This window comes from Burkholderia sp. Ac-20365 (assembly GCF_017104715.1).
In the GTDB taxonomy this organism is placed as follows: Bacteria; Pseudomonadota; Gammaproteobacteria; order Burkholderiales; family Burkholderiaceae; genus Paraburkholderia.
In genome coordinates this window covers 745,571-786,734 of the sequence record NZ_JAAGPI010000001.1, presented here as the reverse complement: position 1 = coordinate 786,734, position 41,164 = coordinate 745,571, and the positions used below count along the sequence as shown (strand labels likewise).

At 61.4% G+C, this 41,164-nt stretch carries 36 protein-coding genes, 1 tRNA gene and 1 pseudogene (1 of these 38 only partly in view); 24 read left to right on the top strand and 14 right to left on the bottom strand.

All coding sequences use genetic code 11. The annotated features are described in order from the left end of the window. A pseudogene (locus tag G3O01_RS03395) lies at window positions 1-648 on the bottom strand (helix-turn-helix domain-containing protein); the annotation flags it as partial. Between the two features lie 291 nt (window positions 649-939). Between G3O01_RS03395 and G3O01_RS03390 the strand changes: the two are divergent. The 3 genes from G3O01_RS03390 to G3O01_RS03380 all read left to right on the top strand — a co-directional run bounded on the left by G3O01_RS03390 (window position 940) and on the right by G3O01_RS03380 (window position 3,453). Continuing rightward, window positions 940-1,626: a hypothetical protein gene (locus G3O01_RS03390; RefSeq protein WP_205803022.1), complete on the top strand. Its 687-nt coding sequence runs from the start codon at window positions 940-942 to the stop codon at window positions 1,624-1,626. A 97-nt stretch (window positions 1,627-1,723) separates the two neighbouring features. After that, entirely contained in the window at window positions 1,724-2,158 is a 435-nt protein-coding gene (locus G3O01_RS03385; RefSeq protein WP_205803019.1) for a hypothetical protein, read from the top strand. 236 nt (window positions 2,159-2,394) lie between these two features. Then, window positions 2,395-3,453: a hypothetical protein gene (locus tag G3O01_RS03380; RefSeq protein ID WP_205803018.1), complete on the top strand. Its 1,059-nt coding sequence runs from the start codon at window positions 2,395-2,397 to the stop codon at window positions 3,451-3,453. An 18-nt stretch (window positions 3,454-3,471) separates the two neighbouring features. On the opposite strand, the gene G3O01_RS03375 is transcribed toward G3O01_RS03380, so the two are convergent. From G3O01_RS03375 to G3O01_RS03335, 9 genes are all read right to left on the bottom strand, one after another. Continuing rightward, window positions 3,472-3,864, bottom strand: coding sequence for a hypothetical protein (locus G3O01_RS03375; RefSeq protein ID WP_205803017.1), 393 nt, complete (start codon window positions 3,862-3,864; stop codon window positions 3,472-3,474). Between the two features lie 96 nt (window positions 3,865-3,960). Continuing rightward, window positions 3,961-4,629, bottom strand: coding sequence for an RraA family protein (locus tag G3O01_RS03370; RefSeq protein ID WP_205803015.1), 669 nt, complete (start codon window positions 4,627-4,629; stop codon window positions 3,961-3,963). Then, entirely contained in the window at window positions 4,626-5,666 is a 1,041-nt protein-coding gene (locus G3O01_RS03365) for an amidohydrolase family protein (RefSeq protein WP_205803014.1), read from the bottom strand. Before G3O01_RS03365 ends, G3O01_RS03370 begins: the two co-directional genes overlap by 4 nt. Before the next feature lie 60 nt (window positions 5,667-5,726). Further along, window positions 5,727-7,052, bottom strand: a complete 1,326-nt coding sequence (locus G3O01_RS03360; protein ID WP_205803012.1) for an MFS transporter — start codon at window positions 7,050-7,052, stop codon at window positions 5,727-5,729. Window positions 7,053-7,213: 161 nt separating this feature from the next. Beyond that, window positions 7,214-8,116 (bottom strand): LysR family transcriptional regulator, encoded by a 903-nt coding sequence (locus G3O01_RS03355; RefSeq protein ID WP_205803010.1) that lies wholly within the window; start codon window positions 8,114-8,116, stop codon window positions 7,214-7,216. Window positions 8,117-8,259: 143 nt separating this feature from the next. Then, window positions 8,260-9,075, bottom strand: a complete 816-nt coding sequence (locus G3O01_RS03350) for a nucleotidyltransferase domain-containing protein (protein ID WP_205803008.1) — start codon at window positions 9,073-9,075, stop codon at window positions 8,260-8,262. Window positions 9,076-9,127: 52 nt separating this feature from the next. After that, the gene (locus G3O01_RS03345) at window positions 9,128-10,363 is read right to left on the bottom strand and encodes an RtcB family protein (RefSeq protein WP_205803120.1); all 1,236 of its coding nucleotides are present in this window, start codon (window positions 10,361-10,363) and stop codon (window positions 9,128-9,130) included. 63 nt (window positions 10,364-10,426) lie between these two features. Then, window positions 10,427-11,569 (bottom strand): slipin family protein, encoded by a 1,143-nt coding sequence (locus G3O01_RS03340; RefSeq protein WP_205803006.1) that lies wholly within the window; start codon window positions 11,567-11,569, stop codon window positions 10,427-10,429. Window positions 11,570-11,818: 249 nt separating this feature from the next. Next, window positions 11,819-11,890: transfer RNA gene (locus G3O01_RS03335), tRNA-OTHER, on the bottom strand. Between the two features lie 339 nt (window positions 11,891-12,229). On the opposite strand from G3O01_RS03335, the gene rtcR reads away from it, so the two are divergent. The 4 genes from rtcR to G3O01_RS03315 all read left to right on the top strand — a co-directional run bounded on the left by rtcR (window position 12,230) and on the right by G3O01_RS03315 (window position 17,213). Further along, window positions 12,230-13,831: an RNA repair transcriptional activator RtcR gene (gene rtcR, locus G3O01_RS03330; RefSeq protein WP_205803004.1), complete on the top strand. Its 1,602-nt coding sequence runs from the start codon at window positions 12,230-12,232 to the stop codon at window positions 13,829-13,831. Window positions 13,832-13,931: 100 nt separating this feature from the next. Further along, entirely contained in the window at window positions 13,932-15,347 is a 1,416-nt protein-coding gene (locus tag G3O01_RS03325) for a saccharopine dehydrogenase NADP-binding domain-containing protein (protein WP_205802999.1), read from the top strand. 6 nt (window positions 15,348-15,353) lie between these two features. Continuing rightward, a complete protein-coding gene (locus G3O01_RS03320; protein WP_205802998.1) occupies window positions 15,354-16,526 on the top strand; it encodes a glutathionylspermidine synthase family protein in 1,173 nt (390 codons plus the stop codon). Between the two features lie 6 nt (window positions 16,527-16,532). Further along, window positions 16,533-17,213 (top strand): hypothetical protein, encoded by a 681-nt coding sequence (locus tag G3O01_RS03315; protein ID WP_205802997.1) that lies wholly within the window; start codon window positions 16,533-16,535, stop codon window positions 17,211-17,213. 5 nt (window positions 17,214-17,218) lie between these two features. Here G3O01_RS03315 and G3O01_RS03310 read toward each other — a convergent pair whose 3' ends face one another. Next, on the bottom strand, window positions 17,219-18,223 hold the full coding sequence (locus G3O01_RS03310; protein WP_205802996.1) for a LacI family DNA-binding transcriptional regulator: 1,005 nt from the start codon (window positions 18,221-18,223) through the stop codon (window positions 17,219-17,221). Window positions 18,224-18,440: 217 nt separating this feature from the next. On the opposite strand from G3O01_RS03310, the gene ugpC reads away from it, so the two are divergent. From ugpC to G3O01_RS03280, 6 genes are all read left to right on the top strand, one after another. Further along, complete coding sequence (gene ugpC, locus G3O01_RS03305; protein WP_205802995.1) at window positions 18,441-19,592, top strand: sn-glycerol-3-phosphate ABC transporter ATP-binding protein UgpC; 1,152 nt, start codon at window positions 18,441-18,443, stop codon at window positions 19,590-19,592. A 130-nt stretch (window positions 19,593-19,722) separates the two neighbouring features. After that, on the top strand, window positions 19,723-21,006 hold the full coding sequence (locus G3O01_RS03300) for an extracellular solute-binding protein (RefSeq protein ID WP_241023634.1): 1,284 nt from the start codon (window positions 19,723-19,725) through the stop codon (window positions 21,004-21,006). A 121-nt stretch (window positions 21,007-21,127) separates the two neighbouring features. Next, window positions 21,128-22,030, top strand: a complete 903-nt coding sequence (locus tag G3O01_RS03295) for a sugar ABC transporter permease (RefSeq protein ID WP_205802994.1) — start codon at window positions 21,128-21,130, stop codon at window positions 22,028-22,030. 27 nt (window positions 22,031-22,057) lie between these two features. Next, entirely contained in the window at window positions 22,058-22,909 is an 852-nt protein-coding gene (locus tag G3O01_RS03290; RefSeq protein WP_205802993.1) for a carbohydrate ABC transporter permease, read from the top strand. Window positions 22,910-22,954: 45 nt separating this feature from the next. After that, window positions 22,955-24,928, top strand: coding sequence for a beta-galactosidase (locus tag G3O01_RS03285; protein WP_205802992.1), 1,974 nt, complete (start codon window positions 22,955-22,957; stop codon window positions 24,926-24,928). Next, window positions 24,928-27,342, top strand: a complete 2,415-nt coding sequence (locus G3O01_RS03280; RefSeq protein WP_241023580.1) for a beta-galactosidase — start codon at window positions 24,928-24,930, stop codon at window positions 27,340-27,342. Before G3O01_RS03285 ends, G3O01_RS03280 begins: the two co-directional genes overlap by 1 nt. A gap of 46 nt (window positions 27,343-27,388) precedes the next feature. On the opposite strand, the gene G3O01_RS03275 is transcribed toward G3O01_RS03280, so the two are convergent. After that, window positions 27,389-28,333 (bottom strand): LysR substrate-binding domain-containing protein, encoded by a 945-nt coding sequence (locus G3O01_RS03275; RefSeq protein ID WP_205802990.1) that lies wholly within the window; start codon window positions 28,331-28,333, stop codon window positions 27,389-27,391. Between the two features lie 139 nt (window positions 28,334-28,472). Here G3O01_RS03275 and G3O01_RS03270 point away from each other — a divergent pair, with 139 nt between their 5' ends. The 6 genes from G3O01_RS03270 to G3O01_RS03245 all read left to right on the top strand — a co-directional run bounded on the left by G3O01_RS03270 (window position 28,473) and on the right by G3O01_RS03245 (window position 34,404). Then, window positions 28,473-29,801 (top strand): FAD-binding oxidoreductase, encoded by a 1,329-nt coding sequence (locus tag G3O01_RS03270; RefSeq protein ID WP_205803118.1) that lies wholly within the window; start codon window positions 28,473-28,475, stop codon window positions 29,799-29,801. A gap of 33 nt (window positions 29,802-29,834) precedes the next feature. Continuing rightward, window positions 29,835-30,560 (top strand): amino acid ABC transporter ATP-binding protein, encoded by a 726-nt coding sequence (locus tag G3O01_RS03265; RefSeq protein WP_205802989.1) that lies wholly within the window; start codon window positions 29,835-29,837, stop codon window positions 30,558-30,560. 80 nt (window positions 30,561-30,640) lie between these two features. After that, complete coding sequence (locus G3O01_RS03260; RefSeq protein WP_205803117.1) at window positions 30,641-31,450, top strand: transporter substrate-binding domain-containing protein; 810 nt, start codon at window positions 30,641-30,643, stop codon at window positions 31,448-31,450. Between the two features lie 71 nt (window positions 31,451-31,521). Further along, window positions 31,522-32,328: an amino acid ABC transporter permease gene (locus G3O01_RS03255; RefSeq protein ID WP_205802988.1), complete on the top strand. Its 807-nt coding sequence runs from the start codon at window positions 31,522-31,524 to the stop codon at window positions 32,326-32,328. Window positions 32,329-32,355: 27 nt separating this feature from the next. Then, complete coding sequence (locus G3O01_RS03250) at window positions 32,356-33,693, top strand: FAD-binding oxidoreductase (RefSeq protein WP_205802987.1); 1,338 nt, start codon at window positions 32,356-32,358, stop codon at window positions 33,691-33,693. A 27-nt stretch (window positions 33,694-33,720) separates the two neighbouring features. After that, window positions 33,721-34,404: an SDR family NAD(P)-dependent oxidoreductase gene (locus G3O01_RS03245; RefSeq protein ID WP_205802986.1), complete on the top strand. Its 684-nt coding sequence runs from the start codon at window positions 33,721-33,723 to the stop codon at window positions 34,402-34,404. A 15-nt stretch (window positions 34,405-34,419) separates the two neighbouring features. Here the strand turns inward: G3O01_RS03245 and G3O01_RS03240 are convergent, their stop codons facing one another. Together G3O01_RS03240 and G3O01_RS03235 are read right to left on the bottom strand one after the other, a co-directional pair. Then, a complete protein-coding gene (locus G3O01_RS03240; RefSeq protein ID WP_205802985.1) occupies window positions 34,420-35,394 on the bottom strand; it encodes a LysR family transcriptional regulator in 975 nt (324 codons plus the stop codon). A gap of 147 nt (window positions 35,395-35,541) precedes the next feature. Then, the gene (locus G3O01_RS03235; protein ID WP_205802984.1) at window positions 35,542-37,110 is read right to left on the bottom strand and encodes a methyl-accepting chemotaxis protein; all 1,569 of its coding nucleotides are present in this window, start codon (window positions 37,108-37,110) and stop codon (window positions 35,542-35,544) included. A gap of 404 nt (window positions 37,111-37,514) precedes the next feature. Here G3O01_RS03235 and G3O01_RS03230 point away from each other — a divergent pair, with 404 nt between their 5' ends. The 5 genes in view from G3O01_RS03230 to G3O01_RS03210 are tightly spaced (at most 18 nt apart) and all read left to right on the top strand, a layout consistent with a single transcriptional unit that may run on beyond the window. Next, complete coding sequence (locus G3O01_RS03230) at window positions 37,515-38,372, top strand: transporter substrate-binding domain-containing protein (RefSeq protein ID WP_205802983.1); 858 nt, start codon at window positions 37,515-37,517, stop codon at window positions 38,370-38,372. A gap of 18 nt (window positions 38,373-38,390) precedes the next feature. Then, a complete protein-coding gene (locus tag G3O01_RS03225; RefSeq protein ID WP_205802982.1) occupies window positions 38,391-39,053 on the top strand; it encodes an amino acid ABC transporter permease in 663 nt (220 codons plus the stop codon). 15 nt (window positions 39,054-39,068) lie between these two features. After that, window positions 39,069-39,734: an amino acid ABC transporter permease gene (locus tag G3O01_RS03220; RefSeq protein WP_205802981.1), complete on the top strand. Its 666-nt coding sequence runs from the start codon at window positions 39,069-39,071 to the stop codon at window positions 39,732-39,734. Further along, window positions 39,731-40,573, top strand: coding sequence for an amino acid ABC transporter ATP-binding protein (locus G3O01_RS03215; RefSeq protein ID WP_205802980.1), 843 nt, complete (start codon window positions 39,731-39,733; stop codon window positions 40,571-40,573). Before G3O01_RS03220 ends, G3O01_RS03215 begins: the two co-directional genes overlap by 4 nt. Then, window positions 40,570-41,164, top strand: the 5' portion of a protein-coding gene (locus G3O01_RS03210; RefSeq protein ID WP_205802979.1) for a M20 family metallo-hydrolase. Its footprint extends 653 nt past the window's final position; the window shows 595 of its 1,248 coding nt (coding positions 1-595); its start codon is at window positions 40,570-40,572; its stop codon lies beyond the right edge, outside the window. Before G3O01_RS03215 ends, G3O01_RS03210 begins: the two co-directional genes overlap by 4 nt.

Genomic DNA, 41,164 nt, shown 5'->3' with positions numbered 1-41,164 from the left:
GCGCAGAACGTATCGATGTTCAGTTCGTACATCGCGCGGCCAAAGTGCGTCACGCTGCGCCCCGTCTTGCCGGCGCACGTGCTGCGGAACACGCTCGCGCGGTCGCTGTAGAACGCCACCGGCTTGCGCATCATCGACATACACCAGCAGCGTGCAGGCCGGCGCGCGGTCCTCGAACCAGCGGTGATCGCTGCCGTCAATCTGCACCAGTTCGCCCAGGCACGCACGCCGCGCCCGTGGCTGGTAGAGCTTCGGCGGACGCTGTTTGCGCGGCACCCACAGGCCGGCCTCGGTCATCAGCCGCCTGACCGTCTCCTTGGCCAGCCGGATGCCGTGACATTCCTCGAGCTTCTCGCGCGCCAGCGTCGGCCCGAAATCGGCATAGCGCTCGCGGATGATCGTCAGGGCCCGCACCGCCAGCCCTGCGTCGAGCTTGCGGTTACCCGGTCGGCCACGTCTGCCGGAGGCCACGCCGGACGGCCCACGCTCGCGATACCGGGTCACCAGACGTTCGACCTGGCGCACGGTCAGGCCCAGCCGTTCGGCGGCACGGCCGGGCTTCAGGCCGATCTCAACGATGGCCTGGATAACCTTCAGCCTGTCCAGTTCGCGCATGCTCAGACTCACCAGTGTGGTGTCCGGCTTCATGGCTGGCTCCCGCATGGTTGCAGCACGGTGCCAGCTTGCCAGCGTTCAGAAACACGACATCTGTAAATAGCCAGAACACGACATTAGGATAGAGCCGCTACAACCAAAACGGTGATAATTTATGTTATGTCAAATTAAGAAATAAAGAGACCAACTTTCAGCCATGCTGGCATCGACATACGGGCCCCATGCCTCCGGCGACAGATCAACAGCAATCCCGGTTCATTGCCGCCGAATCAATAATGATCTATGTTCGGACACCATCCTGACTATCGGCGGCCGCGCTAACAGATGAAGCAAAAACCAATAGCCGCTTTCGCACTTACCGTCTGCTGCAGCGTGGCCCATGCAGGCAAGCTTTACGACGGATACGACTCGTTCTACGCCGATCAGGCTGGACAAGTATTCCCGTCTCCCGTTTCGAACGACTACCTTCCTGCGACCTACGGACCGAATGGCGACACGACGGCATCATGGGAGGGACAAGTCGGCAAAATGCGCATCAAACTGACAGTCACCGGCCGGAGCGTACGTATCAACAACCGCGTGCACCGGCTCGCCGACGCGGTGCGTTCAAATGGCGACAATCGCGTAGACCTGGACCCCAGATCCGTGACGTTGTACCTGGCATCCGACGCAGGTACGACAGGCCCAGCCATCTGCATCGAATCAACGGGTACTGGCTCTGGTACTGCAGACAGGTATAGCCAGGTGTACGCCATCAGCACCCAGTCCCGGTCCGGCATCCGCCTGTTCAAATTGCCCAGCCTTTTCGGATCTTGCCGCAGCCTCGTTCGACAGCAAGGCGCACTGCGATTCCCGATATTCTCCTATCGACGGGAGCCGAATATCGATGATCCCGTGGGCACTGAAGTCCAATATGCTGAGATCGAAGGCACGCAATACACAAGCACTGGGCAGCGTCTCACGACCCGCTTCACCGACCCGACCAACGTATTCAGATTCACTGTCGAATGAGCACACCCGAATCGGCTGCGCACCAAAACCACAACAAACTTCTTTTCCGCCTGACACACAATCGAAGCATCTTCCACGCTACAAACGCCCTGCTTCCATGACACGCACCAAGCTTCTGGTTTTATCGTCCTCGATATTCATCGCCCCTTTGGTCGCCCACGCAGAGATAACGCGTGACACGTTTTGCTTCAGTTCCGGCGGAGTGAACTCAACAAATTTCGAATTGCGCACGTATTACGACTCTTCCAGCAGCCTGTCATGGGCGTTCGTGAGGTATCAGGGTTCGAATCAATCGATTCCATTGATCATGGATGAATCAGCTGCACGGACGCTCGACAAGAATGCGCCGGATGAACAAACCACGACTTGGGTCGAGATATACAGGAAGCAAATCACCGGTGAATATCGGATGGTAAGTCAGGGAACGATGGTCCCTTCAATGATTTATACCAACAGGAAAAGTGGCAAAAAGACCTCGTTTGGATTAAATGCCAGCGCGGTGACAGACAGCGGTAGCTGCGACTGGAAGTGACACCGTCCACTTCTCAGCTACCGGGCCCGAACGATCCTCACGCTTAAAAAAGACCGCCTGAACATACTCCCCACAGGGCCACAACACGCAACCACACTGCGATACCGTTCGATATCGACGAGTGGTTTTGCATCGTCCGCCAAAATACAGAGTCCTGATGGCGGAAGTATGTTGGGCCTCTGGCCGGCGTCTATCCTTAATCGGGGCATTCGCGCAATTGACCAAGGAGGCGTGTAATGAAACCCGCACTCTTTCTAGCCGTCGTCAGTATGTTTTGCGGCGCCCAGCTGGCGCATGCCGTCTGCTCCCACGACGCCGTCTTTCTCACGCTCAATGATCAGATTCGCGGGTATTCCGCGCGCGCCAATGGAGCGACCGAACCCTGTCAGGTGCTGCAAGGCCCGCTTACCACCCTCAGGTCGGCCGGGGCGACGGTGATCGACAGGAGGGATTCCTTTCACCTTGCGCAATTCGGCGACACCACCGTCGACATCTTTCCGCGAAAAGCCGAGGGCAATCAGTCGCCCAGTCGCTCCTTCATGTTGATAATGACGAATGACTTGCCCGGTATCGCGGTCGACTCTCGCCTCAACGACTTCGTCCTGAGCGTTCGTCCCTCGACTGCGTGCGTGATGGTCGTTCCCGTCAATAGCTCCGGGCCAATACCCAATCCCGTCCGCATTACCGATCCGAATATCACCCAGTACCAGAGCATCGCGATCGATAGCGACGACAACCTGCTGATCGCGGGTTATGACATACAGGGAACGGCGATCATCGACACGTTCGGCACGAGCCGAAGCGTGAGCGCGCCACCGCTTCTGCGCAGCCTCACAGGTCCCAAAACCGGCCTGTTTCCGGGCCGCGATGTGTTTTTCTCACAGATCGCCACGTCGATCGCCGTCGATCCTCGTACGGACGAATTATTCGTCTACAACACGACAGCGGATGCGAGCCAGAACCAGGTGAGCATTTTCGCCGCCAAGGCGAATGGCAATGTGCGACCGATACGGACCATCAGCGGCCCAGCCACGGGAATCATCGGTGATCGCTTACCGTTGCCGGGTAACAGGATCGCCGTCTCACCGGATGGACGGCTTTTCGTCACCAATCCCAACCTGCGCATTCTCGTGTTCGCGCCGGGAGCAAGGGGCGATGTGGCGCCGTCTCAAGTCATCGACGACTCCACGCCCAGTTCGGCCCGATCCGCGGGGATCGCCTTCCGGTCGGGACACGACAGGAAAGATGATGAAGACGGATGCTGGAGGAAAACCGATGACGGCGGTAGAAACTAGGCGGACCAGCTTGCGCCTTCAGATCCCCACATCCACGACCAGCTCCGCCTTCAAAGCCCGAATCCTTCTATCGACAAAGTAGCCGCCGCCTTCCGTATAACGCAAATAGAGGCGCCCGCACTCGGAACACTGCCACACGCCGCACCGGTTATACGGAAAGTACTGCGGCGCGATGGGCGCGTCGGGCGCCCAATATTGAACGTTATCCGGCCGATACTCGGCAAACGTCGGCTCAGGATCATCCTCGCGCATGAGCGTTGCAATCTCGACGAGCTTCGATTCGTCGAGAGACAGCGGCTGCGACTGCCATCCATCCAGCGGCGTTCTTGTGCAGCCGCACGCTGCTGCCTCATTCGCTTCAGCCTGCCGCGCGAGTGCGACGAGAGCCGCCGCGTCCACATAACGTGTCATCTTGTCGTGCCTGTTTCCGGATTGATTCAACGCCGACGGCGCGAGCGTCACTTATACATCAACTCCACTCACACTGCTGCGCCGCCAGCCCAAATCTCACCCGTTCATCATCCGCTCGCGATGCGGCGTCACCCACGACCGGTCAAAACGCCCTTCCGCGATCGATCGCAACGCAGCCGCCTCCTTCGCGCCCTGCTTGCGTGCGCCTTCGATCACGTTCTCCACATCGGCAGGCGAAATTGCCAGCAACCCATCTTCGTCGCCGACGATGATATCGCCCGGGTTGACCACCATCCGCCCGACTGTCACGGGCACGTTGATTTCGCCCGGCCCGTTCTTGTACGGCCCGCGGTGCGTGACGCCTCGCGCATACACGGGAAAATCGCGCTGACGTATCGAGCCGACATCGCGTATCGCGCCATCGATCACGAGCCCCCGAACACCGAGGCTTTCCGCAAAGCTCGCCATGATGTCGCCCATCAGGGCCTGAGTCAGTTCGCCGCCACCGTCGATGACGAGCACATCGCCCGGCCTGCAAAAATCGAACGCGCGATGAATCGCGAGATTGTCGCCGCCGCGCGTGCGCACCGTGACGGCCGTCCCCGCCATGGCCTTGGGACGGTGATAAGGCTGCAAGCCCACGATGCCGCTCGCGCGCGCCATGTTGTCGCTAAGCAGCGACACGGCAAGCTCGCGCAACGCATCGAGCGTGGCCGCGCTCGCCTGCGGAGCAGAGTCATATTCGCGCCAGCCGATCGGATTCATATCGTCGCCCCTTCCATTGCCAGTTGTTTGTCGATTTGCGTCGTGAGGCGTGCGTACACCGCACGTGCGTTGTCTTCGTAGATACGCTGCCGGTCGGCATCGCTGAGCCATTCGATTGCGTCGATATAGCGACGCGTGTCGTCGTAGTAGTACCCCGTCTCAGGATCGACGCCCTGCACCGCGCCGATCGTTTCCGACGCAAACAGAATGTTGCCCACAGGTATCACTTTCGCGAGCAGTTCCGCGCCCGGCTGATGATAGACACACGTATCGAAGAACACGTTGTTCAGCAGATAGTCCTTCAGCAAAGGCCGTTGCATGTCCTGCGCGAGCCCGCGATATCGTCCCCAGTGATACGGCACAGCGCCGCCGCCGTGCGGAATGATGAACCGCAAGGTCGGAAAATCCGCGAACAGATCGCCTGTGAGCAGCTGCATGAACACCGACGTATCGCCATTGATGTAATGCGCGCCCGTCGCATGAAAGTTCGCATTGCACGACGACGACACGTGAATCATCGCGGGCACGTCGAGTTCGACCAACGCTTCGTACAACGGGTACCAGAAGCGGTCAGTCATCGGCGGCCCTGACCAGTGGCCGCCCGACGGATCCGGATTCAGATTGCAGCCGATAAAGCCCAGTTCCTGAACGCACCGCCGCAATTCGGCAATGCTGTTCGCGGGTGCCACGCCGGGCGCCTGCGGCAACTGGCACACGCCGACAAAATGACGCGGAAACAGCGAGCACACGCGATGCACGAGATCGTTGCATTCGCTCGACCATGCCGCGTTCGCCTCCGCGCCCGCCAGATGATGGCCCATGCCCGCTGCGCGCGGTGAGAAGATCGTGAGGTCGGTGCCGCGTTCGCGCTGGATGCGGCGCTGCCCCGTTTCAATGCTCTCGCGAATTTCGTCGTCGGTGATGACCGGGCGAGGCGGTACAGGCGTGCCGTCCTTGATGGCGGCGATCTGCCTGGTGCGCCATGCTTCGTGCTGTCGCGGCGACGTCGTGTAATGACCGTGGCAATCGATAATCATGTAGCAAACCCTTTGAGTCCCTGCTGCGATAAACCTGCAATAAAGCTGCGATAAACGTGACTAGCTGCCGGTAGCGGCGTCGCCTTCCGCGAGCGCAGAAGAAGCGCTCTCCTCTGGCGGCGTGACACGCATCACGAGCGCGATGATGGTTGCGATCACAAGGAACGCCGCAATCGTCAGCAACGCCAGCGAGAAGTTACCCGTCGCGCGCCGCACGAGTCCGATGCTCCATGGGCCGACGAGCCCGCCAAACTGCGCGATCGTGTTGATCAGCGCAATCGTCGCTGCGCCCGCCGCGCCCGTGCGAAACGACGACGCCAGACTCCAGAACAGCGGATTGCCGGCGTAGATGAAGAGCCCGGTGACGCACAGCAACGCATACGCGAGCAGCGGATTGGGTGCGTAGGCACTGCCTGCTATCGCAATGGCGCTCGCGCCATAGACGAATGCGAGGTGCTTCTTGCGGTCGCCGGACCGGTCGGAACTGCGGCTGATCAGGAACGTGCCGAGCACGCCGAACAACGGCGGCGCCGCTGAAAGAAAGCCGACTTCGATATTGTTCAGATGCCCGAGGCTCTTCACGATCTGCGGCAACCACAGAAACAGCCCGTAAATCCCCACCAACGCGCAGCCAAACAGACACGCGAGGCTCCAGACGCGGATATCGCCCGCTACGCGCAGGAACGACACATGCGTGTGACCGCCCAGTGCTTCGCGCTCCGCTGCCAGCGTCGATTCGAGCCAGCGCTTTTCGTCGTTGGTGAGCCATGCTGCGTCGCTCGGACGCTCGGTCATGATGCGCAGCGTCAAAAGGCCCAGCAGCATCGCGGGAACGCCTTCGAGGATGAACATCCACTGCCATCCGTGCAGCCCGAGCAAGCCATCCGCGTAGGTCATCAGCGTCGTCGAGATCGGGCCGCCGAGAACGGCCGAAAACGAGCCGGCAATGATGTAGCCGCCGACGGCGCGCGCCCGGTAGCGTTCTGGAAACCACTTGGTCAGATAGACGGCCACACCGGGCAGAAAGCCCGCTTCCATCACGCCCAGCAGAAAGCGCAGCACGTAGAAGCTGGTGTCGTTGAAGACGAACGCCGTGGCGGCCGCCACCGCGCCCCACGTCAGCAGGATGCGCGCGATCCAGCGGCGCGCGCCGACGCGATGCAGCAAAAGGTTGCTCGGCACTTCGAGCAGCATGTAGCCGACGAAAAAGATACTGCCCGCAAAACCGAACACGGCGGGACTGAAGCCCATATCGCCGTTCATCTCGAGCGCCGCGAAACCGATATTGATGCGGTCGAGATAGTTGAAGAACATCATCGCGAAGAGCAAGGGCATGAGCCGCCCGTACACTTTGCGCATGGTGGCCGCTTCATCGATGCCTGTCATCCTGTCTCCTTCCTGAACGCGCGACACTGCGGTCGCTTCTTTCCTGTGGACTGAGCGCGGTACTCGCGGATCGCGAATACAGCATCAGCTACCTGTTCGATGGTATGAACGCGCAGGCAGGAAGTCCAAGACGAGATGCTTATGCTTGTATAAGGTTCGTCTTATAGTGTGCCGTCGTCGTCGAGCGGCGGCGGAAGGCAGCGCAGGAAGGCGAGCAGATGCGGCGACGTGTCGTCGGTGCGCCAGGTGGCGGCGAGCGTCGAGCGCTGCGATGAGCCCGGGCCTGTGAGATGGCGGAATACGACGTCGGTGCGGCCATGCCGTGCCACCGACTCCCCCACCACCGTCACGCCCAGCCCTGCAGCAACGAGCGCAATGGCTGTTTGTATTTCGTAAGCCTGGTGCGCGACGAACGGCGTCACGCCCGCATCGCGATAGAGCGACAGCACCGAGCGCTTGTACTGCGCATTCTGATGCTTGGGATACAGGATCAACGGCGTATCGGCCAGTTCGGCGATGGTGACTTTCTTTCGTTTTGCAAGGGGATGATCCAGCGCCATCACGATGACGAGTTGCTCGCGCAACAGCACACGCGACGCATAACCCGCCATCGTCACCGGTTGCCGCCCGATGCCGACGTGAATGCGCATGTCGCGCAGCGCGTCGGTCTGTTCGTCGGTGAGCATTTCGTAGAGCTTCAGTTCGACCTGTGGGAACTCGCGATGAAATGCCTTTAGCGCGGGTGGCAAGATGCTGTACATCGCCGAGCGCGTGAAGCCGACGCTCAGCCAACCGCGCCGGCCCATGCCGATTTCGAGCGCGCCGAGCGTCGCCTGTTCGAGCGAACCGAGTATCTGTTTTGCTTCGGTGCTCAGATACTGCCCCGCTTCCGTCAGCCGCAACGGCCTGCGCGTGCGGTCGATCAGTTGTGTGCCAAGCCGCTCTTCGAGCGCGCGGATCTGCTGGCTAAGCGCGGGTTGCGCGATATGCAGACGCTCGGCGGCGCGGCTGAAGTTCAGTTCTTCAGCGAGCGTGACGAAACATTGAAGCGCTCTGAGGTTCATTGGGTGGAATGGACGCGTCGAATTGTCAGGCGCCGACATGATGACATGCTTCGCGCGTTGCGACGATCGGCTTGGTTCATCGCGCAACCGCACGTGCATCTGACGGAAAACAGCAGGCGCGATATCGTCGCGCCTGCTCTTCACTACGCATCATGCGTCAACACGTCCCACAGAAAAGCATCCAGCATGCCGACATCCCCATAAGGCCGCTTGTACTCGCGGTCATGCGCGGCGTCGTCGAGCATCGCCTGTACGAACGCGTGGATCGCCGGGCGTCGTGGCCCATACTCGCTCTCGTTCGCCTTCATCTTCAACTCGAGTAACTCGTCGACCTCGGCGAGCAGTGCGGAATCATGGACCGTCCCCGCGACGAGGTCGGCGAACCGCATCGGCGGCATGCCGAGACCGGCATCGATCCAGCGCACGGCAAGCAACGGTCGAAGCACATAGAGATACTTCTTGTAGCGCACCGTTTCGTCCTGCAGGTAGCCGCGAAAATTTTTCTTCGCCATCGACAGATAGTGATGCCGCCCGCGCATTGGAGAAAAAAACGCGTCGGCGAGACCACGCAGCCGCGGTGTCCAGTGCCCATCCTCGCGATAAACCACGGGTGAATCCAGCCATTCGAGCAACGTCGGATTCGAGCGATGCAGCAGTTGCAATGCCTTGCGCAACTCCCAGCCGCTCACATCGAGCACGTCGTCTAGCGGCCGCTCGATGACGTCGCGCTGCGGCTCGACCTTGAGATACCAGTCGCGCGCGTGCACATACAGAAAGCGCACGTCGTAGTCGCTGTCGGGCGATGCGAAACCCCAGCCCCGGCTGCCCGACTCGCATGCATAAAGCACCTTTACCCCGAACGTACGCTCAACGTGGTCCAGTTCCTCCATCACGCGCTTTCGCACGGTGGGATCCACCGGGTGCGTGTAGCGCACCTTTGTCATGTTTTCGGATTTCATTTCCTGTTCTACCTTTTTCATACTCGCGTGGATTGCACCACGCGAGCCTGCCCTATCCCTTCACGCACACCACCTGACGCAAGGTGTGCACAATTTCCACCAGGCTACGCTGCGCGGCCATCACGGCATCGATGTCCTTGTAGGCCATCGGAATCTCATCGATCACGCCAGCATCCTTGCGACATTCGACATGCGCCGTGACTCGCACATGGTCCGCCACGGTGAAGCGACGCTTGGCCTCCGTGCGGCTCATCGAGCGCCCTGCGCCGTGACTGCAGGAGCAAAAACTCTCTGTATTACCGAGCCCGCGCACGATGAAGCTCTTCGCGCCCATCGATCCCGGGATGATCCCAAGCTGCCCCTTCTGCGCCGACACAGCGCCCTTGCGCGTTACGAAGACATCGGCGCCGAAGTGGCGCTCCTTCTGAACATAGTTGTGGTGACAGTTCACCGCATGTTCATCGACACTGAACGCCTTGCCGATCGCCTTGTGCGCCGCGCCGATCACTGCACCCATCATCACCTCACGGTTGCGGCGCGCGTATTCCTGCGCCCAGCTCACGGCGCCGACGTAATCGTCGAAGTGCCGGCTACCTTCCTCGAAATACGCGAGGTTTCGATCCGGGAGGTTCGCGATGTGCTGACGCATGTCGGCTTGCGCGAGTTCGATGAACAGATTCCCGATCGCATTGCCGACTCCGCGCGAGCCGCTGTGCAGCATGAACCACACGCGCTCCGCCTCATCGAGGCACACTTCGATGAAGTGATTGCCTGTACCCAACGTACCCAGATGCGAGTAGTTGTTGGTCTTCTCCAGCTGCGGATACTTTTGTGTGATCGTCCTGAAGCCGTCTGCCAACGTCTTCCATACGTCGCTCACCGGCTGCGGCGCGCGCTCGCCCCATGCGCCCGGGTCGCGGCGCCCCGGCACACGACCATGCGGCACCGCGCGCTCGATCTCGCCGCGCAGTCCGGCGAGCGAGTCCGGCAAATCGCCAGCCGTGAGCGAGGTACGGACAGCCATCATCCCGCAACCAATATCGACGCCAACCGCGGCCGGGATAATCGCGCCTTGCGTCGGAATCACACTGCCAATGGTCGACCCCTTGCCCAGGTGCACATCCGGCATGACGGCGAGGTGACGGAAAATGAACGGCATCTGCGCGGTATTGCTCAATTGCATGCGTGCATCGTCTTCGACGTCAACGCCTTGCGTCCACATCTTCACCGGCTTGCCGTTTGCCAGTTCCATCACCTGGTAGTCTTTGTCATCCGTCGTGTAGCTCATTGTCTTGCTCATTTTGTATGCATCCCTTTCCAGGCGCGGCGGGTGTGCCGCCGCGCTCATGTGTTACTGACCCGCCTTGATGCTCACCAGTCCGTTGAGCACCTGATCGAGTCCACCGAACACCGAGATCCGGTCGATCCGTTCCGCAATCCGCTCCAGCGTTTCCAGTTCCTTCAAACGCAACGCGGTCGGATTTTCCTCCATGACCTTCGCCGTGTTCAGCAGCGACCGCGTTGCCGCGGTTTCTTCGCGGCGCCGGATCACGTTCGCCTGCGCAGCCTTCTCGGCTTCGACCACCTGCGCGAGGATCGTCTTCATATCGCCCGGAAGCACGATGTCCTTGACGCCAACACTGCATACCTCGACGCCCGCTTCGGCAAGCCGCGCCGAAACCTGCGCGGTGACGACCTCATCGATCATCTGCTTGTCTTCCAGCAACTCATCGAGCGTGCGTGTGCCGACCGCGGCACGCAAGGCAAACTGCAACTCGCGATACAGATGCTCCACAGGCTTTTGCAAGTACGAGAACGCGCGCAATACATCTGCAAAGCGCCACGTCGCTGCGAGATTCAGCCGCAATGCGACCTTGTCGCGCGTGAGTATTTCCTGCCCGCTCACTTCGAGCGCCTGCATGCGCAGATCGACGAGCTCAACGCTGATATCGCGGTTATAGCGCCAGAAGCCGAACATTCCTGCCTCGAGCAGTCGCTCCACCTTACCGTCGATTTTCAGAACACCGACGTTGTACGCCGCCACCTGGACGAGCAACGCGCCGTTCAGCCCCGCCATGCCGCGTGCGCGTAGCGCCGGCTGCAGGAGGCGCTGAACCAGCGTGTCTGGCATCTCGCAGTTGCTCGCAAGATTCACGCGTTCGAGGCGATGCTCGACAAGCCCACGCCAATAGAGCCTGCGTGTGCCAGGCGGCAGCAGTTCGACCAGCGAGCCGTTCTCATAGCGCAAGCCGGCTTCGTCGTCCGCCAGGTCCATCGCAACGAAGTGCTGTGCGACGACGTCCGGAGCCTGCCGCCGCAAATAGTCGCCAAGCAACGCATCGGCCAGCGGGGCATCGACACTCACGGTCTTCACCGTAAGCCGGTTGAACGGGTCAAAAGCCTTGAACACGCCCGGTTCAAGCACCTTCACAAAGTCGCCTTCGCTCAGCAACAGCGCACGCTCATTCTTCTTCACTACATATCGCTTCCACATCTTTTTATCCTTTTTTATTCGACCACCGGCTGCGCGCGTCACACGGATCGCGGAGCGGCGCGAACAGGCGGGCGGCGGGAGAACTCGCAAACGCGACGCACGGCCCGGAATTCGCGAGCGGTGTGCCACGCTTGCGCGTGCCTCCCGACACCTGGCTGCTCACGCGGGACCATGACCGGTCCGACGCGCGGCGGGCCTCGCGGCCCGCGCCGGCGGGTACTGCTTCGTTACAGGACTGTCGTTGAAGACAGCGTTCGAGCGGGATTCGAACCCGCTACCAATCGACCGCAGCCGATTGCTCCACCGTTGAGCTATCGAACCTGGTAGATGCCCCGGGAATCGAACCCAGGCGAGACACCAGCACATCTGCACCTTCATTTGCCCATGGCGACATACGCAATTGCGACGAACGGTGTTCGGCAAACGCGCACCAGCGAGGCTTCTGGAACCTCGGCTCGTGGACCAGCGGGGCATCCGGCGGGAGCATATATAGCGAGCAACGTGCCAACGTGGCACACGCGAATCGCGCCGTGCACACAACCAGTTGAATCAAAAGAGATTTGCGCGTCCAAACGAGCTTGCGGCAGTACCCGGGTCGGGTAAGGTGTTCAACTCAAAATGATATTATTCGATAGTCTTCTATAAAAACGGATAAATCCAATGCGCAAGACGGTCGCTATCGGTTTTCTCGGGACAGTGCTGGACCTCGGCAGCGGCGCCCGGCGATGGCGCAAGTGGCGGCCGACCATCTGCCTATGCGATCAACCCACTCAGGCAATCGACCGACTCGAACTGCTGCATCCGCCGAGCTTCGAGCGGCTCGCGAATCGCATCAAGGACGACCTGGCCGACCGCTGCCCGCATACCGAGGTGCGCCTCACGCCGCTTGCAATTCAGGACCCGTGGGACTTCGAGGAGGTCTACGCGACGTTGCATGATTTTGCGCGCGCCTATCCGTTCGATCTCGATCGTGAAGACTATCTGGTCCACATCACAACGGGCACACACGTCGCGCAGATCTGCTGGTTTCTGCTCGCGGAAGCGCGTTATCTCCCGGCGCGGCTCGTGCAAACTGCGCCGCCGCGCCAAACAGATGAAGGCCCGGCTAACGCAGGCACCGTGTCGGTGATCGATCTCGATCTGTCGCGCTACAACCGCATTGCGCAGCGATTCACACGTGAACGAGACGAAACGGTCTCATTCCTGAAAGCCGGTATCGCGACGCGCAACGCACAATTCAACACGCTGATCGAACAACTCGAACGGGTTGCAGTGCGCTCCCGTGCACCGATGCTGCTCGTTGGACCCACTGGCGCAGGCAAGTCGTTCCTTGCCAAACGCGTCTATGAACTGAAGCGTGCGCGGCACCGCCTGACTGGACAATTCATCGAAATCAATTGCGCGACGTTGCGTGGCGACGCCGCGATGTCGACCTTGTTCGGTCATGTGAAAGGCGTGTTCACCGGCGCGCTGAACGCTCGCGCAGGGCTGCTGCGAGCGGCAGACGGCGGCCTGCTCTTTCTCGATGAGATCGGTGAACTGGGACTCGACGAACAGGCGATGCTGCTGAAGGCAATCGAAGAAAAGCGCTTCTTGCCGGTCGGTTCGGATGTCGAGGTCACGAGCGATTTCCAGCTTATCGCCGGCACGCATCGTGATCTGCGAAAAATGGTGGCCGCTGGTACGTTTCGCGAGGACCTGTACGCGCGGATCAATCTCTGGACTTACGAGCTTCCCGGGCTGGCGTCGCGCCGGGAGGATATCGAGCCAAATCTGGATTTCGAGCTCGATCGTTTCGGGCAAGAGCAAGGCGAACGGGTGCGCTTCAATGTCGAAGCGAAGCGTCGCTATCTGGCCTTTGCGGCCGCCGGGCGTGCGGCATGGCCGGGGAATTTCCGCGAATTGTCCGCCTCCGTTACGCGCATGGCCACGCTCGCCGACGCCGGGCGCATCACCGAGGACATCGCCGCTGAAGAGGTCGAAAGACTCAATCGCACCTGGTCGAATGACGAAACGCTATCCGATCTGGTGGACGCTGTGATGGGCGTGCGGGCTGCCGATATCGATCTGTTCGACCGCGTGCAACTCGCAAAAGTCATCGACATTTGTCGCACGTCATCGAGTCTTTCGGATGCGGGCCGCACACTCTTCGCGGTCTCCCGCGCAAACAAGAAACAACCTAACGACGCGGATCGCCTGCGCAAGTATTTAGCGCGTTTCGACTTGAGTTGGGAAGATCTTCGAAAAGGAGACGTTCAGTGAATTCTCTATCAAGGCACTTTACATCGACCAGCGATTTGACAGATTTTCCCTGAATCCAGCGTATGCTTGCGTCTGCGTCGTCATCAGACCAACTCTATTAATGCAAAACGCACGCAAAGTTGTCATCATCGGTTTCGGGAATATCGGGCAGGCAGTCATTCCCTTGCTTCAACGAACATTTCCGCAATGGCCCATCATTGCCGTCGACCAACACGGCAATCCTGAACGAGTCGATCTTGCTAAAGCATTAGGTATCACGCTTATAACAAGCCGTATTACGGAATCGAACTTCCGGAACGGACTGTATCCGCTTCTTTCTCCGGGCGACTTTCTACTCAATCTGGCTTCCGCCGTCAGTAGCTGCGCGCTGATCCGGCTTGCACACGAGGCGGACGCACTGTATCTCGACACGGGTATCGAGCCGTGGGAATACGACCTCGCTTCCGCTTCATCGACATCGAACTATGCGCTGCGTGAACAGATGCTCACGCTCAAGCGAAATAATGGCAACACACCGACCGCGTTGGTAGCACACGGCGCGAATCCCGGTTTCGTTTCCGTGCTCGTCAAAGCTGCCTTGCTCGAAATGGCGCGCAAGCTCATCGCGCAACCGGACGACCTTCGCACGCCCGCAACCCGTTCCGAATGGGCCGCACTGGCCGCACAACTCGACGTTCGTGTGATCCAGATATCCGAACGCGATACGCAACGCACGCTGGCGCATCGAGATCCCGGTGTGTTCGTCAACACGTGGTCGGTGGATGGCTTTGTTGCCGAATGCCTGCAAGAGGCCGAGCTTGGATGGGGAACGCACGAAGGCTCACTGCCCGTGAATGCGCGCACGCATCGCGACGGTTGCCGCGCTGCGATCCAGTTGGATACACGCGGTCACGAGACCGTCGTCAAGACCTGGACGCCATTGCACGGTGAATTTTCTGCCTGCGTGCTGACGCATAACGAATCGATTTCGATCGCGGACTATCTGACGCTCGAAAACGGCGGAAACGTTGCCTACCGTCCCACTGTGTATTACGCGTATCGGCCAACGGATTCGGCGATCCAATCGCTTTCGCTCCTTCCAGAGATTGCGCACAGTTCACCCGAGCATCAACGGGTTCTCAAGCATGACATTGCCGACGGCATCGACGAACTAGGCGTTCTGGTCATGAGCGGTCTGGGCGTTTCTCTCTGGCTTGGATCGGCGCTTTCGATAGACCGGGCACGCGCCGTTGCGCCCTTGAACAACGCGACGAGCCTTCAGGTCGTATCGAGCATTGTTGGCGGCATGAAGTGGATGCTCGATCACCCGCGTGCGGGGATCGTCGAATCCGACCATCTCGATCACGTCGCGCTGCTCGAAGCAGTTCTTCCCTATTGGGAACCAATCCAGTGCCGATATACAGATTGGACGCCGGATCCACTGAAGCGAGATCTCGTGCTGCGCGAGTTTCTGCAGCCTCGGCATTCACTCGAATCGCATCAGGCGCACGAACCCGAAGCAATCATCAGCATCTGACAACGCATGGAACGTATCGCACAGGCACCTCGCGCGGACTGGCCGGCACGCCTCGAATCAATCGGCTTTCATTTTCATTCGCTCGATGAAGACAACATTGCGCAGCCCGTCGATCAGCATACATTCGTCTATTGGCGCGAAGATATTGCCTACCGGTTTTCCGAAGCCGAAGTCGAGTCGATCTATTCCGCCGCGCTCGAACTGAACCGCTGCTGTCTTGCGGCCGTCGACTATGTGATCGACCACGACCTGTTCTACCGGCTCGGCATTTCATCGACCTTTGCGCAATGGATCCGCACGTCATGGGAACGCGATGACCCTACGCTGTACGGCCGTTTCGATCTGACGCTCGACGCTAACGGCACGCCAAAGATGTACGAATTCAATGCGGACACGCCGACGTCGATCATCGAAGCAAGCCTTGCGCAGTGGTTCTGGAAAGAAGACGTGCGCCCCGCCGACGATCAGTTCAACAGCCTGCACGAGTCGCTGGTCGCGCGTTGGGGCTTCTTGCGCCGACACTATGCGGACAGGCAGTGCCTGCACTTTGCCTGCATGTTCGACAGCCAGGAAGATGTCTGCAATGTCGAGTACCTGATGGATACCGCGATCCAGGCCGGATGGGCCGTCAAGCTGATCGATATGAAGGACATCGGGGTAGACGGACGCGGCAACTTCGTCGATCTCGAAGGCAGCACGATCGAACTGATGTTCAAGCTCTTCCCGTGGGAATGGATGGCGACCTCGGCCTATGCAAAAGATCTCTTCAACGATCGTTGCCGCTGGGCCGAGCCGCCGTGGAAAGCCGTGCTTTCCAATAAAGGCATCTTGCCGATTCTCTGGGAGATGTTTCCCGATCATCCGAATCTGCTTGAAGCGTCGTTTTACGAGGCTCATTTCAGCAGACGCCCGTACGCAAAGAAACCCCTGCTGTCCCGCGAAGGCGCCAACGTCACGCTCGTCACGCCAGACGGGAGAATCGAGACGGGCGGCGAATACGGCCGCGAAGGCTTCATCTATCAGGCATGGTCGCCGACGCCCCGCTTCGGCGACCGCTTCGTGACACTAGGCGCCTGGATCGTCGACGACGCGCCCGCAGGCCTGTGCGTGCGCGAGCAATCCGGACCGATTGCCACGAACACGTCGAACTTCGTACCACACTATCTCGTTCGAACCTGAAGTACGATGAATCAAAAGAAGAAGACCGTTTTTCCGAAAGCAAACAAGAACGCTACGCCGCTGCATAACCGCAAGACGCCTTTGCTTCTGCTGGTCGGTGCGGGCGGCATCGCGGCCTCGGTTGCCATTCTGCACGGCTGCGATTCGAGCCCCGGCGAGTCCGTCGTGAACGTCGAACGGGTGCGCTATGCGACGCGCGAAGCGTGTCTCGAGGACTGGAACAATCCCGGCGACTGCCAGTTCGTCGAAGGCGAAAGGGTCGGGGCGGCAGCAGCATCGGACGCATCGGATACGCAGGCCATCTCACCTCAGGCCGCGTCGAACACCTCACACTCGGGCGGAAGTGGAGGCGCACACGGCGGCGGATACGGCGGCGCAAAACGCACGGCGAGCGCCGAGTCGGGCTGGTATGGCCCGTACTACACCGAGGAAGGCGCGGTTTATCACAGCAATGGCACGCATACGACCGGCGGCGTCCCGCTGACTCCGCACGGAACGATGACCTCGCTCGTGATGCGGGAAAGCTCTCTCGGCTCCGGGTCGAGTGCGTTCAACAAGTCACCGGCGTCCGTGTCGTTCTCGGAGAGTCACGCGATCTCTCGCGGAGGCTTCATGTCGGGACACGGCGGCGGCGAAGGCGGTGGCGGGCATGGTGGCGGTGGCGGACACGGTTCAGCAGGCGGTTGATCATGTCACGTCGACTGCCGCCTCACCAGCGTTGGCAAAGGCGCGATCACAGCAGGCGGTTGCGCGTCGCCATGCGGCTCATGAATCAACCGTATCAGCAGCTCAATCGAAGCCCGCGCGATCGCTTCCGTATTGATCGCCACAGTGGTCAGCGACGGCCGCACCTGATGCGCAAGCTGAATATCCGTAATCCCGATGACGGACACATCGTCGGGCACTTTGCGGCCTAACGTGGCCAGCGCCTGCAGCGCGCCGATCGCCAGCAGATCGTTCGTCGCGAAGAGCGCGCTCAGATGCGGCTCGCGCTCCATCAATTCCATGCAAGCGGTAAAGCCCGCATCGATCGTATCGGGAATCTGCAGCACGGCGGCATCGTCAGGTTCGAGCCCAGCTTCACGCATCACTTCGCGGAAACCCGTTGCACGCGCATCCTGCAAGCCGCCGCACCCGTCGCCGACCAGCATACCGATATCGCGATGCCCCAACTCCAGCAGATGCCGCGCCGCAAGCGCGCCAGCATGCGCGAAATCGACGGCGACGCACGGCAGCGCAGGCAGTTGCTCAGGGTGCTCCCACAAGCTCAGCACAATGGGCGCACCGACCGCCGCGGACTGACACAGTTCGTTGATCGCGATATCCGTGTTGAGCACGAGCACGCCTTCAGCAAGCGTGCCCGCAATCTGCGTGAGATACGCGCGGCCGATTTCCGCGTCGTCGTCCGTGTTGCACACCATCAGGAAGTAACCCGCACGCCGCGCCGCGCGTTCGGCCGCCAGCACGAACTCCGGATAGAACGGATTCGCGATGCTCGACAGCATCAGCGCCAGCGTCGGCGAGCGCCCTTCCGCTAACGCGCGTGCGTTCAGGTTCGGCCGGTAGCCAAGATCGCGGATGGCACGCATCACGCGCTCGGCCGTTTCGGGCCGCACCTTGTCCGGGTTGCGCAGTACGTTCGAAACGGTCGCCGCCGTGACCTGCGCGCGTCGCGCGACGTCGCTTAATGTCGCCATGCCGGTAAGTTTAAGAAAGATCCCATATTTAGAGACAGCGAATCAGATGTTGCACACTCATCGCAGGCTTTGATAACTTTGAGCGCAAAGAGACAGGAGACAGACATGACCGCTTCTTCGAGCACACCCGAATTTAAACGCTTAAATCCACGCCGCGCAAGCCTCTGCGCGATTTTTTTCAACGCGAATTTAAGCGTTTAAATCCAGGGAAAACACCATGTCTGCAATCTCCCTGGCGAACATCCAGAAGACCTTCGGCGCGAACGCGCCCGTCATCCGCAACCTCAACCTGGAAATTGGCGCGCACGAGTTCTGCGTGTTTCTCGGTCCGTCCGGTTGCGGCAAGTCCACGCTGCTGCGCATCGTCGCGGGTCTCGAAGATCAGACCGACGGCGACGTGACGATCGGCGGCCAGTCGATGAACGGCGTCCCCGCTGCCGAGCGCGGCGTGGCGATGGTGTTCCAGAGCTATGCCCTCTTCCCGCACATGTCGGTCTACGAAAACATGGCGTTCGGGCTGAAGCTCGCGAAAACACCGAAGGCCGAGGTCGACCGCAAGGTGCGTGAAGCTGCGCGCGTGCTGCAACTCGACGCGCTGCTCGAACGCAAACCACGTGAGCTCTCGGGCGGTCAGCGCCAGCGCGTCGCGATTGGCCGCGCGATCGTGCGCGAGCCGGGCGTGTTCCTCTTCGACGAACCGCTGTCCAATCTCGACGCGGCACTGCGCGGCCAGACGCGCATCGAAATCGCGCGGCTGCATCAGCGCTTTGCGCAGGCGAGCGTGGTGTATGTGACGCACGACCAGATCGAAGCCATGACGCTCGCCGACAAGATCGTGCTGCTCCACGCAGGCGCGGACACGCAACGCTTCGGCAGCATTGCGCAAGTCGGTGCGCCGCTCGAGTTGTATCACCGGCCGCGCTCGAAATTCGTTGCGGGCTTTATCGGCTCGCCACGTATGAATTTCGTCGACGCTGAAGTCGATTCGATTTCGCGCGACAACGTGCAAGTCCGGCTCAAACAAAGCGGTGCGCTGTTGCGTGCGCAAGTCGATGGCGCCCGCTTGAGGCGCAGCCAGCCCGTTACGCTCGGGATTCGTCCCGAACACATCCGCCTCGACGGCGATGCGCAGACGCTCGCGGTCAGATCGTTGATTACGGAGCAGCTCGGCGAGCACAGCTACGTGCATGTCGAATGCGCGGACGGCACGCTGATCGCCAAAGCACCCGGCGATGTGTCGATCCGCAATGGCGAGCAACTCGCGCTGCGTGTGCCCGCCGACGCCTGTCATCTGTTCGATGAAGAAGGCATCGCAATGGAACGCACGGTCGCGATCGAGTCGCAAGCAGTCGCATTGCAAACCGCGTAAGCACCCACGCGAACCGCGCCTGCCGGGTTCGCCGATCTAGACAGCCGGCCACAGAGCCGGCGCGGTGGGCATGAAGATCGCTGTCCGCATCGCGCGGCCGGCCAACAACGCAGTTCAAGGAGACAGCACGATGATCAACACGCACCTGAGCCGCATCGCTGGGCTCGCCTCTTTCAACACGCGCTCCGTGACGGCCGTGCTCGCGGTTTCGGCGGCGCTGCTGTCGGGCTTCGTCGCGAATGCGGACGCCGGGCAGTTGAACGTGAACGTATCGGCGCGCGGCAACCAGCGCTCGACGTGGCAGGACGCCTTCGACAAGTTCAAGAAGGCAAACCCCGACGTCGACCTGAAGATCACCTACATCACCGAAGAAGCGTACAAGGTGCAGATGGGCGGCTGGCTCGCCACCGATCCGCCCGATCTCGTGTCGTGGCACGACGGCGAGCGCATGGCTTACTACGCAAAGCGCGGCCTGCTCGAAGACCTTTCCAGCGACTGGGCAAAGAACGGGTGGAGCCAGCAGTACGCATCGGTGAAGGAAGCCTCGACATACAACGGCAAGCAGTATGCGGCGCCGCTCGGCTATGACGCATACGGCTTCTTCTATCGCAAGGATCTGTTCGAAAAGGCGGGCATCAAGAGCGAGCCGAAAACGTGGGAAGAATTTCTCGACGCATGCAAGAAACTCAAGGCTAGCGGCGTTGCGCCGATTGCCGTCGCCGCGCGCGACAGCTGGACGCTTGCTGCATGGTTCGATTATCTCGACCTGCGCATCAACGGCAACGCGTTCCACCAGAAGCTGATGGCAGGCGAAGTGCCGTACACCGATCCGCGTGTGAAGAAGGTCTACACGACGTGGAAGACCTTGATGGACGACCATTACTACATCGACAACGCGCTCTCCTACGACCTCGATTCGATCGGCCCGTTCCTGTCGAACGGCAAGGCCGCGATGATGCTGATGGGCACGTTCTACTCGGCAGGCATTCCGTCGAGCGTGAAGGATCAGATCGGCTTCATGCGCTTCCCGGTGATCGATCCGAAGGTTCCGATGGCGGAAGACGGTCCCGTCAACGTACTGCTGCTTCCCGCGAAGGCCAAGAACAAGACCGACGCGCGACGCCTGCTCGCATTCATGGAAACGCCTGAAATCAACGCGGATCTCGCGCGCGGCTGGGGCCAGTTGCCGTCGAACAGCAAGGCGACGGAACCGGACGATCCGATTTCCAAGGTCGGCTTCCAGACGCTCGCCAGCACGACGGGCGGCATCGCGCAGTTCTACGACCGCGACATGACGAAGGAAATGGCCGACGAAGGCATGAAGGCGATGCAGCAGTTCTACAACGATCCGTCGCAGATCGATTCGCTGCTGGCCCGTCTCGAAGCGACACGCAAGCGCATCTATCACAAGTGATGGGCTGAAGGCGGCTGCAGCGAAACGGCCGCCTGCCGGGCGCAGCGAATGTGCTGCTGCGCCCACGAATCATCGGCTGCTCGCTGCGACACGCGCGAGCAGCATCGAAAGAGGTTTCATCATGTCCACGTCTATCGCTCGCCTGCCTTCGGCGCGCAGCCGGCGCACGTCTGCTTCCGGGCGTGCGCGCAATCGCGCAGCATTCTTTTTTCTGCTGCCGGGCTTCGCGTTGTTCGCGCTGTGCGTGATCTATCCGATCTTCAGCAGCATCGCGCTCAGCTTCTACAACTGGGATGGCATGACGGAGAAGACGTTCATCGGCCTTGCCAACTACACCGAGTTGTTCCAGGCCGATACGTTCTATGTCGCGCTGAAGAACAACCTGATCTGGCTCGTGTTCTTCCTGCTTGCGCCGCCGCTGGGGCTGCTGTTCGCGCTGTATCTGAACCAGCAGGTCAAGGGCATGCGCGTCGTGAAGTCGCTGTTTTTTGCGCCTTTCGTGCTGTCGGGCGTGGTCGTTGGGCTCGTGTTCAGCTGGTTCTACGACCCGACGTTCGGTTTGCTGAAAGTGATTGTCGGCCACGGCATTCCCGTGCTCGGCGATGCACATACGGTGACATTCGGCATTGTGTTCGCCGCGCTGTGGCCGCAAACGCCGTATTGCATGGTGCTGTATCTCACTGGCCTCACGTCGATCAACCCTGAAGTGGTGGAAGCCGCGCGCATGGAAGGCGCAAAGGGCTGGCGACTGTTGTGGCACGTGATCCTGCCGCAGTTGCGGCCCGCCACGTTCATGGCCGTCGTGCTGACGGTGATTGGCGCCTTGCGCAGCTTCGACCTGATCGCCGTGATGAGCGGCGGCGGTCCGTTCGACAGCTCCACCGTGCTCGCCTATTACATGTACGACCAGGCGATCAAGTACTACCGCGAAGGCTATTCGGCCGCGATTGCTGTCGTGCTGTTCGCGATCATGCTCGTCTACATCGTGTTCCATCTGCGCCGGATGCTGCGCGAAGAACGCTGATTCATTCATCGCGCAAGGAGAACTGTCATGTATCCGCTTCCCGTCGAACGCTGGAAACCCTGGAATCGCGCGATCTACAAGGCGTCGCTGCCGCTCGCGCTGTTCGTCTGGCTGCTGCCGATGCTCGCCGTGCTGCTGACGTCGATCCGCTCATCGGATGAACTGTCGCAGGGCGATTACTGGACGTGGCCCAAACACTTCGCGCTGCTCGACAACTACGGCACCGCGCTCGCGCAAACGCCGATGCTGCATTACTTCGCCAATAGCGTGCTGATTACGGTGCCTTCCGTGCTCGGCGCGATTCTGCTCGCATCGATGGCGGGCTTCGCGCTCGCGACGTATCGGTTTCGCGGCAACATCATCGTGCTGTTTACGTTCGTCGCGGGCAACTTCGTGCCGGTGCAGATCCTGATGATTCCCGTGCGCGACATGGCGTTGAAGGTCGGACTGTTCAACACCGTGTGGGCGCTGATCATCTTTCATATCGCGTTTCAGACGGGCTTTTGCACGCTCTTTCTGCGCAACTTCATCAAGCAGTTGCCGTTCGAGCTGATCGAGGCGGCGCGCGTCGAAGGCGCGAGCGAGTGGACCATCTATGCGCGCATCGTGCTGCCGCTGATCCGCCCTGCACTCGCCGCGCTCGGCATTCTCGTCTTCACTTTTGTCTGGAACGACTATTTCTGGGCGCTGTGCCTCACGCAAGGCGACGACGCTGCGCCCATCACGGTCGGTGTGGCCGCACTCAAAGGCCAATGGACGACCGCGTGGAATCTCGTCGCGGCAGGCTCCGTGCTCGCCGCGCTGCCTTCCGTGCTGATGTTCTTCGCGATGCAAAAACACTTCGTAGCGGGCCTGACGTTCGGCGCGAGCAAAGGCTGACGCGTACCGCCGGCAGCCCACAACTGATCTCTGGAGAAATCGACAATGCAACTGGGTGTTTGCTACTACCCCGAACAATGGCCGGAAACGATGTGGGCCGACGACGCGCGCCGGATGATCGAACTCGGCATCACGCATGTGCGGATCGCCGAGTTTGCATGGAGCCGCATGGAGCCGCGCGCGGGCGTTTATGAATGGACGTGGCTGGACCGCGCCGTCAAGACGCTCGCCGATGCGGGCCTGAAAATTGTGCTCGGCACGCCGACGGCCTCGCCGCCGAAGTGGCTCGTCGATTCGATACCCGACATGCTGCCCGTGCGTGCCGACGGCACGACATGGAATAGCGGATCGCGTCGTCACTATGACGTATGCAGCGAGCCGTATCGGCGCGAATGTCTGCGTATCGTCGACGCGATGGCGCAGCGCTACGGCGCGCATCCTTCTGTCGTCGCGTGGCAAACGGATAACGAACTCGGCTGCCATGAAACCGTGCCGAGCTATTCCAGAGCGGCTCGCGCACGCTTCCAGGCGTGGCTCGCGCGACGTTACGAAACCGTCGACAACCTGAACCAGCGCTGGGGCACCGTGTTCTGGAGCATGGAGTATCTGTCGTTCGATTCGATCGAATTGCCGAACCTCACGCCAACCGACGCGAACCCGATTCACCTGCTCGACTTCCGCCGCTTCATGTCCGATGAAGTGACGAGCTTCCATCGCGAGCAGGTCGATGTGCTGCGCCGTTACGCGCCGGATGCGGACATGCTGCACAACTTCATGGGCTTTTTCACGACCTTCGATCACTATCGCTTCGCTGCGAACAACAGCATCGACGTGGCAACGTGGGACAGCTATCCGATCGCGCGCACGGAAGTGATCGCGTTGAGCGAAGAGGATAAAGCGCGTTATGCGCGTACGGGGCATCCCGATGTCTCCGCCTTCGATCACGACCGCTATCGCGCGATTGGCCAAGGTCGCTTCTGGGTCATGGAACAGGAAGCGGGTCCGGTGAATTGGGCGCCGTGGAACCCCGTGCCCGCGCCCGGCATGGTGCGGCTGTGGGCCTATGAGGCGTTCGCGCACGGTGCCGAACTGGTGTCGTACTTCCGCTGGCGTCAGGCGCCCTTCGCGCAGGAACAGATGCATTCTGGTCTGAATCTACCGGACAACACGCTCTCGCCGGGTGGCCGTGAAGTGGCACGCGCCGCGCAGGAAATTGCGCAATCCGCGGCGCTGACGACGCTCGCGCAAAGCGGTCCCGCGCCGCGTGCACAAGTCGCGCTCGTGTTCGACTACGAGACGCAATGGATGTTCGAAATCCAGCGACACGCAAAGGGTTTCGACTATCAGACGCTGGCGTTCGAGTACTACCGGACGCTGCGTGAAATGGCGCTCGACGTCGATATCGTGTCGACGCATGCCGATTTTTCCGGCTACAAGCTGATTGTCGTGCCGGGTCTTGCAGTGTTGCCAGCAGGTTTTACAAAGACGATCGAGCAATCGCCCGCGCAATGGGTGATCGGTCCGCGCACCGGTTCGAAGACCACGGACTTCGCAATTCCCGCGCGGTTGCCGCCCTGCGCTTTGCAATCGGTGTTGCCGTTCAAGGTGCTCGAAGTCGATTCGTTGCGGCCCACGCTGCAACCTTCGACCACACTCGATGGCGCAACAGGCATCGCACTGCACTGGCGCGAGCATCTAGAAACGCGTGATGGTCTCGATGTGCTCGCGCGTTTCGATGACAACTGGCCAGCCATCGTCGCGCGCGGCAATGTGCGCTACGCAGGCGCATGGTTCGATGCCGCGTTGCATCGTGCGTTGCTCGAAGGCGCGGCGCGTGATGCGGGTCTCGATGTAACACATCTTCCGCAAGGCCTCCGCGTGCGTCGTCGCGGCGAGATCACGTTCGCGTTCAACTTCGGCGCAGACGCTGTCGATGCGCCCGCGCCCGTCGATGCCCGTTTCGTCCTCGGCCAGCGCAGGCTCGGCACCGCAGACGTTTGCGCATGGATCGACGCGTAATGGATCGCCCGAGCCAGATGCCGGTCACGCTCACCGTCGACGCGAGCCGTCCTGCTGTCGCGCCGCTCGAGGACATTTTGCGAATGGGCGCAAATACCTCACCGGACGGCAAGACGATCGGCATCAACAGCCGCTATCTGACGCGCGACGGCAAGCCGTGGCTGCCCGTGATGGGCGAACTGCACTACGCTCGCGTGCCCGATGCGCAATGGAACGATGCACTTGCTAAGGTCAAGGCGGCGGGCGTCGACATCGTGTCGTCGTATGTGATCTGGCGTTATCACGAGCCGCGTTCTGGAACATTCGACTGGAGCGGGCGGCTCGATCTGCGGCGTTTCATCGAAGGCTGCGCGCAACGCGGTCTGCTCGCGTTCGTTCGCATTGGGCCGTGGGTGCATGCCGAGGTCCGTTATGGCGGCATCCCCCCCTGGGTCGTTGATCAGGTTCCGACTCGCAGCGACGATCCGCTCTATCTGCACTATGTGCAGTGTTTTTTCAAAGAGATCGCGGCGCAACTCGATGGCTTGCTGTGGAAGGACGGCGGCCCCGTCATCGGCATTCAACTCGAGAACGAATACAACCTCACGGGCCCGCAACAGGGACGCGAGCACATCGCAACGCTCAAACGCCTCGCGCGCGAAGCGGGACTGGACGTACCGCTGTACACGGTGACGGGCTGGGACAATGCCGTGTTTCCCCATCGTGAAGTCACGCCTGTTTTTGGCGGCTACGCGGATTTGCCTTGGGGCACGTCGACGGCAATGTCCACGCCGAACGAGGTGTATGGATTTCGCTTCACGAGCCGCGTCGGCGGCGATCTCGGCGCACAGACGCACAACAGCGAACCCGGCGATGCGGATGCCGTAGCGCACGAAACGCCCTTCCTGGGCGCCGAATTCGGCGGCGGCTTGCCGACGATGTACCGGCGGCGCCCCGTGCTCGATCCCGACGATATCGCCGCGATGTTGCCCGTGCAGCTCGGCTCGGGTGTGAATCTGTACGGCTACTACATGCTGTATGGCGGCCGTAATACGCCGGGCGATCTGGACGGACAGGAGTCGACGGCGACGGGCGGCTATAACGACCTGCCCATCGTCAACTATGATTTCCAGGCGCCGTTCGGTGCGAATGGCGAAGCGCATCCGGTACTTGGCAAGCTGCGTGCGCTTCACCTGTTTCTTCAGCATTGGGGCAGTTCGCTCGCGACGTGCGAAGTGTATGCACCCGATGTTTTGCCGCGCAGCGCGGATGACCTGCACACACCGCGCTTTTCCGTGCGCGCGGACGGCGACCGTGGCTTCCTGTTCTTCAACAGCCATGTCCGGCAGCACGCATTGCCTGCGCGACAAGGTGCGCAGTTCAACGTGAAGCTTGCCACGCGGACGGTCACACTACCGGCAACACCAATCGACATTGCATCGGGTGTTTCGTTTGTGTGGCCAATCGGGTTGGCACTTGGCAACGCGCAATTGCGTTACGCGACTGCGCAGCCCGTCACGCAACTCGAATCGCCGGAAGGCATCACATACGTGTTTTGCGCAACCGGCGGCATCGCACCCGAGTTCGCGTTCGAAGCCGCGTCAGTTACGAACGTCACGTCGGGCACCACCGCGATCACGCACGAAGCAGACGGCACGCTACTCGTCCGCCCCACACCCGGCGAAGCATTCGTCGCAACATGCCGGGACGAAACGCGCATCACGGTCATCACGCTTGCACGCGAAGATATCGAAAGGCTCAGCGTGTTGCCGTTCGACGGCCAACGCCGCTTGATTCTCACCGATGCGCTAACGTTCGAGCGCAACGACGGTGAACTCGTGTTCCGTTCGACAGGAAAAGCGACCTTTGACATCGCCGTCTATCCGCCTCTTCAGCACGCGCCAGGCTCCACGCACGCCCTCAAGGAAACGCAACGCGGCGGCATCTTTCAGCGCTTCACAGTGTCCGTGCCGCCCGTTGCGTTCGAGCCTCACCTGACACCTCTGCGCGAAGCGAGAACGATGCCTCCCATCGCGACAGGCGGCGCCGCGCAAGCAGCCGTCGAACCCGTACCCGAAACCTTCGGCAAAGCCGCTGCATGGCGCATCGATCTCCCGGAAGAAGCGTTGACAGCACCCGGCCTGAGCAACGGCTATATGTCGATCCGCTACACGGGCGACATCGGTCGGCTGTTTTCAGGCGCGAATCTGATCGACGATCATTTCTATAACGGCTTGCCGTGGCAGATCGGCGTGCGCAACGTGACAATCGATCCACGGCAACCGTTGATACTGACCGTGTTGCCGCTGCGCGCCGATGCACCCATCTATCTCGACGCACGCCACGATCCGCGGCCCGCAATACAAGATCAGATAGCTGAGGTTCAGAGCGTAACGTGGGTGCCCGAGTATGAAGTCGTTGTTTCGAGAAGGTGACGGTCAGGGACCGTCTTGACGGCGTTCGCGTGCGCCGCGCAACGTGCTATTTCACGCGTTGCGCAGCCTTGCGAACGCCCGCTTTTTCCTGAGCGCCCGACGCCGCGATCTCCTCCGCCATCATCGTGCGAACGATCTCCAGAAAGGTCTGCACCACAGGATTGGGCTGCTGCAACTGCGGACACAGCGTAAAGCCGCGAAACATGATCTGCGGCGTGAACGGTCGAAAGGCGATGCGCTTCGGGTTCGCGTCGATCGCAGCAAGCGGATTGACGATACCGACACCCAGTCCGCGCGACACCAGCGCGCAGATCGTCGCGCCGTAGGGCGTCTCGATAGCGGGCAACTGCCCGGCGCCCGCAGGCCGCAGCGCGCGATCGAGAGGACTGCGCGTATCGTCGGCATAGGAAGGCAGAATCAGCCGCTCGCCGCGCAGGTCGCTTGCTTCGATACGGTCCTTCGCCGTCAACGGATGCTTCGCCGGTAACGCACACAACGCAGGCAGCCGATACAACTCGGCGCTCGTCACGCCAAACGCATCCGGCGTCGTGGTCGCAAAGCCGACGTCGCAATACGCAGCTGACACCCAGCGCTGTATCGTCCCTTCGCTGCGCATTTCCAGCGACACAATCACACGTGGATGCGCCGTCAGGAACCGCTCGATCACCGCCGGCAGAAACGACAGCGCCAGCACGGGCGCCGCAACGATGCGCAAACGCCCACTGCCCAACTGGCGAATCTCACGCGCCGAAATCTCCAGCTTTTCCAGCCCGACAAAGCTGCGCTCCACTTCACGATAGAACGCACTGCCCGCATCCGTCGCGCGGATGCGTCCGCCGTTGCGCGTGAAGAGCGCGAGTCCGGTTGCCTCTTCCAGTTCGGCAATCAGCCGGCTGATGCTCGGCTGCGACGTGCCCAGTTCTTCGGCCGCCGCCGTCATCGAACCGCGCAGCATCACCAGCCGAAACGCCTCGATCTGCCTCTGATTCATCGCTTCTCCCGCACGCTGACCCTGAATAGAGACCTTAGCTTGCCATATCAGAAATGAATAGAAGCCGTTTTTGTCGCTATTTGACCGGATAAGCCGCCCGAACCTAGACTGGTCTCAACAGGCAAAACCGCTCATGCTCATGCGTCCCGATTCCCTGCTTTTCCATGAAGATTTCCGCTGCGACCCTTACTGGTGGGACGCTGCGCCGCCCGAAACCGCGCGGGCGCAACTGCCCGGCGAGGTCGATCTGGTAATCGTCGGCAGCGGTTACTGCGGGCTGTCGGCTGCGGCGGAAGCATCGAGCCATGGCGCGCGCGTCGCCGTGCTAGATGCGGGCGAGATTGGCGGCGGCGGCAGCACGCGCAGCGGCGGCATGATATCGAGCGGACAAAAGCTCGCGCTGACGAATGCCATTCAAGGCGTTTCCGCCGAGCGGCTCGTGCGGCTGATGCACGAATCGATGGCGAGCTTCGAATATCTGAAGCGCATCGTCGCCGATGAATCGCTGGACGCGGACTTGCAGATCACCGGCCGCTTCTTCGGCGCCTACACGCCGTCGCATTTCGAGCAGTTGCGTCGCCAGGGACAGTTGCTGCGCGACAAGACAGGCGTCACCGTGCACGTGATCGAGCGTGACGCGCAGCGGGCGATGATCGGCTCGGATTACTACTACGGCGGCATTCTCGTCGACGAATACGGCGGTCTGCATACGGCGAAGTATCACCGCGCACTTCGGGAACTGGCCAGGCGGCGCGGCGCCACGCTGCACTCGCACGCGCAGGCGGAACGTATCGAACGCATCGCGGGTGGCGCGCGTTTTCGCGTGCACACGGCGCGCGGCTCGCTCGATGCAAAGCATGTGCTGGTCGCCACCAACGGCTACACAGGCCCGCAACTGCCGTTCTTTGCGCGCCGCGTGCTGCCTGTCGCGAGCTATCAGATCGCGACGGAGCCGCTGCCCGAAGGCCTGATGCATGTGCTCAACCCCGGCCGCCGAATGATCAGCGACTCAAAGCGCAACCTGTTTTACACGCGCCCGTCGCCCGATGGCACGCGGATGATTTTCGGCTCGCGCCCGGCGATTCGCGAACTCAGCGAGCGCGACGCAGCACGCCTGCTGTACGGGAAGATGCTGCAATTGTGGCCAGCGCTGCGCGACGTGCGCATCACGCATGCATGGAAGGGTTTCGTCGCGATGACGCGCGACAAGCTCGCGCATATCGGCGAACACGAAGGCATTCACTACGCGCTCGGCTGCAACGGCAACGGCGTCGCGCTGATGAGCTATCTGGGCCATCGCGTGGCGCGTCATATGCTCGGCATCGATCGTGACGCAGGCGCATTCGGCGAAGGCGAATTCCCGTTGAGCGGCGCAGGCATCGCGAGCCAGCTGGCCGTGCCGTTAGGTTCAGCGCTGTATCAACTCGACGATATGTGGCGCGGCCGTGTGCGTGCCGCGCTGTCCTGATCACCCTTGCATGACCCGATACGAGGAGCCCCGATGATCCAGTTGCACAACGTGTCGAAATGGTTTGGCGAGCACCGCGTGCTGGACGGCTGCTCGGCGTCGATCGAACGCGGCGAGGTCGTCGTGATCTGCGGGCCGTCGGGTTCGGGCAAGTCGACGCTCATCAAGTCCGTCAATGGGCTCGAACCTGTGCAGGATGGCCGCATCGTCGTCGATGGCGTGGATGTGACGGCGGAGACGGCGAACCTCGCGCAATTGCGTGCGAAGGTCGGCATGGTGTTCCAGCATTTTGAACTGTTTCCGCACCTGAGCGTGCGGCGCAACCTGATGCTCGCGCAGATGAACGTGCTCGGCCGCAGCCGCGACGAAGCAGCCGAAAAAGCGCGCATGCTGTTGCGCCGCGTCGGCCTGCGCGATCACGAGGACAAGTACCCGACGCAACTCTCGGGTGGCCAGCAGCAGCGTGTCGCGATTGCGCGTGCGCTGTCGATGGACCCGGTTGCGATGCTGTTCGACGAACCGACGTCCGCGCTCGACCCCGAAATGGTCAATGAAGTGCTCGACGTGATGAGTTCGCTCGCACACGAAGGCATGACGATGCTGTGCGTGACGCACGAAATGGGCTTCGCGAAGCGTGTCGCCGATCGCATCCTGTTCATGGATCGCGGCGCGATCGTCGAGGACGATACGAAAGAACAGTTCTTCGCACGCCCGCGCTCCGAGCGTGCACGTGAGTTTCTGTCACGCATTCTGCATTGAGCGGTGCGACTCCGCGTTTATCGCGTTCGCACCGCTGTACCGATTCCGTTCACTGCCGTTCCTTTCGAAGGAGCTTCATGATGCGTTTTCTTCAGTTTGCACGCAATCTCGCACTCGCCGCTTCGTTGTGCGTCACGGCCGTATCGGCCGCCCATGCAGAAGATGTCGGCACGCTCACACCCGGCAAGATCGTCGCGGGCGTCGACGCGAATAACAAGCCCTACTCGTATATCGACAACGGCAAGATGACGGGCTTCGACGTCGAATTGATCAAGGCGATTGCCGCGAAGCTCGGCCTGTCCGCCGACTTCCGCGCGCAGGACTTCGCCGGCCTCTTGCCGAGCGTCGCGAACCAGCAGATCGACCTCGCCGCCGGCTCCATTTCGATCACGAAAGACCGGCTCAAGATGGTCGACTTCTCCGACGGTTATCTCACGGGCCTGCTGAGCGTCGCCACGCTGCCGGGCAGCACGATTTCCGCCGACGTCGGCTCCGTGAAGGGCAAGCGTATCGGTGTCGTGCAAGGCACCATCGAAGACACGTATTCGGCCAGCTATCTGCCCGACGCGCAGATCGTGCGCTTTCCGAACCTGAACGCCGGTTTCCTCGCGCTGCGCAACAAGTACATCGACGGCTATTTCGTCGACAAGACGCTCGTGGAAGGTTTGCAAGGCAAGTACCCGCAGGCGAACATCGCCGACAAGCTCGACATTTCCGCCGTCAATCTGCCTGCGGGCTTCCCGGTTCACAAGGGCAATGCGAAGCTCGAGGCCGCGCTCAACAAGACGATCGGCGAACTGGTGGCCGATGGCACGTGGATGAAGCTCTATCTGCAGTTCCATCCGGGCTATCCGCAACCGACCAGCCTGCCGCCGTATGCGATGAAGTAAGGCAACGGGTCTGCATGGTTTCAGATCGCACCGGGTAGCACCTGTTCGACCACGTCCCCTGGAGAGCGCACATGGACGCCTTTTTACAGAACTTCCTCGACTGGCCGCTTCTGGTCGAATCATTGCCGTCGCTGCTCGGCACAGGCCTCGTCAACACGCTGATCCTGTCGCTGTTCTCGACGGTGCTCGGCATCTTCGCGGGCATGGTGCTCGCGCTGATGGCCGTGTCGAACACGCGCTGGCTGACGTGGCCGGCGCAGATGTTCATCGACGTGTTTCGCGGCTTGCCAGCGGCGCTGGTGATTCTCGTGGTCGGTCAGGGGCTGGCGCCTATCGGGCTGTCGATCTTCGGGCCGAATCCGTATCCGCTCGCGATCGTCGCGCTCGCGCTGATTTCATCGGCGTATATCGCGGAGATTTTCCGCTCGGGCATCCAGAGCGTCGGGCGCGGCCAGATGTATGCATGCCAGGCGCTCGGCATGACGTACTGGAGCGGCATGCGCCATGTGATCGTGCCGCAGGGCGTGCGGCGCATTTTGCCCGCGCTCGCCAACCAGTTCATTTCGATCGTCAAGGATTCGAGCCTTGTTTATTTTCTCGGTCTGCTCACGTCGCAACGCGATCTCTTCACGATCGGGCAGAACTCGGCGGTGAATACCGCGAATCTTTCGCCGCTTGTCGCGGCGGGCGTCGTGTATCTGCTGATCACCGTGCCGCTCACGCACGCGATCAATCACATCGACCGCTGGACAAACCGCTTTTCCAATCCCGGTCAGCGCCGCGGCAAGAAGACCGTGCGCAGCCTGCGCGCTGCACGCCGTGAAGAAGCGCTGCAATCGCAGGCTGCCACGGCGGGTATTGCAGAACGCCATCATTGAACCCATCCAACCCGACAACAAACGAACATGGGACCAAAAGTCGATACTGTTGCCGACGATATCCAGTTGCCCGAGCGCGTCGATGTGGTCGTGATCGGCGGCGGGATCATCGGCGTGTCCACTGCGTTGTATCTGAGCGAAAAAGGTTTGCAGGTTGCGTTGTGCGAAAAAGGACACATCGCCGGTGAACAGTCGAGCCGCAACTGGGGCTGGGTGCGCGTCACGCGGCGCGACCCGCGCGAACTGCTGCTGAGCATCGAAAGCCTGAAGCTGTGGCGCACGCTGGACCGCACGCTCGGCATCGAGACGGGCTTCAACCAGTGCGGCATCCTGTATGTATCGAACGATGACGCGACGCTGGCGAGGCACCGCGACTGGCTCGCACGCGCCAGGCAAATTGCCGGCGATGCTTTCGATACCCGCGAAATCGACACGAAGGAAATCGCGCAACTGCTGCCCGGTTCGACGCAACGTTTCAAAGGCGGGATCTTCACTCCGGGCGACGCGCGTGCCGAACCGCAAAAGGCCGCGCCCGCCATCGCCAATGCGCTGCGCAAGCGCGGCGTGAAAATCCTCACGCCCTGCGCGGTGCGCGGCATCGAAACGAGTGGCGGACGCGTGAGCGCCGTCGTCACCGAGCACGGCACGATCCGCTGCAACGCGGCTGTGGTCGCGGGCGGCGCGTGGACGCGTTACTTCTGCGGCAATCTCGGCATCGAACTGCCGCAACTGCTGACGCGCGCATCCGTACTGCGCACCGAGCCGCTGGACGGCGGCCCGACGTGCAGCGCGAACAACGAAGAGTTTGCATTTCGCAAGCGCGCCGACGGCGGCTATACCGTCGCCTATGGATTGCGTACGCACGCGGATCTCACGCCCGATGCGTTCCGCCTGTTTTTCAAGTACATCGAAGCGCTGAAGAGCCAGATGGGCGCGTTGCAGATCCGTGTCGGCAAGCGGTTTCTGGACGAACTAAAGCGGCCGCGCCGATGGTCGCTCGATCAACCGACCGTGTTCGAATCCATCCGCACACTCGACCCCGATCCCGTCGTGCCCTACGTCGATAACGGCCTGCGCGAGTTCGTGAAGGCGTTTCCGCAACTCGCCAACGCGAAGATCGCGCAACGCTGGGCCGGCTATATCGACGTGACGCCCGATGCCATTCCCGTCATCTCGGGCGCGGCGCGCGTGCCGGGGCTGTTCATCGGCACGGGGTTTTCGGGGCATGGCTTCGGCATCGGCCCGGCAGCAGGCAAGCTGATGGCCGATATCGTCAACAACGATGCGCCGCTTGTCGATCCGCACGCGTTTCGTCTGTCGCGCTTCAGCGACGGCTCGAAGATCACGATCGATGCGGGCTTCTGAGCGTCATAACGTCATCGGAAACGGCAAATGGACAAGGTAGCGATGGTGTCAGGCGCGAATCGCGGCATCGGCCGCGAGATCGCGCTGGAATTGCATCGGCGTGGTTACAGGCTGTCGCTCGGCATGCGTGATCCGTCATCGTTCGATAACGACCTCGGCGCGTTCGTCTTCCGCTATGAAGCACGTGAGGAGCAGTCGGCACGCGACTGGGTAGACGCAACGATCGACCATTTCGGCCGTCTCGACGTGCTGGTCAGCAACGCAGGCATCTGCAAGATGATCACGTTCGACAACGGCACGAGCGAACTGCTCGACGAAACGCTCGATATCAACGTGAAGGCGCCCTTCCGGCTCGCGCAAGCCGCGTTGCCGCATCTGAAGCGCGCAGGCAACGGACGCTTCGTGCAACTCGCATCGCTGTCGGGCAAACGCGTGAAGAACCTGAATGTCGGCTATCAGATGTCGAAGTACGCGGTGCTCGCGTTGACGCACGCGGTGCGGCGCGCGGGCTGGGACGACGGCGTGCGCGCGACGGCCGTCTGCCCCGGCTTCGTCAATACCGACATGGCCGCCGGTCTCGCCGATCTGCCGCCCGATGCGATGACGCAGCCGGGCGACATTGCAGCCATCGTGGTCAACACGCTCGAGTTGCCGAACACCGCGAGCATGGCGGAATTGCTGATCAATTGCCGCCTCGAAGACATGCTCTGACGGCGGCGAAACACCCTACGCTGCGATCGGGCCGTGATCGGTTTGTGCCTCGCGCTTCGGCATGACGACACGGCGCGTGTCGCCATCGGCCAACGCAGGCGTCGATTCGAACAGTTCGGCAATCCAGTCCGCAAACACGCGCACTTTCGCGGACAGATGCCGGTTGTTCGGATACACGATCGAAACCGGCTTGGGCTTTGGCTTGAACTCCGGCAGCACTTCGACCAGCGAGCCATCGCGCAGCTTCTGCGCGACCATGAAGAGCATCGGCTGGATCAGGCCGAAGCCTTCCAGTCCGCACTTCACGTACGCTTCCGAGTCGTTGACGGTGACGACGCCCTTCATCGGCACTTCTGTCGGTTTGCCGTCGACGATCACGATCCACGGCATCGGCCGCGTGTTGTGCGCGATGCGAAAATTCACCGCCTGATGCATGGCCAGATCGTCGATGCTCTGCGGCGAGCCGTAGCGTTGCAGATAATCGGGCGATGCACACGTCACGCGCTTGAGCGTGCCGACACGCCGCGCCACCATCGACGAATCTTCGAGCGGACCCGCCCGCACCATGCAGTCGATGCCTTCCTCGACAGGATCGACCGGCCGGTCCGACAAACCCAGATCGAGCGAGATGTCCGGATAGCGCTCGTGAAAACCGCGCAACGCCGGAATCACCAGATAACGCCCGAGCGAACTCGGCATATGCACGCGCAACGCTCCGCTCGGCTTGCGATTACCCGCCTGAAAACTCGCGTCCGTTTCCGCGATGTCCGTAATGATGCGAATGCTGTGCTCGTAATACGCCGCGCCTTCCGGCGTCAACGACAGACGCCGCGTGGTGCGGTTCATCAGCCGCACGCCCAGCACGGCTTCGAGATTCTGGATGGTGGTCGTCACCGTCGCGCGCGGCATGCCGAGCTGCTCGGCGGCGCGCGTGAAGCTGTTCGCATCGACCACACGAGTGAACACTTCCATTGCCTGAATGCGGTCCACGCTATCCCCTTTGTGCTTCGAAACATAACAGGATAAGCCGTCGGCACTGACAAAAACAAGCAAACCGCGTGATTAGACGGATTTAGCGAACAGTTGAGCGCACCTCGGACCGAATTGCATGCAGATAGTATCTATAGAACCGCGCAATTACGCCGCCCGCGCCTCCTCGCTCACGCGGAATATCGCAACCGCGCCGTAAAGGTTCTCGCTCTGCGCTTCCAGCGAAGCCGCGGTCGTCGACGCCGATTCGACCAGCGATGCATTGCTCTGGGTCATTGCTTCCATCTGCATGACGGTCGCGTTGACCAGTTCGATCCCCGCCGTCTGCTCGCGCGAAGCAAGGCTGATATCGGCCATGATCGCGTTGACGCTCTGCACGGCCTTCAGGATTTCATCCATCGTCGAGCCTGCGCGCAACACCAGCTCGCTGCCCGCGCGCACATTCAGCGTCGAGTCGCCGATCAGTTCCTTGATTTCCTTCGCGGCGGTAGCGCTGCGTTGCGCCAGATGCCGCACCTCGCTCGCGACAACCGCGAAGCCGCGTCCCTGATCGCCCGCGCGCGCGGCTTCGACGGCGGCGTTCAACGCAAGAATATTCGTCTGAAACGCAATGCTCTCGATCACGCCGACAATCCCGACGATGCGCGCCGAGCTATCCGAGATCGCATCCATCGTATCGACGACCTGACGCACCACTTCGCCGCCGCGTGTCGCGATGTCAGATGCCTGCGTGGCGAGCGCGCTCGCGTCGTGCGCATTGTCGGCGTTCTGGCGCACGGTAGCCGTCAGTTCTTCCATGCTCGCGGCGGCCTGCTGAAGCGATGATGCCTGATCGCCGGCACGCATCGAGAGATCGCGATTGCCGCTGGCGATCGTGCGCGCATCGGACATGATCGCGTCGGTGCCTGCCCTCACCTTGCGCACCACCGCGACGAGGCCTTGCTGCATATCGTTCAGTGCGTTGAGCAGATAAGCCATTTCATTGCGGCGATCCGACTTGACGATGGCCGTCAGATCGCCCGCTGCGATTTTCGCGAAGTATTCGACGGCGGCATTCACGGGCGTAACGATCGCCCGCGTCAGTCCGCGATGCGCGAGCGCGCCGACGATCAGCGCAATCAGACCCGCCACGCCGAAACCCCACAACGTCATGTGAAAACGCTCGTTCGCATGATCGAAACGCGTGCGCTGGCGCTGCACCTGAAAATCTTCCAGCGCGATGAGCGCCTTCTGATATTCGTCGAACAGCGCGACGGGCATCTCGCGTTGTGTCGTGAGGAAATCGACGAGATTCTCTTCATCGAGTTGTTTGAGGGCTTTTGAAAAGGCCTCGTTGAGCAGACGGTCGCGTTTGCCTGTCATCGCATCGAGCAGTGTCTTTTCCTGCGCGTCAGGCGCGTGCAGTGAACGGTAGGCATCCAGTTCGCGATTGCTCTCGCCAAGCAGCACATGCAGTTGCTTGATCTCAGCCGCTGCGGGCTTGCCCGCGCTGATCAATTGCTCGACATCGGCAAGCCCGGTGCGGAACACGAGCAGCCGTTCTGAACTCGTCTTCAGATGCACGACGGACGCAGTGTCGTCGCGATACATCGCGTCGAGCGCGGCGTTGCTCTTGAAGAGCGCAAACACAGCCGCCGCGATGACCAGCATCAGCAGCAGCGTGCAACCCGAGATGGTGGCGGCGAGCCCGCCGCGAATCGTGGTGTTTCTGAACATGAGCGCAATGCAGCGTGCGCGCCGCAAATACGGCGCGCGCAGCGTTTCTCCGGTAGTCAGAACGGAATCGGGACCGGCCTTGCGAATGCACGAGTGCACGAATGCAGGCCGTCTACAGCACTAACGGCGGCCCCTGTTTGTTTCTGTGATGCCAGCGCGACGCCGATTCGACCAATTACGACATCGGCTGCTTCGACGCTTCCCCAGCGCGGTGCATCGTGCGCCGCACACGAACCCGATTGCCAGAAAGCTCCCCGCATCGGTGCATCGCGCAAGCCTCTCTCCACGCCCGGCTAGGCCGCACTGCATGGCACGCCTCATGCTTATTGAACTCCATTCAAGTAACTTGAATCAAATTCTTTTAACTTTCATAATCGGCCACGGGCCTTTCACAAGGAAGCGTCATGAACAAGCCTCTCCGCAGTCTGGTCTTCTCGTTGCTCGGTGCGCTCGCATTCGTTAGCGCCACGCCCAGCCGCGCGCAGTCGGACGATCTGCTGGCGCGCATCAAGTCGAACAAGGAAATCACCATCGCGACGGAGGCCCGCTACGCGCCGTTCGAATACGTCGATAACGGCAAGATCGTCGGCTACGACGCGGACCTGATGGCCTATGTGCTGAAGTCGTTGCCCGATGTGAAGGTCAAGCAACTGGACCTGCCGTTTCAAGGGCTGCTGCCCGGACTCGACGCGAAACGCTTCGACATCGTCGTGACGGCCGTGACTGTCAACAAGGACCGTGTCAGCCACTTCGCGTTCACGGTGCCGGTCGCCGATGCAACTACGGGCGTTCTGCTGCGCAACGGCAACAGTTCCATCAAGTCGCCTGAGGATCTGAACGGCAAGATCGTCGGTTCGCAGACGGGCTCGGCGCAATTGCAGGCCCTTCAGGCGCTCGACAAGAAACTCAAGGATGCAGGCGGCCCCGGCATCAAGCAGATCAAGCAGTACGTCGCGTTCGACGAAGCCTATGCCGACCTCGCCGTCGGTCGTCTCGATGCCGTCGCGCAATCGGTCGCGAACCTCGGACCGTTGATGAAATCGCGTCCGGGCGTGTTCACGCTGCTGCCGCAGACGATCGGCCCGAAGAGCTATTTCGCGTGGGTCGCGCGCAAGGACAGCGACAGCGCCGCGCTCGTCAAACTGTTTAGCGACGGCATTGCACGCGCGAACCGCGACGGCACGATGAAGAAGCTGCAAGAGAAATGGTTCGGCTCGACGATGGACGTTCCCGTCGACACCGTTCCCGCGCCCTCGATCTGACGCGCCGCGTACCGATTCATGAACGCTCCCGATCTGCTCGCACGCTGCGCCAGCTATCTGCCGCAACTGCTGGATGGCGCACTGACAACGCTGTGGCTGTCCGCGGCCGCTGTGCTGTGCGGTTTCTTTGCCGGCATCTTCATCTACACGATGTCGGCCAGCGACAGCCGCCTGCTCTCAGGCGGTGCGCGTGTCTACGTCAGCGTGTTTCGCGGCACGCCCGTGCTCGCGCAACTGCTCGTGATGTATTACGTGCCGTCAGCGTTGGGGCTTGCCGTGCCGGGCATCGTCGCGGCAGCAATCGGGCTGTCGATGAACACGGCCGCGTATCAGTCGCAGATTCTCGGCGCGGGCTTTCGCGCGATTGCTCGCGGGCAGATCGAAGCGGCCGTCACGTTCAATCTCACGCGACGCCAGGTGCTGTGGCATATCGAAGTGCCGCAGGTGGTGCGCGCGACGCTGCCCGCGCTGGTGTCGGAGATGATCGATATCGTCAAGGCGTCGGCGGTGGTGTCGGTGATCTCCGTGACGGATCTGATGCGCGTCGGCCAGCAACTGTCGTCGTCGACATATCGTCCGCTCGAGGTGTACACGTGCGCCGCAATCTTCTATCTGGCGATCACGACGCTCTTGTCTTTCGCCGCGCATTGCTACGAGCGCCGCGTGGCGTCGCGTGCATGACCGGGAACCCATCGCATGGATAACCTGCTCGCTCTTGTGCCTCGTTTTGCTGACGCGATGCTCGTCACGCTCGAAGTCAGCGTGATCGCAGCGCTGCTCGGCATCGCCGGCGGTTTCGCGCTCAACGCATTGCGTCTGCGTTACACAAGCATGATTGCCGCGCCCTATGGCTTATTTGTCTGGCTGATTCGCGGCATGCCGTATCTGTCGCAACTGATGATCGTCTACTTCGGCCTGCCCGTCTTCGGTATCACGATGACAGCCGTTCAGGCGACCGTCGTCTCGCTCGCAATTTACGCCAGCGCCTATTTCGCGGAGATTTTTCGCGCGGCGTGGGCCAGCGTGCCGCGCGGCCAGCTCGAAGCCGCGCAGGCGTTCGGCGTGAGCCGCTGGTCCGCGTTTCGCGCGATCGAACTGCCGCAGGCGCTCGCGTTCGCAGTGCCGCTGCTCGCGAACCAGACCATTCTCGTCATCAAGGAAAGCGCCGTGGCATCGATCATCACAGTGCCGGAACTGACGATGACGGCAAGCGACATCGTCGCGTCCACCTACACCTACATCGGCCCGTATGCGCTGCTGATCGTGAGCTACTGGCTGCTCACCCAGGCCGTGTCGCTGCTCGCGCAGCGCGCGACGTCGATGATCCCTTTTCTGCGTAACGACGCAAATAAAGCCTCATGAGCGCTCAACCCATACTCAAGCTGCGCGCCGTCGGCAAATCGTACGGCGCAACCCGCGTGCTCAAGGGCATCGACCTCGACGTGATGCGCGGCGAAATCGTCACGCTGATCGGGCCATCCGGTTCGGGCAAGACGACGGCGCTGCGCTGCATGAACTTCCTCGAAGCCTATGATGAAGGCGAAGTCTGGATCAAGGGACAACTGCTCGGCTATCGCTCCGCGGGCCGCACGGCGCGCGATCGCGACAGCGAGGTGAGCATCGCCGAGGTGCGGCGCCCGGTTTCGATGGTGTTCCAGCAGTTCAACCTATGGCCACATATGAGCGTGCTCGACAACGTCGCCGCGCCGCTCGTGCTGGCCAAGAAAATGTCCCGTGCGGATGCACGCGCAAAGGCACAGGCCGCGCTCGCACGCGTGGGTTTGCAGCACAAGGCCGATGTGTATCCAGCACGGCTGAGCGGCGGACAACAGCAGCGCGTCGGCATTGCACGCGCGCTCGCCATCGAGCCGGAAGTGATGCTGCTCGACGAACCGACTTCGGCGCTCGATCCAGAACTGGTCGAAGAAGTGCTGAACGTGATTCGCTCGCTTGCACAGGATGGCATGACGATGGTGATGGTCACGCACGAGATGAGCTTCGCCGCGAAAATTTCCGACAAGGTCGTGTTCATGGAAGCCGGTCAGATCGTCGAGTCGGGAGCGCCCGCGCAACTGTTCGGCAATTCGCGCACGCCTCGCCTGCAGCAGTTTCTCAAGCCGTGGTTCGATCGAAGTCTGAGCTTTACTGCGCCGGAAAACAGGGCGAATAGCGTGGAGCAAACGTCGGGAGCATCGTCATGATCCACACAGACGATGCAATCCGCGCGGCAAATCATATCGACGAAGCACGTCTGCTCGCGTCGATCGAAGCCCTCGCCACATTCGGCGCGCGTTCCGACGGCGGCGTGAACCGCCCCGCGCTGAGTGCAACGGATCTGGATGCGCGCCGCTATCTGATCGAACGTGCGCATGCACTGGGCTGCACCGTCTCCACGGACGCCTGCGCGAACCTGTTCATCCGCCGGCCCGGCATCGACGATGCGCCGCCTGTGATAACGGGCAGTCACATCGACACGCAACCGTCAGGCGGAAAGCTCGACGGCTGCTATGGCGTGCTTGCCGGCTTCGAATGCATTGCCGCGCTCAACGATGCCGGTATCCGCACGCGTCGTCCGCTCGAAGTGGCGATCTGGACCAACGAAGAAGGCACGCGCTTCGCGCCGGGCGCGATGGGTTCGAGCGCGTATGTCGAGCCGTCGCGGATGGCGGCCTATCGCGATGCTGCCGACGCTGAAGGCATCACGCTGCGTGCCGCGCTGGAAAACCATCGGCGAGCCTTTCCGGAACTGCCGTTACTCGATGACCTGAAGCCCGCGCATGCGTTCGTCGAAC

Excerpts from the sequence above, each read along its gene's own strand:
- G3O01_RS03230 (WP_205802983.1), top strand. The coding sequence starts at position 37,515 with ATGAACAAGCCTCTCCGCAGTCTGGTCTTCTCGTTGCTCGGTGCGCTC.
- G3O01_RS03280 (WP_241023580.1), top strand. The coding sequence starts at position 24,928 with ATGGATCGCCCGAGCCAGATGCCGGTCACGCTCACCGTCGACGCGAGC.
- G3O01_RS03390 (WP_205803022.1), top strand. The coding sequence starts at position 940 with ATGAAGCAAAAACCAATAGCCGCTTTCGCACTTACCGTCTGCTGCAGC.
- G3O01_RS03340 (WP_205803006.1), bottom strand. The coding sequence starts at position 11,569 with ATGTGGAAGCGATATGTAGTGAAGAAGAATGAGCGTGCGCTGTTGCTG.
- G3O01_RS03315 (WP_205802997.1), top strand. The coding sequence starts at position 16,533 with ATGAATCAAAAGAAGAAGACCGTTTTTCCGAAAGCAAACAAGAACGCT.
- G3O01_RS03350 (WP_205803008.1), bottom strand. The coding sequence starts at position 9,075 with ATGAAATCCGAAAACATGACAAAGGTGCGCTACACGCACCCGGTGGAT.
- G3O01_RS03275 (WP_205802990.1), bottom strand. The coding sequence starts at position 28,333 with ATGAATCAGAGGCAGATCGAGGCGTTTCGGCTGGTGATGCTGCGCGGT.
- G3O01_RS03360 (WP_205803012.1), bottom strand. The coding sequence starts at position 7,052 with ATGACAGGCATCGATGAAGCGGCCACCATGCGCAAAGTGTACGGGCGG.
- G3O01_RS03365 (WP_205803014.1), bottom strand. The coding sequence starts at position 5,666 with ATGATTATCGATTGCCACGGTCATTACACGACGTCGCCGCGACAGCAC.
- G3O01_RS03220 (WP_205802981.1), top strand. The coding sequence starts at position 39,069 with ATGGATAACCTGCTCGCTCTTGTGCCTCGTTTTGCTGACGCGATGCTC.
- G3O01_RS03295 (WP_205802994.1), top strand. The coding sequence starts at position 21,128 with ATGTCCACGTCTATCGCTCGCCTGCCTTCGGCGCGCAGCCGGCGCACG.
- G3O01_RS03385 (WP_205803019.1), top strand. The coding sequence starts at position 1,724 with ATGACACGCACCAAGCTTCTGGTTTTATCGTCCTCGATATTCATCGCC.
- G3O01_RS03325 (WP_205802999.1), top strand. The coding sequence starts at position 13,932 with ATGCAAAACGCACGCAAAGTTGTCATCATCGGTTTCGGGAATATCGGG.
- G3O01_RS03255 (WP_205802988.1), top strand. The coding sequence starts at position 31,522 with ATGGACGCCTTTTTACAGAACTTCCTCGACTGGCCGCTTCTGGTCGAA.
- G3O01_RS03215 (WP_205802980.1), top strand. The coding sequence starts at position 39,731 with ATGAGCGCTCAACCCATACTCAAGCTGCGCGCCGTCGGCAAATCGTAC.
- G3O01_RS03285 (WP_205802992.1), top strand. The coding sequence starts at position 22,955 with ATGCAACTGGGTGTTTGCTACTACCCCGAACAATGGCCGGAAACGATG.
- G3O01_RS03310 (WP_205802996.1), bottom strand. The coding sequence starts at position 18,223 with ATGGCGACATTAAGCGACGTCGCGCGACGCGCGCAGGTCACGGCGGCG.
- G3O01_RS03260 (WP_205803117.1), top strand. The coding sequence starts at position 30,641 with ATGCGTTTTCTTCAGTTTGCACGCAATCTCGCACTCGCCGCTTCGTTG.
- G3O01_RS03225 (WP_205802982.1), top strand. The coding sequence starts at position 38,391 with ATGAACGCTCCCGATCTGCTCGCACGCTGCGCCAGCTATCTGCCGCAA.
- G3O01_RS03250 (WP_205802987.1), top strand. The coding sequence starts at position 32,356 with ATGGGACCAAAAGTCGATACTGTTGCCGACGATATCCAGTTGCCCGAG.
- G3O01_RS03265 (WP_205802989.1), top strand. The coding sequence starts at position 29,835 with ATGATCCAGTTGCACAACGTGTCGAAATGGTTTGGCGAGCACCGCGTG.
- G3O01_RS03270 (WP_205803118.1), top strand. The coding sequence starts at position 28,473 with ATGCGTCCCGATTCCCTGCTTTTCCATGAAGATTTCCGCTGCGACCCT.
- G3O01_RS03345 (WP_205803120.1), bottom strand. The coding sequence starts at position 10,363 with ATGAGCTACACGACGGATGACAAAGACTACCAGGTGATGGAACTGGCA.
- G3O01_RS03290 (WP_205802993.1), top strand. The coding sequence starts at position 22,058 with ATGTATCCGCTTCCCGTCGAACGCTGGAAACCCTGGAATCGCGCGATC.
- G3O01_RS03375 (WP_205803017.1), bottom strand. The coding sequence starts at position 3,864 with ATGACACGTTATGTGGACGCGGCGGCTCTCGTCGCACTCGCGCGGCAG.
- G3O01_RS03380 (WP_205803018.1), top strand. The coding sequence starts at position 2,395 with ATGAAACCCGCACTCTTTCTAGCCGTCGTCAGTATGTTTTGCGGCGCC.
- ugpC (WP_205802995.1), top strand. The coding sequence starts at position 18,441 with ATGTCTGCAATCTCCCTGGCGAACATCCAGAAGACCTTCGGCGCGAAC.
- rtcR (WP_205803004.1), top strand. The coding sequence starts at position 12,230 with ATGCGCAAGACGGTCGCTATCGGTTTTCTCGGGACAGTGCTGGACCTC.
- G3O01_RS03370 (WP_205803015.1), bottom strand. The coding sequence starts at position 4,629 with ATGAATCCGATCGGCTGGCGCGAATATGACTCTGCTCCGCAGGCGAGC.
- G3O01_RS03235 (WP_205802984.1), bottom strand. The coding sequence starts at position 37,110 with ATGTTCAGAAACACCACGATTCGCGGCGGGCTCGCCGCCACCATCTCG.
- G3O01_RS03245 (WP_205802986.1), top strand. The coding sequence starts at position 33,721 with ATGGACAAGGTAGCGATGGTGTCAGGCGCGAATCGCGGCATCGGCCGC.
- G3O01_RS03300 (WP_241023634.1), top strand. The coding sequence starts at position 19,723 with ATGATCAACACGCACCTGAGCCGCATCGCTGGGCTCGCCTCTTTCAAC.
- G3O01_RS03355 (WP_205803010.1), bottom strand. The coding sequence starts at position 8,116 with ATGAACCTCAGAGCGCTTCAATGTTTCGTCACGCTCGCTGAAGAACTG.
- G3O01_RS03320 (WP_205802998.1), top strand. The coding sequence starts at position 15,354 with ATGGAACGTATCGCACAGGCACCTCGCGCGGACTGGCCGGCACGCCTC.